56 protein-coding genes and 1 pseudogene (2 of these 57 only partly in view) are annotated in these 54,641 nt (G+C 72.4%); 28 read left to right on the top strand and 29 right to left on the bottom strand.

Translation table 11 applies throughout. From position 1 onward, the window contains the following. The 4 genes from dhaK to OG440_RS34150 form a co-directional block, all read left to right on the top strand. Positions 1-445, top strand: partial view of a dihydroxyacetone kinase subunit DhaK gene (gene dhaK / locus OG440_RS34165; RefSeq protein ID WP_406010615.1) — the end only. It extends 548 nt beyond the left edge of the window; 445 of the gene's 993 nt are visible here — the last part of the coding sequence; the start codon falls outside the window, past its left edge; its stop codon occupies positions 443-445. A 66-nt stretch (positions 446-511) separates the two neighbouring features. Next, positions 512-1,132 carry a dihydroxyacetone kinase subunit DhaL gene (dhaL, locus tag OG440_RS34160; RefSeq protein ID WP_406010614.1) on the top strand — a complete coding sequence of 207 codons (621 nt, stop codon included), beginning with the start codon at positions 512-514 and terminating at the stop codon, positions 1,130-1,132. Positions 1,133-1,139: 7 nt separating this feature from the next. Further along, positions 1,140-1,550 (top strand): PTS-dependent dihydroxyacetone kinase phosphotransferase subunit DhaM, encoded by a 411-nt coding sequence (locus OG440_RS34155; RefSeq protein ID WP_406010613.1) that lies wholly within the window; start codon positions 1,140-1,142, stop codon positions 1,548-1,550. 92 nt (positions 1,551-1,642) lie between these two features. Next, entirely contained in the window at positions 1,643-1,885 is a 243-nt protein-coding gene (locus OG440_RS34150) for an SDR family oxidoreductase (RefSeq protein WP_406010612.1), read from the top strand. A 527-nt stretch (positions 1,886-2,412) separates the two neighbouring features. Here the strand turns inward: OG440_RS34150 and OG440_RS34145 are convergent. Then, positions 2,413-3,114 (bottom strand): annotated as a pseudogene (locus OG440_RS34145) (glycoside hydrolase family 75 protein); the annotation flags it as partial. Positions 3,115-3,534: 420 nt separating this feature from the next. Between OG440_RS34145 and OG440_RS34140 the strand changes: the two are divergent. Together OG440_RS34140 and OG440_RS34135 are read left to right on the top strand one after the other, a co-directional pair. Beyond that, positions 3,535-4,509, top strand: a complete 975-nt coding sequence (locus tag OG440_RS34140; RefSeq protein WP_406010611.1) for a fibronectin type III domain-containing protein — start codon at positions 3,535-3,537, stop codon at positions 4,507-4,509. Between the two features lie 200 nt (positions 4,510-4,709). Beyond that, positions 4,710-5,261: a hypothetical protein gene (locus tag OG440_RS34135; protein ID WP_406010610.1), complete on the top strand. Its 552-nt coding sequence runs from the start codon at positions 4,710-4,712 to the stop codon at positions 5,259-5,261. Here the strand turns inward: OG440_RS34135 and OG440_RS34130 are convergent. From OG440_RS34130 to OG440_RS34115, 4 genes are all read right to left on the bottom strand, one after another. Next, entirely contained in the window at positions 5,258-5,815 is a 558-nt protein-coding gene (locus tag OG440_RS34130) for a PadR family transcriptional regulator (protein ID WP_406010609.1), read from the bottom strand. The two genes, OG440_RS34135 and OG440_RS34130, sit on opposite strands and share 4 nt — an antisense overlap. 31 nt (positions 5,816-5,846) lie before the next feature. Continuing rightward, positions 5,847-7,862, bottom strand: a complete 2,016-nt coding sequence (locus OG440_RS34125; protein ID WP_406010608.1) for an FAD-dependent oxidoreductase — start codon at positions 7,860-7,862, stop codon at positions 5,847-5,849. Between the two features lie 116 nt (positions 7,863-7,978). Then, positions 7,979-8,347 (bottom strand): hypothetical protein, encoded by a 369-nt coding sequence (locus OG440_RS34120; RefSeq protein WP_406010607.1) that lies wholly within the window; start codon positions 8,345-8,347, stop codon positions 7,979-7,981. Between the two features lie 133 nt (positions 8,348-8,480). After that, a complete protein-coding gene (locus OG440_RS34115; RefSeq protein WP_406010606.1) occupies positions 8,481-9,383 on the bottom strand; it encodes a hypothetical protein in 903 nt (300 codons plus the stop codon). Between the two features lie 240 nt (positions 9,384-9,623). On the opposite strand from OG440_RS34115, the gene OG440_RS34110 reads away from it, so the two are divergent. Together OG440_RS34110 and OG440_RS34105 are read left to right on the top strand one after the other, a co-directional pair. Continuing rightward, complete coding sequence (locus OG440_RS34110; protein WP_406010605.1) at positions 9,624-11,690, top strand: SpoIIE family protein phosphatase; 2,067 nt, start codon at positions 9,624-9,626, stop codon at positions 11,688-11,690. Positions 11,691-11,809: 119 nt separating this feature from the next. Further along, positions 11,810-12,499 (top strand): hypothetical protein, encoded by a 690-nt coding sequence (locus tag OG440_RS34105; protein WP_406010604.1) that lies wholly within the window; start codon positions 11,810-11,812, stop codon positions 12,497-12,499. Here the strand turns inward: OG440_RS34105 and OG440_RS34100 are convergent. Then, a complete protein-coding gene (locus tag OG440_RS34100) occupies positions 12,492-13,370 on the bottom strand; it encodes a putative protein N(5)-glutamine methyltransferase (RefSeq protein WP_406010603.1) in 879 nt (292 codons plus the stop codon). The genes OG440_RS34105 and OG440_RS34100 overlap by 8 nt on opposite strands. A gap of 256 nt (positions 13,371-13,626) precedes the next feature. Here OG440_RS34100 and OG440_RS34095 point away from each other — a divergent pair, with 256 nt between their 5' ends. Further along, positions 13,627-14,088: a MarR family winged helix-turn-helix transcriptional regulator gene (locus tag OG440_RS34095; RefSeq protein ID WP_406010602.1), complete on the top strand. Its 462-nt coding sequence runs from the start codon at positions 13,627-13,629 to the stop codon at positions 14,086-14,088. 4 nt (positions 14,089-14,092) lie between these two features. Here the strand turns inward: OG440_RS34095 and OG440_RS34090 are convergent, their stop codons facing one another. Together OG440_RS34090 and OG440_RS34085 are read right to left on the bottom strand one after the other, a co-directional pair. Beyond that, positions 14,093-14,821: a GNAT family N-acetyltransferase gene (locus OG440_RS34090; RefSeq protein ID WP_406010601.1), complete on the bottom strand. Its 729-nt coding sequence runs from the start codon at positions 14,819-14,821 to the stop codon at positions 14,093-14,095. Beyond that, positions 14,818-15,021 (bottom strand): hypothetical protein, encoded by a 204-nt coding sequence (locus OG440_RS34085; RefSeq protein ID WP_406010600.1) that lies wholly within the window; start codon positions 15,019-15,021, stop codon positions 14,818-14,820. Before OG440_RS34085 ends, OG440_RS34090 begins: the two co-directional genes overlap by 4 nt. 207 nt (positions 15,022-15,228) lie before the next feature. On the opposite strand from OG440_RS34085, the gene OG440_RS34080 reads away from it, so the two are divergent. The 7 genes from OG440_RS34080 to OG440_RS34050 all read left to right on the top strand — a co-directional run bounded on the left by OG440_RS34080 (position 15,229) and on the right by OG440_RS34050 (position 21,022). After that, complete coding sequence (locus OG440_RS34080) at positions 15,229-15,834, top strand: sulfite oxidase-like oxidoreductase (protein WP_406010599.1); 606 nt, start codon at positions 15,229-15,231, stop codon at positions 15,832-15,834. Beyond that, on the top strand, positions 15,827-16,582 hold the full coding sequence (locus OG440_RS34075; RefSeq protein WP_406010598.1) for a ferredoxin reductase: 756 nt from the start codon (positions 15,827-15,829) through the stop codon (positions 16,580-16,582). Before OG440_RS34080 ends, OG440_RS34075 begins: the two co-directional genes overlap by 8 nt. A 191-nt stretch (positions 16,583-16,773) precedes the next feature. Beyond that, a complete protein-coding gene (locus OG440_RS34070; RefSeq protein WP_406010597.1) occupies positions 16,774-17,361 on the top strand; it encodes a hypothetical protein in 588 nt (195 codons plus the stop codon). A gap of 87 nt (positions 17,362-17,448) precedes the next feature. Then, positions 17,449-18,417: an acetylxylan esterase gene (locus OG440_RS34065; RefSeq protein ID WP_406010596.1), complete on the top strand. Its 969-nt coding sequence runs from the start codon at positions 17,449-17,451 to the stop codon at positions 18,415-18,417. A gap of 10 nt (positions 18,418-18,427) precedes the next feature. Continuing rightward, a complete protein-coding gene (locus tag OG440_RS34060) occupies positions 18,428-18,835 on the top strand; it encodes a nuclear transport factor 2 family protein (RefSeq protein WP_406010595.1) in 408 nt (135 codons plus the stop codon). 106 nt (positions 18,836-18,941) lie between these two features. Then, positions 18,942-20,108, top strand: coding sequence for a serine hydrolase domain-containing protein (locus OG440_RS34055; protein ID WP_406010594.1), 1,167 nt, complete (start codon positions 18,942-18,944; stop codon positions 20,106-20,108). Between the two features lie 155 nt (positions 20,109-20,263). Next, complete coding sequence (locus OG440_RS34050) at positions 20,264-21,022, top strand: GntR family transcriptional regulator (protein ID WP_406010593.1); 759 nt, start codon at positions 20,264-20,266, stop codon at positions 21,020-21,022. Positions 21,023-21,083: 61 nt separating this feature from the next. Here the strand turns inward: OG440_RS34050 and OG440_RS34045 are convergent, their stop codons facing one another. Beyond that, positions 21,084-21,812 carry a class I SAM-dependent methyltransferase gene (locus OG440_RS34045; protein ID WP_406010592.1) on the bottom strand — a complete coding sequence of 243 codons (729 nt, stop codon included), beginning with the start codon at positions 21,810-21,812 and terminating at the stop codon, positions 21,084-21,086. A 5-nt stretch (positions 21,813-21,817) separates the two neighbouring features. Next, complete coding sequence (locus OG440_RS34040; protein ID WP_406010591.1) at positions 21,818-22,381, bottom strand: PadR family transcriptional regulator; 564 nt, start codon at positions 22,379-22,381, stop codon at positions 21,818-21,820. A 79-nt stretch (positions 22,382-22,460) separates the two neighbouring features. Between OG440_RS34040 and OG440_RS34035 the strand changes: the two genes are divergently transcribed. Next, on the top strand, positions 22,461-22,868 hold the full coding sequence (locus tag OG440_RS34035; RefSeq protein ID WP_406010590.1) for a nuclear transport factor 2 family protein: 408 nt from the start codon (positions 22,461-22,463) through the stop codon (positions 22,866-22,868). 149 nt (positions 22,869-23,017) lie between these two features. Here the strand turns inward: OG440_RS34035 and OG440_RS34030 are convergent, their stop codons facing one another. Beyond that, the gene (locus tag OG440_RS34030) at positions 23,018-23,911 is read right to left on the bottom strand and encodes a hypothetical protein (protein ID WP_406010589.1); all 894 of its coding nucleotides are present in this window, start codon (positions 23,909-23,911) and stop codon (positions 23,018-23,020) included. Positions 23,912-24,257: 346 nt separating this feature from the next. Next, the gene (locus tag OG440_RS34025; RefSeq protein ID WP_406010588.1) at positions 24,258-25,079 is read right to left on the bottom strand and encodes an alpha/beta fold hydrolase; all 822 of its coding nucleotides are present in this window, start codon (positions 25,077-25,079) and stop codon (positions 24,258-24,260) included. 115 nt (positions 25,080-25,194) lie between these two features. Between OG440_RS34025 and OG440_RS34020 the strand changes: the two genes are divergently transcribed. The 3 genes from OG440_RS34020 (at position 25,195) to OG440_RS34010 (ending at position 28,639) form a co-directional block, all read left to right on the top strand. After that, positions 25,195-25,644 (top strand): MarR family transcriptional regulator, encoded by a 450-nt coding sequence (locus OG440_RS34020; protein ID WP_406010587.1) that lies wholly within the window; start codon positions 25,195-25,197, stop codon positions 25,642-25,644. 424 nt (positions 25,645-26,068) lie between these two features. Further along, positions 26,069-27,211 carry a transcription termination factor Rho gene (gene rho / locus OG440_RS34015; protein ID WP_406010586.1) on the top strand — a complete coding sequence of 381 codons (1,143 nt, stop codon included), beginning with the start codon at positions 26,069-26,071 and terminating at the stop codon, positions 27,209-27,211. A gap of 87 nt (positions 27,212-27,298) precedes the next feature. Continuing rightward, complete coding sequence (locus tag OG440_RS34010; RefSeq protein ID WP_406010585.1) at positions 27,299-28,639, top strand: D-alanyl-D-alanine carboxypeptidase family protein; 1,341 nt, start codon at positions 27,299-27,301, stop codon at positions 28,637-28,639. A 455-nt stretch (positions 28,640-29,094) separates the two neighbouring features. Here the strand turns inward: OG440_RS34010 and OG440_RS34005 are convergent, their stop codons facing one another. From OG440_RS34005 to OG440_RS33955, 11 genes are all read right to left on the bottom strand, one after another. Beyond that, complete coding sequence (locus OG440_RS34005; protein ID WP_406010584.1) at positions 29,095-30,024, bottom strand: glutaminase; 930 nt, start codon at positions 30,022-30,024, stop codon at positions 29,095-29,097. 218 nt (positions 30,025-30,242) lie between these two features. Beyond that, positions 30,243-31,259: an asparaginase gene (locus OG440_RS34000; protein ID WP_406011535.1), complete on the bottom strand. Its 1,017-nt coding sequence runs from the start codon at positions 31,257-31,259 to the stop codon at positions 30,243-30,245. Positions 31,260-31,303: 44 nt separating this feature from the next. Then, positions 31,304-31,960 carry a FadR/GntR family transcriptional regulator gene (locus tag OG440_RS33995; RefSeq protein ID WP_406011534.1) on the bottom strand — a complete coding sequence of 219 codons (657 nt, stop codon included), beginning with the start codon at positions 31,958-31,960 and terminating at the stop codon, positions 31,304-31,306. Positions 31,961-32,237: 277 nt separating this feature from the next. After that, positions 32,238-33,074: an undecaprenyl-diphosphate phosphatase gene (locus OG440_RS33990; RefSeq protein ID WP_406010583.1), complete on the bottom strand. Its 837-nt coding sequence runs from the start codon at positions 33,072-33,074 to the stop codon at positions 32,238-32,240. A gap of 94 nt (positions 33,075-33,168) precedes the next feature. Further along, a complete protein-coding gene (gene crcB / locus OG440_RS33985; protein ID WP_406010582.1) occupies positions 33,169-33,534 on the bottom strand; it encodes a fluoride efflux transporter CrcB in 366 nt (121 codons plus the stop codon). Beyond that, positions 33,531-33,935 (bottom strand): DUF190 domain-containing protein, encoded by a 405-nt coding sequence (locus tag OG440_RS33980; RefSeq protein ID WP_406010581.1) that lies wholly within the window; start codon positions 33,933-33,935, stop codon positions 33,531-33,533. The genes crcB (OG440_RS33985) and OG440_RS33980 overlap by 4 nt, the downstream gene beginning before the upstream one ends. Further along, the gene (crcB, locus tag OG440_RS33975) at positions 33,932-34,387 is read right to left on the bottom strand and encodes a fluoride efflux transporter CrcB (RefSeq protein WP_406010580.1); all 456 of its coding nucleotides are present in this window, start codon (positions 34,385-34,387) and stop codon (positions 33,932-33,934) included. The genes OG440_RS33980 and crcB (OG440_RS33975) overlap by 4 nt, the downstream gene beginning before the upstream one ends. 78 nt (positions 34,388-34,465) lie before the next feature. Then, a complete protein-coding gene (locus OG440_RS33970) occupies positions 34,466-35,434 on the bottom strand; it encodes an SMP-30/gluconolactonase/LRE family protein (RefSeq protein WP_406010579.1) in 969 nt (322 codons plus the stop codon). Between the two features lie 134 nt (positions 35,435-35,568). Beyond that, the gene (locus OG440_RS33965; RefSeq protein WP_406010578.1) at positions 35,569-35,856 is read right to left on the bottom strand and encodes an ArsR family transcriptional regulator; all 288 of its coding nucleotides are present in this window, start codon (positions 35,854-35,856) and stop codon (positions 35,569-35,571) included. A gap of 213 nt (positions 35,857-36,069) precedes the next feature. Continuing rightward, positions 36,070-37,638 carry an arabinogalactan endo-beta-1,4-galactanase gene (locus tag OG440_RS33960; protein WP_406010577.1) on the bottom strand — a complete coding sequence of 523 codons (1,569 nt, stop codon included), beginning with the start codon at positions 37,636-37,638 and terminating at the stop codon, positions 36,070-36,072. 100 nt (positions 37,639-37,738) lie between these two features. Next, positions 37,739-39,760: a beta-galactosidase gene (locus tag OG440_RS33955; protein WP_406010576.1), complete on the bottom strand. Its 2,022-nt coding sequence runs from the start codon at positions 39,758-39,760 to the stop codon at positions 37,739-37,741. Positions 39,761-39,988: 228 nt separating this feature from the next. On the opposite strand from OG440_RS33955, the gene OG440_RS33950 reads away from it, so the two are divergent. The 6 genes from OG440_RS33950 to OG440_RS33925 all read left to right on the top strand — a co-directional run bounded on the left by OG440_RS33950 (position 39,989) and on the right by OG440_RS33925 (position 45,120). After that, on the top strand, positions 39,989-41,317 hold the full coding sequence (locus OG440_RS33950) for an ABC transporter substrate-binding protein (RefSeq protein WP_406010575.1): 1,329 nt from the start codon (positions 39,989-39,991) through the stop codon (positions 41,315-41,317). Beyond that, entirely contained in the window at positions 41,314-42,240 is a 927-nt protein-coding gene (locus tag OG440_RS33945; protein ID WP_406010574.1) for a carbohydrate ABC transporter permease, read from the top strand. Before OG440_RS33950 ends, OG440_RS33945 begins: the two co-directional genes overlap by 4 nt. Further along, positions 42,237-43,142: a carbohydrate ABC transporter permease gene (locus OG440_RS33940; RefSeq protein WP_406010573.1), complete on the top strand. Its 906-nt coding sequence runs from the start codon at positions 42,237-42,239 to the stop codon at positions 43,140-43,142. Before OG440_RS33945 ends, OG440_RS33940 begins: the two co-directional genes overlap by 4 nt. Continuing rightward, entirely contained in the window at positions 43,139-44,173 is a 1,035-nt protein-coding gene (locus OG440_RS33935) for a LacI family DNA-binding transcriptional regulator (RefSeq protein ID WP_406010572.1), read from the top strand. The genes OG440_RS33940 and OG440_RS33935 overlap by 4 nt, the downstream gene beginning before the upstream one ends. 126 nt (positions 44,174-44,299) lie before the next feature. After that, entirely contained in the window at positions 44,300-44,650 is a 351-nt protein-coding gene (locus OG440_RS33930) for a VOC family protein (protein ID WP_406010571.1), read from the top strand. Positions 44,651-44,727: 77 nt separating this feature from the next. After that, a complete protein-coding gene (locus OG440_RS33925; RefSeq protein ID WP_020126045.1) occupies positions 44,728-45,120 on the top strand; it encodes a MarR family winged helix-turn-helix transcriptional regulator in 393 nt (130 codons plus the stop codon). 69 nt (positions 45,121-45,189) lie between these two features. Here the strand turns inward: OG440_RS33925 and OG440_RS33920 are convergent, their stop codons facing one another. Beyond that, positions 45,190-45,588 (bottom strand): SseB family protein, encoded by a 399-nt coding sequence (locus OG440_RS33920; protein WP_406010570.1) that lies wholly within the window; start codon positions 45,586-45,588, stop codon positions 45,190-45,192. Between the two features lie 390 nt (positions 45,589-45,978). Between OG440_RS33920 and OG440_RS33915 the strand changes: the two genes are divergently transcribed. Next, complete coding sequence (locus OG440_RS33915) at positions 45,979-47,424, top strand: glyceraldehyde-3-phosphate dehydrogenase (RefSeq protein ID WP_406010569.1); 1,446 nt, start codon at positions 45,979-45,981, stop codon at positions 47,422-47,424. A gap of 236 nt (positions 47,425-47,660) precedes the next feature. Here the strand turns inward: OG440_RS33915 and OG440_RS33910 are convergent, their stop codons facing one another. From OG440_RS33910 to OG440_RS33900, 3 genes are all read right to left on the bottom strand, one after another. Next, a complete protein-coding gene (locus OG440_RS33910; RefSeq protein ID WP_406010568.1) occupies positions 47,661-48,359 on the bottom strand; it encodes a response regulator in 699 nt (232 codons plus the stop codon). Beyond that, positions 48,356-49,561, bottom strand: a complete 1,206-nt coding sequence (locus tag OG440_RS33905; RefSeq protein WP_406010567.1) for a sensor histidine kinase — start codon at positions 49,559-49,561, stop codon at positions 48,356-48,358. The genes OG440_RS33910 and OG440_RS33905 overlap by 4 nt, the downstream gene beginning before the upstream one ends. A 93-nt stretch (positions 49,562-49,654) precedes the next feature. Then, entirely contained in the window at positions 49,655-51,856 is a 2,202-nt protein-coding gene (locus OG440_RS33900; protein WP_406010566.1) for an MMPL family transporter, read from the bottom strand. A gap of 160 nt (positions 51,857-52,016) precedes the next feature. Between OG440_RS33900 and OG440_RS33895 the strand changes: the two genes are divergently transcribed. Beyond that, a complete protein-coding gene (locus OG440_RS33895) occupies positions 52,017-52,349 on the top strand; it encodes a hypothetical protein (RefSeq protein ID WP_406010565.1) in 333 nt (110 codons plus the stop codon). A 129-nt stretch (positions 52,350-52,478) separates the two neighbouring features. Here the strand turns inward: OG440_RS33895 and gndA are convergent, their stop codons facing one another. Together gndA and OG440_RS33885 are read right to left on the bottom strand one after the other, a co-directional pair. Then, a complete protein-coding gene (gene gndA, locus OG440_RS33890; RefSeq protein ID WP_406010564.1) occupies positions 52,479-53,918 on the bottom strand; it encodes an NADP-dependent phosphogluconate dehydrogenase in 1,440 nt (479 codons plus the stop codon). A gap of 302 nt (positions 53,919-54,220) precedes the next feature. Beyond that, on the bottom strand, positions 54,221-54,641 hold the 3' portion of the coding sequence (locus OG440_RS33885; protein WP_406010563.1) for a MarR family winged helix-turn-helix transcriptional regulator. Its footprint extends 86 nt past the window's final position; 421 of the gene's 507 nt are visible here — the last part of the coding sequence; its start codon lies beyond the right edge, outside the window; its stop codon occupies positions 54,221-54,223.

The raw sequence follows: 54,641 nt of genomic DNA, 5'->3' as shown, positions 1-54,641 counted from the left end.
CTCCCGCAGCTTCGGCGTGGCGCTCAGCGCGTGCACCACACCGTCCAAGGGCAGCCCGACCTTCGACCTGCCGGCCGGCGAGCTGGAGCTGGGCGTCGGCATCCACGGGGAGCCCGGCCGGGAGCGGCGGGCGATGATGACCTCCGGCGAGATCGCCGACTTCGCGATCCACGCCATCCTGGACGACATGACGCCCCGAAATCCCGTCCTCCTCCTGGTCAACGGCATGGGCGCGACACCCCTGCTGGAGCTGTACGGCTTCAACGCCGAGGTGCACCGTCTGCTGGCCCAGCGCGGGGTCGTGGTCGCCCGTACGCTCGTGGGCAACTACGTGACGTCGCTCGACATGGCCGGCGCCTCGGTGACCCTGTGCCAGGTGGACGAGGAACTGCTGCGGCTGTGGGACGCGCCGGTGCGGACGGCCGGTCTGCGCTGGGGTGTGTGAGGCAAGGGCAGGAGCAGCGACAGGGACAGACGCCGCGACCGTATCGACCCCATGCAAGGAGATCCCGTGCTCGACGCCGACTTCTTCCGCCGTTGGATGACCGCGACCGCCGCGTCCGTCGACCGAGAGGCGGACCGGCTCACGGCCCTCGACTCGCCCATCGGGGACGCGGACCACGGCAGTAACCTCCGGCGTGGCTTCGCCGCGGTGATCGAGGCGCAGGGGAAGGAGGCGCCCGAGACACCGGGCGCCGTCCTGGTGCTCGCGGGACGCCGGCTGATCTCGACGGTCGGCGGGGCCTCGGGGCCCCTGTACGGCACGCTGCTGCGCCGGACCGGGAAGGCGCTCGGGGACGCGGCCGAGGTGGACGAGCAGGGGTTCGCCGAGGCACTGCGCGCCGGGGTGGACGCGGTGATGCAGCTCGGCGGGGCCGCCCCCGGCGACAAGACCATGATCGACGCGCTGGTCCCGGCCGTCGACGCCCTCCCCGACGGTTTCGCGGCCGCCCAGGCCGCCGCCGAGCAGGGCGCCGAGGCGACCACCCCGCTCCAGGCCCGCAAGGGCCGGGCCAGCTATCTCGGCGAGCGCAGCATCGGGCACCAGGATCCCGGTGCCACCTCGGCGGCGCTGCTCATCGCCGCCCTGACCGAAACCGACGCCACCGGCACCGACGCCGGCGGGGAGTGAGGCAGCCATGAGCGACGGGAACCTGGTGGGCGTCGTGCTGGTGTCGCACAGCGCGGAGGTCGCCTCGGCGGTGGCCGAGCTGGCGCTGGGCCTGGTGGGCGGCGGTCCCGCCGTGCCGGTCGCCGCGGCGGGCGGCACGGAGGGCGGCGGGCTGGGCACGAGCGCCGAGCTGATCGCCGCCGCTGCCGCCTCGGTGGACCGGGGCGCCGGGGTCGCGGTCCTCGCCGATCTGGGCAGCGCCGTGCTCACGGTCAAAGCGCTGCTCGCGGAGGGCGACGAACTGCCCGACACGGCTCGTCTGGTGGACGCCCCGTTCGTCGAGGGCGCGGTGGCCGCGGTGGTGACGGCGGCGACCGGCGCCGACCTCGACGCGGTGGAGGCGGCGGCCGCGGAGGCGTACGGCTACCGGAAGGTGTGACGCGGCTCGACCGGCGTGTGCCCCCGGGGGCAGAGTACGGCGCGGGGCCAGCGTGCGCGGCGGGGTCAGGTCGGTCCTGGTCCCCGGCCGGGATGTACCGGGGCAAGGGGATCCGCGCGAACGCGATCGCGCCGGGCGGCACGAAGACCGCGATCGTCGTGGACGCCGAGCAGGGCGCTCACGGCCCGGCCGCGCTCGGCCCGCACTTCGTCGACGTGGGCCGCCCGGCCGAGCCGGAGGAGCGGGCCGCCGCGATCGTGTTCCTCGGCTCCGACGCGGCGAGCAACGTCAACGGCGTGATCCTCCCGGTCGACGGACGGATGGTCGGCGTCTGACGAAGATCCGCTGATCCACGGAACGTGCCGGACACGACGATCCGCGGCCCGGGCCGGGCCGGTCGGGACCGGCCGGTATCTCACGAGCGGTGTCGCACGACGCCGGACGGCCACTCGGGCGCCCGCCTCGACCGTGCGGACATGCGACGCCGTGCGACATGCGACGCCCGACAGCAGAGGCGGCCCGCACCGCCGGGCCGCCCCTTCGCTCACTCGCTGTCCTCGTCCTCCTCGTCCCCCTCGTCGGTTCCGGCGTCCGGGCCCTCCCCCGCCTCCGAGTCGCCGGCTTCGTCCTGCGGCGCCGCCAGGTCCCCCTTGCCCCCCGCTCCTCCCCTGCCCCGCTTCGCCGGCTCCTCGCGGGCGGTCCCGCGCCCCCGCTCGACGGTCGCGCCGGCCTCGTCCTGTGGCGGCTCGGCGAGCCCGCCCGGCGCCCATTCGTCCTCCGGTTCCTCCGGCGCCGGCGGCACGGTCGGGGCCACCGGCGCTACCGGCGCCGCGGGTTCCGTCGGCGTGCCGGGCTGCTCCTTCGTGCCGCGTACGAAGAGCCGCGCCAGCCGTTCACCGACCTCCGCCGCCGAGGCGTGGCTCTCGATGGGGGTCGCCCGGGAGTTCTTGAAGACGATGTAGGTCACGCCGGAGGGGGTGCCGCCGCCGCGCGGGTCGGGGCGGATGCCGAGCGCCTTGGCGGTGGCGTACGACGCCTCGCCGATGATCTGGCTCGGTCCGGTGTCGCCGACGACCGCGTACTGCACCCGGTCCCGGTAGACGACGGCCGCGACCGACCCCCCGCGCACCCCGTGGTCACGGTGGTCCCAGATGCCGCTCACGCCCGGCACCACGATGTAGGGCAGCGTCTCGGCGCTCAGATAGCGGCCGTCGGACTGCTGATAGGCCGTCGTGTCGGAGAACAGCGGGTCGGTGCGGCTGTTGCACTCGGGGCCCGGGCGGCCGTCGCAGTCGATGTCCATGTCGGCCGTCCAGAACACCGCCTCGTCGGTGCCGCAGACCGGGATCGTGGCCGGCGCGCCGTCGTCCGCCCGGTAGCGGCCACGCGAGACGGGGGTGCAGTCACGGATCCGGGACAGCAGGTCGGCCGCCCTGACCGAGCCTTCCTGCCGGGGTGCCGAGGCCCCGGGGGCACCCGCGGACGGGTTCGGGACGGCGGGTGAGGTGGTCGGGGCCAGCAGGGCAAGGCCGGCCGCGGCCAGCGTCAGCGACTGGACGCGCACGATACGGACCCTCTCGTGGGGGCGGGGACGGACACTCGGAACAATCTGGTGTCGGTCCCGCCCAGGGGCCACCCCGAGGGGGCCGTACGGAGCACGAGGAAGCATCCTCGAGGGGCGTGGGCTCACGGGCTCGGGAGGCCGGGCGGCGCGTCGGAGGGCCGGGGGCCCGGACGCCGTTGCGGCTCCGGGCCCCCGGGCCTCTTCGCCGGCGCGGGATCAGCGACGACAGCGGTCCGCGCCGCCACCGGCTTGAACTCGTGATCGCTCGGCGTGAGTTCAACCGTGAGGAACGTCAGCATACGTAACCTCCGCGGACGGTCACCGGCCGCGGCCCCGTGTATCCGCCCTCTTGATGTGCGCGCGCGACCGCGCCATATTGGTCCGGACCATTGCCGCCGTGCCGGGCCGGGAGGCGACGCCGTGCGACGCGTTGTGCTGTGGGTGGTGCTGTGTGGCCTGGTGACGGCCCTGTGCTGCGGGTGCGCGGGCGGCGAAGGCCGGGACGAGGGACGGGCGCCGGGCGCACCGACCGGGGTCACCGCGCGGGCCGGGAGCGCCACGAGCGTGCACGTCATGTGGAACGCGGTCGACGCGGATCCCGCGGTCAGCGCCTATGAGGTGTACCGCGGTTCCGAGAAGGTCCAGGAGGTGCCCGGCTCCGGGCACATGCTGGACGTCGTCCGCCTCTCGCCGTCGACCGCGTACGTCTTCACCGTGCGGGCCCGCGACGGTGACGGGCGGCTCGGTCCGCGCAGCCGGGAGGCGCGGGCCACGACACCGGCGGCCACCGCGGCGGACCGCTCGCCCCCGACCCCGCCGGGCGCGGTGACCGGCCGGGCCCTCGGGAGCCGGGCCGTCCAGCTGTCCTGGACGGCGTCCACCGACGACCGGAAGGTGGTGTCCTACGAGGTCCACCAGGGCGGCGTGCGGATCCACAGCGTCGGCGGGGGCCAGACGGCGACGGTCGTCACGGGACTGCGTCCCGGGACGCGCTACTCGTTCACCGTCCGGGCCCGGGACGCGGCCGACAACGTCTCGGCCGCCGGAGCGCCCGTGCGGCTGACCACCGCGTCGGGTGGCGACGAGGGCGCGGACACGGCGCCGGCCGGCTTCCGGGCGAGCTTCCACCTGGCCGACGGGTCGTACTACCTCGACCTGTCGTGGGCGCCGCCCCGGGTGGACGGGGTGGTCACGGAGTACCAGATCCAGCTCGACGGCCGGCCGGCCACCTCGCTGGTGTGGGGCGGAACCCCGCCCCGGGGACGCGCGGCGTACAGCTTCTACCTGGGACGCGAGGAAGGGGCCGGACACCGGGTGCGGCTGCGGGCCCGGCTGCCGGACGGCACCTGGGGCGCGTTCTCGGCGGAGCGGACGGTGACGACGGGCGCACGGTGACGATCGGGGCACGGTGACCACGAGTGCGCGGCCGCCGCCGCGCATGGGCCGTCCGAAGGAATCCGTCACCTGGCCGGTGGCCGTCCGCATGCGGGGCGCGGCCGGGGCGCGTTGGCTGCCCGTGAGGCAGCACGGGCGTACCCGACCTTCGGCGGCGCAAGGGATGTACCGCCAACCGTGCCGCCGCCGGAGGACATCCGATGCGCATTTCCCGTTTCCTCGTCCGCTCAGGCCTGACCGTGGCAGCCGCCGCCGCGCTGCCGCTCGCCCTCACCGCCCAGCCGGCCACGGCCCGGGCCTCGGGCATCTCCGTGAGCACGACCGGCTCCACGGTGTCGGTCGTGACCAGCGCCTGCACCCAGATCAACGGCAGCTGGGGCACGGCGGCGCTGCTCGGCAGTGCCCAGGCGAGTTTCGCCCAGGGGCGCCAGGTCGCGCTGTCCGGGACGGCGGCCGGCCAGTCCGCGGCTTGGTCCGGCGTCTCACCGGGCACGTACACCGTGGTCGTCATGTGCTCCAACGGCAGCACCGCGGGCACCCAGTCGGTGATCGTCTCGACGCCGGTCACCCCTCGGGTCACGACGACGCCCGCGGTGACGGCCTCGCCCTCGCGAGGGGTCATGGGGGGTCTCGGTGGCGCGGCCCGCGACTACGGTCCCGTCGCCATGGGGGTGGGCGGAGCGCTGGTGGGGTCGGGCGTCATCGCGGCGGCCTGGTTCCTGCGCCGCCGCTCGAAGCCGTACCGGCTCTAACCGGTCGCGTCCGACCCGTCCGGCACCACGGGCAGCTCCCGGACGGCCTCGGCGAGCCACTGCGTCCAGAAGGTCTCCAGCTCGATGCCGGCGCGCAGGACCAGGTGCTGGAGCCTGGCCTGCGCGCTGTCGTCGCCGGGCGGGAAGTCTCGCCTCTCGATCTCCTCGTACTCGGCCAACTGCCGCCGGTGCAGGTCGAGATGGCGGCGCAGGTCGGCCTCCAGGCCCGCGGTGCCGACGACCGCCGCGGCGCGCAGCCGCAGCAGCATGGCGTCGCGGTGCGGCTTCGGGTCCTGGGCGGCCGCCGTCCACCGGGCGAGTTCGGCGCGTCCCGCGGGCAGCACCTCGTAGGCCTTCTTCTGCCCGCGGGCCGGCGCCTGGTCCGGCAGGGCCCGGATATGTCCCTCCGACTCCAGTTTCCCCAGCTCGCGATAGATCTGCTGGTGCGTGGCCGACCAGAAGTAACCGATCGACCGGTCGAACCGGCGGGTCAGATCCAGCCCCGACGAGGGCCGCTCGAGCAGGGCGGTGAGGATCGCGTGCGGGAGTGACATGCGGTCATCCTAGGGAGGCGTGGGTACGGTCCTACAGCGCCGCCGCCAGTTCCGTGCCCTGCTGGATGGCGCGCTTGGCGTCCAGTTCGGCGGCGACGTCGGCACCCCCGATGAGGTGGGCCTTGACGCCGTCGGCGAGGAGCGCCTCGTACAGGTCCCGGCGCGGGTCCTGGCCCGTGCACAGCACGATGGTGTCGACCTCCAGGAGCGTGCTCTGCTCGCCGATCGTGAGGTGCAGTCCGGCGTCGTCGATCCGGTCGTAGCGCACCCCGGGAACCATCGTGACGCCCCGGTGCTTGAGCTCGGTGCGGTGGATCCAGCCGGTGGTCTTGCCGAGGCCCGCGCCGACCTTGCCGGTCTTGCGCTGGAGGAGGTGGACCGTGCGGGGCGGGGCGGGGCGCTCGGGGGCGGCGAGACCGCCCGGGTTGCGGTAGTCCATGTCGACGCCCCACTGGCGGAAGTAGGTGGCCGGGTCCTCGTGCGCCTTGTCGCCGCCGTCGGTGAGGAATTCGGCGACGTCGAAGCCGATGCCGCCCGCGCCGAGGATCGCGACGCGCTCGCCGACGGGCGCGCCGTCGCGCAGGACGTCGAGATAGCCGACGACGCTCGGGTGGTCGACGCCGGGGATGTCGGGGGTGCGGGGGCTGACGCCGGTGGCGACGACGACCTCGTCGTAGCCGGCCAGGTCCCCGGCGGCGACGGATGTGTCGAGCCGTACGTCCACGCCGTGCGCGTCGAGCTGGTGGCGGAAGTAACGCAGCGTCTCGTCGAACTCCTGCTTGCCGGGGACCTTGCGGGCCACGTTGAGCTGGCCGCCGATCTCGCTCGCGGCGTCGAACAGGGTGACGTCATGGCCGCGTTCGGCGGCGCTGACCGCGCAGGCCAGGCCCGCCGGTCCGGCGCCCACCACCGCGACCCGCCTGCGCAGCCGGGTCGGGGCGAGGATCAGCTCGGTCTCGTGGCAGGCGCGCGGGTTGACCAGGCAGGAGGTGATCTTTCCGCTGAAGGTGTGGTCGAGGCAGGCCTGGTTGCAGCCGATGCAGGTGTTGATGGCCTCGGGGCGGCCGGCCGCGGCCTTGGCGACGAACTCGGGGTCGGCGAGCATCGGGCGGGCCATCGACACCATGTCCGCGCAGCCGTCGGCGAGGAGTTCCTCGGCGACCTCGGGGGTGTTGATGCGGTTGGTGGTGACGAGCGGTACGGAGACCGCGCCCATGAGCTTCTTCGTCACCCAGGTGTAGGCGCCGCGCGGTACGGAGGTGGCGATGGTGGGGATGCGGGCCTCGTGCCAGCCGATGCCGGTGTTGATGATGGTGGCGCCGGCCGCCTCGACGGCCTGCGCGAGGGTGACGACCTCGTCGAGGGTGGAGCCGCCGGGCACCAGGTCGAGCATGGACAGCCGGTAGATGACGATGAAGTCCTCGCCGACGGCCTCGCGCACGCGCCGCACGATCTCCAGCGGGAAGCGTGTGCGGTTCTCGTACGAGCCGCCCCAGCGGTCGGTGCGGTGGTTGGTCGGGGCGGCGATGAACTCGTTGACGAGGTAGCCCTCGGAGCCCATGATCTCGACGCCGTCGTAACCGGCCCGCCGGGCGAGGCGGGCGGCGCGGACGTAGTCCTCGATCGTGCGCTCGACGTCGGCGTCGGTCAGCTCGCGGGGCGGGAAGGGGCTGATCGGCGCCTGGAGCGGACTGGGGGCGACCAGGTCCCGGTGGTAGGCGTACCGGCCGAAGTGCAGGATCTGCATGGCGATGCGGCCGCCCTCGCGGTGCACGGCGTCGGTGATCGTCCGGTGCTGGTCGGCCTCCGCCTCCGTGGTGAGCTTCGCGCCGCCCTCGTAGGGCCGGCCCTCGTCGTTGGGGGCGATGCCGCCCGTGACGATGAGGCCCACTCCCCCGCGTGCCCGGGCGGCGTAGAACTCGGCCATGCGTTCGAAGCCGCGCTCGGCCTCTTCGAGGCCTACGTGCATCGAGCCCATCAGGACGCGGTTGGGCAGGGTGGTGAAGCCCAGGTCGAGCGGGCTCAGCAGGTGCGGGTAACGGCTCATGACAGCCCTCCGTGCGCGGTGTCTTCCCTCCAGTTCTAGAGGACCGCGCACGGGTTATGCAACTAGTTGCACAATGGGACGGGCGTCATGTGCCGCAGGTCACCGCCGGCGACGTCTCACCGGCTCTCCAGCAGGACGTGCAGCTCCCGTTCCTGGTCCCCGGAGGCCGAGGACAGGTCGCGCACCGTGAAGACGGAGTCCAGCGTCGCGCGGAGCCGCTCGATCGCCCAGTAGCTGCCCTGCGCGTCGGCCTCCACGGAGGACGACAGCCGGGCCGGGCGGGCACAGTCGTGCGCCTCGGTCACCTCGAAGGTGCCGAGCCACACCATCGGACGGCTCTCGTGCAGCTGCTGCGGCACCTCGTCGCTGTCCCGGTCCGACGCGAAGCACTCGCCCAGCGTGTCGAGCACGATCCGGGCGTCCTCCTTGCTGCATCCGCTGATCTCGACGGAGACGGACTCCTCGTGCGGTCGTTCGCGATCCATCGTGATCGCTCCTCTCGTGGGATGTGGCGCGGAGGTGCGGGTTCCCCGCGAACCGCGCCACATCCCCAGAAAAGCATCACTTTCCGAGTGGGACCAGCGACAGGAGGGACGCCGGATGCCCGGTCGGGCCCGGTCAGCTCCGGGTGAAGCGGTAGGTCTTGCTGTCGGTCAGCACACAGAACCCGGGCGAGACGACGATCACCCGCAGGGTGCCGGACCGGCGGTCGTAGTCGATGCCCTCCGCCTCGAAGGTGCCCGAGCAGGAGCTGCGCAGCGGCAGCTGCCGCAGGGCGGTGACATGGCCGGTGACGTCGGAGGTGCCGTTCGGCGCGGCGGACAGGTCGATCCGGAGGAGCGGCTTGGTGATGCCGAAGAGCGTGCCCGCCGGGTCGTCCGAGGCGCAGAGGAGCGTGGTCGGTCCGGTGAAGTCGCAGCCCTGGACGTCGCGCACGGCGTGGTCGAGGCGGACGGTCGAGGCCTGCGGCAGGTTCGCGGACGGCGAGGTGGCGGAGTTGGCACCCGGCGTCGGGAAGACGAGAAAGCGCGTCATGGTGCCCCACTCGCCGGACAGCATCCACTGGCTGTCCGGGGTGATCGCGACCCAGGAGTTGTTCAGGGCCTCGCCGGAGCCGAGCGCGTGGACGTACTCCGACCAGGCGCCGCCCGGCGCCTGCACGCGGTACATCTTCGCGTTGTTCGAGTCGCTCTGGTACGGCTCGACGTAATAGCCCTCGTAAGAGGCGTCCGGGTCGCCGACGTGGTTCCAGCCCCGGGTGGAGACGGAGAAGGGGATGGTGCCGATGCCGGTGTAGCGGTTGGCGCTGCCCGCCGGGACCTCGACCGACGTCAGCCCCTGGCTCTCGGTCAGCGGGTCGGCGCGGTCGGAGCCGACCTCGGTCCAGGTGTCGGCGGCCGCGGCGGGCGGGGCCCCGGAGAGGACGGTGACCGTTGCCACGGCCAGCGCCAGGAAGCCGGCGCGGACCGTGCGGGCGGGGCCGGCCGTGGTACGACGGCGGCGGGCAGGACGCAGGGGCATGGGACTCCTCGTCGAGGGGGGTGGGCGCGCTCGGCGGACAGTCTGGCCCGGCGTCGTGGTCATGTACAGACCAATTCCATGGACAGGTGCGGACCTTGAGGAGAACGGCGCGCGACGCCGTACTGGAGGAGCATGAAGAAGGGTGCCCGAGGCGTGGGAGAAAAGGGTTGAGCACGGTAGAACAGGGGAGTCGGCACGGGGGACGGCGTGCCGCATCGATACGCGGAGGCGGTGCGTGGCATGAACGGAGCCGGATCGTCCGCGGCTGACGGCGGTGGGCCGACCGGGCCCAGCGGCCTGCTGGACGTGCTCAACGTGGCCTCTGTGGTGCTCGACACCCAGGGGCGCATCGCCCTGTGGAGCCCCCAGGCGGAGGAGCTGTTCGGGTACTCGGCCAACGAGGCGCTGGGCCGGTACGCCGCCCATGTGATGGTCCACGAACGGCACGTCGACCTGGTCGTGCAGTTGTTCGCCGACGTCATGGCCACCGGTGAGAGCTGGGCGGGCGCGTTCCCGATCCTGCGCAAGGACGGCACCACCCGGTTGGTGGAGTTCCGCAACATGCGGCTCATGGACGACCGGGGCGACGTCTACGCCCTGGGGCTCGCCACCGACCGGACGACGGTGCGCCGGCTGGAGCGGGACCTGGCGCTGTCGACGCGGATGGTCGCGCAGTCCCCCAACGGCCTCGCCGTCCTGGACACCGACCTGCGGTACGTCTCGGTCAACCCGGCGCTGGAGCGGATCAACGGCGTTCCGGCCGCGGACCACCTCGGCCGGACCGTCCACGAGGTGCTGCCCCTGGTGGACGCGGAGGCCCTGGAGGCGGCGGCACGCCAGGTGCTGCGGACCGGCGAGCCGCTCGTCGACCGCTCGACGGTCGGCCGCACCCCCGCCGACCCGGACGAGGACCACGTCTGGTCCCTCTCCCTGTACCGCCTGGAGGACGCCCGGGGCACCGTGCTGGGCGTGGCCGTCTCGGTCGCCGACGTCACCGACCGGCACCGGGCGGCCGTCGAGGCCGAGGCGGCCCGCCGCCGGCTGGCCCTGATCGCCGACGCCTCCACCCGGATCGGCACCACCCTCGACCTGGAGCGCACCGCGTTCGAACTCGCCGACGTGGCCGTGCCGGAACTGGCGGACGTGGCCGCGGTGGACCTGCTCGACGCGGTGATGGCGGGCCGCCGCACCAGCCTCGGGCCCGCCGAATCGGCCGTGATCCGCGCCCTCGCGGTGCGCGCCGCCGACGAACCCGACGCGCTGCGGGCGGCCGACCAGCCCGGCCAGGTGGCCCGCTACGCGCCCGACCGGCTCGTCACCGAGTGCGTACGCTCCGGCCGGCCGGTCATGGTGGCCCAGGTCAAGGACGAGGACCTCGGACGCATCGCCCACTCCCCGGAGGCGGCAGCCCTGCTGGCGCGGGCCGGCGTGCACTCCTATCTGGCCGTACCGCTCATCGCCCGGGGCGAGGTGCTGGGCGCCCTCGACCTCAAGCGGACCCGCAATCCGCTGCCGTTCGGCCATGACGACCTGCTGCTCGCGCGCGAGCTGGCGGCCCGCGCGGCCGTCCAGATCGACAACGCCCGCTGGTACCAGAGCGCCCGCACGACCGCGCTCACCCTCCAGCGCAGCCTGCTGCCGAGCCATCCGCCCGTCATCGGCGGCCTGGAGGTCGCCTCCCGCTACCAGCCCGCCGGCGCCACCACCGAGGTCGGCGGCGACTGGTTCGACGTCATCCCGCTCCCGGACGGCAAGACGGCGCTCGTCGTCGGGGACGTGATGGGCAGCGGTATCGACGCCGCCGCCACGATGGGGCGGCTGCGCACCGCGACGACCACCCTGGCCTCCCTCGACCTCGACCCGGCGGTCCTCCTGGACCACCTGGACCGGATCACCCAGGGCCTGGACCACTCCATCGCCACCTGCGTGTACGCCGTCCACGACCCCCGGCTGGGGAGATGCCGGATCGCCAACGCCGGCCATCTGCCGCCGGCGCACATCCGCCCGGGCCGTCCGCCGGAGCTGCTCGACCTGCCCACCGGTGCGCCGCTGGGCGTGGGCGGGGTGCCGTTCTCCACGACCGACGTCGACTTCACCCCCGGCGATCAGCTCGTGCTGTACACGGACGGCCTGGTCGAGACCCGCACCCACTCGCTCGACGAGCGTCTGGAGGCCCTGCTGGCGCTGCTCGACGATCCCGCACGGCCGCTGGAGGAGCTCTGCGAACTGCTGCTGAGCGCGTTGCACCACCCCGACAACCACGACGACGTGGCGCTGCTCGTGGCGCGTGCGCGGGCCGGGGAGTGAGCGGCGCCGGCCGCCCGATTCACAGGCTTTTGTTATCGCTTCCTTACCGGGCACCTCGGACAATCACAGAGAGGCGTGGCAGTGGTGCCGCCGTCGTGGCCGAGGGAGAGTGAGCCGTGATGCAGGAGCCGGACAGGCCCCAGGGGCCGGAAGAGGTCGAGCTGCTCTCGGGCCCGGTCGACGCGGAACGGGACCGCGCGGACCTGCGCACGCTCTGGCGGCGCCGGTCGGCCCGCGGGCGGGCGGTGCTCGCGGCCACCACCGTGGCCGTCCTGACGCTCGGCGGCACCGTCGCGTACGCGGCGACCTCGGGGGACTCCGGCGGCGGCTCGCCGTCCGCGTCGCCGTCCGCGTCCTCCTCCGAGGGGCCCGGCGGACGGCACGGCCACGGCGGCCCGTGGTCCGGCCTCCGCGGGGACGCCGCGCACGGTGAGGCGACCGTGAAGGACCCCGACACCGGCGACTGGATCGTCCGCGTCTGGCAGCGCGGCACCGTGCAGAAGGTGGCCGGGGACCAGGTCACCGTCAAGAGTGAGGACGGCGCCTCGTGGACGTGGACGGTGGGCGCGGACGCCACCGTCTCCGCCGACAACGCCTCCGGCTCCGGGGCCGGCGCGCTGAAGAAGGGCGACACCGTCCGCGTCGTCGGTTCCCGCTCGGGTGACGAGAACACCGCCGAACGTGTCCTGTCCGGCACCTTCGACGAACGCGGCCCGGGCGACCGGCGCGGCGACTCCCCGGGGCACGGCCCGTGGAACCACGGGGACGACCGCTCCCCCGGTCCCACGGGCAGCGGAGCCGCTACCTGACCCTGGCGCCGACGACGACGTGGGCGTACAGCTCCTCCTCCTCCGCCAGACGCACCGTCAGACCGCCACGGGTGAACGCCTCGACGGCGGCCGGTGCTTGACGCTCGCTGGTCTCGACGAGGAGGCAGCCGCCGGGGGCGAGCCAGTACGGCGCCTCGGCGGCGACCCGGCGCAGCACGTCCAGCCCGTCACCGCCACCGTCGAGAGCGGTGAGCGGCTCGTGGTCCCGGGCCTCCGCCGGCAGCAGCGGCACCTCGCCGCTGGGGACGTAGGGCACGTTCGCCGCCAGGATGTCTATGCGGCCGCGCAGTCGGCCGGGAAGCGCCGCGAACAGGTCGCCGACGTAGGTGTGTCCGCCGAAGTCGGCGAGGTTGCGCCGGGCGCAGTTCACCGCCGTCGCGTCGATGTCCGCGGCGTGCAGCTCGACCGGTCCGAGGGAGGCGGCCAGCGCGGCGCCGACCGCGCCCGAGCCGCAGCACAGGTCGACGACGACCGAGGCGTGCGGCACCGCGGCGAGGGCCTGGTCGACGAGGAACTCGGTGCGGCGGCGGGGCACGAAGACGCCCGGTTCGACGGCGATGCGCAGACCGTGGAACTCGGCCCAGCCGACGACGTGTTCGAGGGGCAGGCCTGCCGTGCGGCGAGCCGTCATGGCCTCCGCCTCGTGCGGCGTGCGGGCCGCGGTGAGGATCAACTCCGCCTCGTCCTCGGCGAACACGCATCCGGCACCCCGCAGAGCGGCGACCAGGGCGTCACGGAACGCGGAGGGGGCGGAGGACGAGAAGGGGCGAACGACAGGCGAAGAAGAACCCGGAGAGGGGCAGGCAGAGGAAGAGGGCGAGGGTGAAGAGGCGGGAGGACGAGGGGGCATGGAGCCTAAGAGCCTTTCGGAAGCCGAAGGGCGCTCTCACGGTCGCCTACCGGCGGCGATCCACGCTGCCACGGGAGGAGAGCACCCGACCTGACGCTGCGGTAATGGGTCTCACCTCCGGGGTCTCGCCACGACTGGGAACCTCCGCAGCCGGACGGCCACCCTACCCCAAGGCCCGCATGCCGTTCCCGGCCCACGGGCCCCGCACCCAGCCGCCGAAGTTGTACTATGCAACCAGGCTAGGGAGGGAGGCCCGGTGGAAGCGGCCGAGGCGGTGGAGACGATCCAGCGGGAGATGACGAGCTTCGCCCGGCGGGCCCGGGCCTCGGCGGGCCGGCTGCACCCCGAGCTGTCGCTGGTGTCGTACACGCTCCTCGGCCACCTGGAGGAGAGCGGCGGCTGCCGGGCCACCGACCTCGCCGCGCACTACGCGCTGGACAAGTCCACCGTCAGCCGGCAGGTCGGCGCCCTGGAGCACGCCGATCTGATCGAGCGGCGCCAGGATCCCCGGGACCACCGCGTCCAGGTCCTCCACCTCACCGACGCGGGTCGCCGCATCCTCGCCCAGGTCACCGAGAGCCGTCGCACGGCCTTCCGGGAACGGCTGGCGCGGTGGCCGGAGGAGGACCTGGAGCGGTTCGCGGAGTACCTGGTGCGCTACAACGCGTGGCGCGCGCCCGCCGCCCCGAGCGACCTGCCTCCCGAGCCGTCCCCGTGACCCGCTACGCCACCGGGACCGGCTCCCGCCCCTCCCCCAGCCGTTGCGGTACCCGGGCCGCCAGGAACGCCGTTCTGCGGCGCAGCCGGAAGCCCAGGGACTCGTAGAGGCGGATGGCGTTCGTGTTGGCGGCGCTGGTGTGCAGGAAGGGCGTCTCGCCGCGTTCGCGGATGCCGTGGGCGACGGCCAGGATCAGCCGGGTCGCCAGTCCCTCGCCCCGGAAGGCGGGGTCGGTGCAGACGGCGCTGATCTCCGTCCAGCCCGGCGGACGCAGGCGCTCGCCCGCCAGGGCGATCAGGGCGCCGTCCCGTCGTATGCCCAGGTAGGTGCCGAGTTCGATGGTCCGGGCCTCGAACGGCCCCGGCTGGGTCCGGGCGATCAGGTCGAGGATCTCGGGGACGTCGGCGGGGCCGAGCCGGACCGCCTCGGGTTCGGGTGCGGCGGCCAGCCCGTCGTCGACGAACTGCACGCCCTCCATCTGGAAGGTGAGCTCCCAGCCGGGCGGCAGCTCACCGCGGAAACCCGGCAGCGGGACCTCCGCGCCGGGGCCCGCGAGCGCGGCGAGATCCGCCCAGTCGCCCGCGTCCGGCTCGTCGGGGAGTGCCAGCCAGGGCGAGACGTCGACGGGGTAGCGCAGCACCCGGCCCCGGCGCTCGGCGAAGTGGGCGTGCGGGCCGGTGAGGGAGGCCCGGGCGGGGTTGTCGAGGACGTGCGGGGTTTCGGAGGTGCTCACGCGTCCGCTCCGATCTTCCGGGCGGCCTTGCCCCGGGGGCGGCCGCTCCCGACCGCGCACAGCGCCTCGCCCATCAGGTCCGCACCCGCGCCGCGCATCGCGGCGCGCACCTCGCCGGGCCCGGGCCGGGGGTGGTCCGGGTCGACGGGGGCCTCGGTCTCCGGGCCGCCGTACCGGGTGAAGACGTACGCCTTCGGCATTGCTCCCACTCTCCTTCGCTGGCACCGGACCGCTGGACCGCTGGATCCGGAACGACACGTGCAAGGGCCGGGGCCCGGTGGCTATTCCCCGCGCGCGGGACTGTTCATACGCGCTTAATGATCGGCGGGCGGACCGGGTGCGGACCATGGCTGACATGCACGTACGGTTGATGGCGTGAACAACCGCCGTCCTCCCGCTGGAACCGCATGAACGTCACCCGAGGCTTCACCGGCCGCCCCCGTGTCCACCTTCCGGGACTGCCTCCAGGGCAGTACGACGCCGGCGACGACTGGCCCGTGCTGTCCGCCGAGGTCACACCCGACCTCGCGCCCGCGGACTGGACCTTCCGCGTCGACGGACTGGTGGCGGAGCCCCGCACCTGGGACTGGGACGAGGCGCACGCGCTGCCGGAGTCCGCGTACGAGGGCGACATCCACTGTGTGACGAGCTGGTCCAAGTTCGGGGTCCGGTTCGGTGGCGTGTCCCTGGACGCGTTCCTCGCGGCCGTCCGGCCCGACGCGTCCGCCACCCACGCCGTCGCGTACGCGCACACCGGCTACACCACCAACCTGCCGCTGTCCGACCTGACCGGCGGACGGGCGTGGATCGCCTGGGAGTACGACGGCAAGCCCCTCACGGCGGAGCACGGCGGTCCGGCGCGGCTGCTGGTGCCGCACCTGTACTTCTGGAAGAGCGCCAAGTGGATCGCGGGCCTGCGCCTCCTCGACCACGACGAGCCGGGGTTCTGGGAGCAGAACGGCTATCACGCGCGGGGCAACCCGTGGGAGGAGCAGCGGTACTCCGGTGACTGAGACCTTCACTCCCCCGACCCGGTTCGCGGTTCCCGGCCGGATCGCCGTGAGCGGTCAGGCCGCCGCGCTGTGGCAGACGGCGACGCTCACCGAGATCCGCCGCGAGACCCCGCGGGCGGCCACCTTCCGGTTCGCGGTGCCGGCCTGGGCGGGGCATCTGCCCGGCCAGCACCTGATGCTGCGGCTCACCGCCGACGACGGCTACACCGCCCAACGGCACTACTCGATCGCCTCCGCGCCCGACGACGGCGGGCACGTCGAGCTGACCCTGGACCACGTGGACGGCGGCGAGGTCTCGGGCTGGTTCCACACCCGGGCGCGGCCGGGTGACGAGGTCCAGGTGCGGGGTCCGCTCAGCGGTTTCTTCGCCTGGCCGGGCGACCGGCCCGCGCTGCTGATCGGCGCCGGTTCCGGGGTCGTCCCGCTGATGTCGATGGTCCGTCACCACCGCGCGCGCGGCCTCGACGTGCCGCTGCGGCTGCTGGTGTCCGCGCGCGGCCCCGAAGAGCTGATCTACGCGCGGGAGTACGGCGCCGAGACGACGCCCGTGTTCACGCGGAGCGCGCCGCGGGGCACGCCCGTGGGGCGGCTCGCGGCTCATCACCTCGCCCCGCTGCTCGCCGAGGCGCCCGCGGGCGGCTGGGAGGCGTACGTGTGCGGGTCCAACGCGTTCGCCGAGCACGCCTCACGGCTGCTGGTCCGGGCGGGGCAGCCGGTCGACCGCATCCGGATCGAGCGCTTCGGCTGACCCGCCCGACGGCCCGCCGACCGACCTGCCCCACCGGCCGCCCGGCCCGTCCCGCCGGCCCGGTCCCGCCTCGTCCGTCCCGGCCCAGCGGCTGCCAAGGGGCCGACGTGAACGATGCGTGAAACGATGTACTCCGAACGGGGTATGCCGCTCATGTGGGCACTCGTACGTATGACGGCGAGGAGGTCGACATGCGAAGCCGGGTGCGGGGCTGGCGCCGGCGGGACAATCCGCTGCGACGCCGGTCGGATGTGCTGGAGGCGTGGACGGCACTGCTCGTCGCCGTCCTGCTGCTGGTCGCCGTACCGCTGGCCGGGGCGTTCGCCGGCCGGTGGGGGCATGCCGACGCCCAGGCGGTCGCGGACCGGCTGCGGGCCGAACGCCATCGCGAGCGCGTCGAGGTCGTCGGCCACGTGCCCGAGACCATGCCCTCGGTGGAGGGCGTCAGACAGCAGACGTTCCCGGTGACCGTGCGGTGGACCCCGCCGGGTGAACACGCGCGGACGGCGACCGCCCGGGTCCCGGCGGGCACGCGCGCGGGTGACGTGCTGGACGTCTGGTTCGACACCCGGGGACGCAGCGTGGCCCCGCCGCCGAACGACACGATGGTGTGGCAGCACGCCTTCACGATGGGGGTGTGCGGCGCCGGGGGCACCGCCGCCGTGGTGCTCCTCGGGCACGTCGCGGTCCGCCGGGTGGCGATGCGGCACCGGCTGGGCGAGTGGGAGCGGGAGTGGGCCCGCACGGAGCCCCAGTGGACCCGCCGCAGGCCCGCCTGAAGCTCCTGGACAGGGTCTGGCGAGGCGTCCCGGTGCCCACGTACGGTGTGATCATTCGTATGGGCACTTAACAAAAGGCGGTCCTTCATGCCCCTGTTCGACCTGGCCGACGACGAGCTCCGCGCCTACCGCAGCGCGTCCGTCGAGCCCGAGGACTTCGACGCGTTCTGGTCCAAGACCCTCCAGGAGGCCCGCGAGCACGAGCTGGACGCCCGCTTCGAGCCGGTCGACACGGGCCTGACGACGGTGCTGGTGTACGACGTGACCTTCGCCGGGTTCGGCGGCCACCCCGTCAAGGGCTGGCTGACGCTGCCCTCAGGGGCCACCGAACCGCTGCCGCTGGTCGTGGAGTTCGTCGGCTACGGCGGTGGCCGCGGGCTGCCGCACGAGCACCTGCTGTGGGCGTCGTCGGGCCGCGCGCACTTCATCATGGACACCCGCGGCCAGGGCAGCGCCTGGGGCGGTGGCGGCGGTACCGCGGACCCGGTGGGCGGCGCGCCCGCGTATCCCGGTTTCATGACGCGAGGCATCGACGCCCCGGATAACTACTACTACCGCCGGGTGTTCACGGACGCGGTGCGCGCGGTCGAGGCGGCCCGCTCCCACCCGCTGACCGACGCCGCGCGGACCGTGGCGATCGGCGGCAGCCAGGGCGGCGGCATCACGATCGCCGTGGGCGGTCTGGTGCCGGATCTGGCGGGCATCGCCCCGGACGTGCCGTTCCTGTGCGACTTCCCGCGCGCGGCTATCCTGACGGACCGTCACCCCTACCGCGAGATAGGCCTGTTCCTCAAGACGCACCGCGGCCGCGCCCAGGACGTCCTGGGCACCCTGGCGTACTTCGACGGCGTGCACTTCGCGTCCCGGGGCTCGGCCCCCGCGCTGTTCTCGGCAGCCCTGGAGGACCAGACCTGCCCGCCTTCGACCGTGTTCGCCGCCTTCAACGCGTGGGCGCACGAGGACAAGGCGATCGAGGTGTACGACTTCAACGACCATGAGGGCGGCGGCCCTTACCAGGAGGCGGCCAAGCTGCGCTGGCTGCGGTCCTACGTCTGAGGGCCGGCCCGTGGACACGCGTGCCGCCGCCGAGCGGTTCGTCGCGGTGTGGGAGCGGGCCTGGGCGTCGCACGACGTGCCGGCGCTGCTGGAGCTGTACGCGGAGACCTGTGTCCACCGGTCGATGCCGTTCCGCGCGCCACACCGCGGGCGGGCCGAGCTGGAGGCCTATCTGCGCTGGTCGTTCGCGGCGGAGCGGGTGACCGACGTGCGGTTCTCGCCTCCGGTGGTGGGCGCGGACGGGGTCGCGGCGGCCGAGTTCCGGGTGCTGTCCGAGGAGGACGGGGCGGCGACCACGCTGGCCGGCTGTGTCTTCGTCCGGTTCGACGACGCCGGGCTGGCGGTCGAGTCACGGGACTACTGGCACACGGCCGAGGGACACCGGGAACCGACGGGGACGACGACGTTCCTCCTGTGACCGAGGACCGCCCCTCGGACTTCCGTCCGGTCCGACCAGTCGGTACGTTCGGGGTGCCCGGGCCGCATCGGCGCGGTCCGGCGCCCCGGCGGACCACGGAGGGCCCATGTCCGAGCGCGTTCCACAGATCCAGGGATACTGCGACCCGCGGTTCGGGGCGGTGCGCGCGGCCTTCGAGGAGAACTTCCGCGGCCGGGACGAACTGGGCGCCGCGGTGAGCGTCACGGTAGACGGCCGGACGGTGGCCGACCTGTGGGGCGGCTGGGCCGATGCCGCGCGCACACGCCTGTGGGAGCGGGACACGCTGGTCAACGTGTGGTCCACGTCGAAGGGACCGACGGCGCTGTGCGCGCACCTCCTCGCCGACCGGGGACTGCTCGACCTCGACGCTCCGGTGGCCAAGTACTGGCCGGAGTTCGGCGCGGCCGGCAAGGAGCGCGTCCTGGTCCGGCATCTGCTGTCCCACCGGGCGGGCCTGGCCGGGCTGCGCGAGCCGCACTCGCTCGACCAGCTCTACGACTGGGAGCTCACCACCGCGCGTCTCGCGGCCATGGAGCCCTGGTGGGAGCCGGGCACCCGGTCCGGCTATCACGCGTTCACCTACGGCTTCCTGGTCGGAGAGCTGGTGCGGCGGGTGTCGGGGCTGCTCCCGGGGGCCTTTCTGGAGCGGGAGGTGACCGGCCCGCTGGGCGTCGACTTCACTATCGGACTGCCGGAGAAGGAGGCCGGACGGGCCGCCGAACTGGTGCGTCCGCCGGCCGCCTCCTCCGACGAACAGGCCGCGATCCTGAGCCGGTTGGCGCCGGCGGCCCTCGCCGCCCTGACCAATCCGGTGGTGGGCGCGGCCGAGGCCGGCTCGCCGCGGTGGCGAGCCGCGGAGATCCCGGCGGCGAACGGCCACGGCACCGCGCGGGCGGTGGCCGCGCTCTACGGGATCTTCGCGGGCCGGGGCGCGTTCGGCGGCCGGCGCGTCCTCTCCGCCGAGGCGGCCGAGCGGGTGCGCGAGGGTCAGGGGGCATGCCTCGACCTGGTGCTCGGGCCGGGGCTCGCGCACGAGACGGAGATCGGGCTCGGGCTGTGGCTCAGCGGCCCGAGCGGATCGTACGGACCCAACCCGCGCGCTTTCGGACACGACGGCTTCGGCGGCTCGTGCGGGCTCGCCGACCCGGAGGCGGGGGTGTCGCTGGGGTACGTGATGAACCGTATGGGGCCGCACATCGCCGACGACCCGCGGAAGACGGCGTTGGTGGACGCCCTGTACAGCGCGCTCTGAGCACAGCCGCCGCGCGGCCGCGGGGAGGGGGTGGGGCGGTCCGGTTTCGGCCGATCGGGCCGCCCGCTCTTCCCTGCTGGTTTAGACCAATGCTAGATCTGGTGGCGCACCGAGTCCGTACGACCACGGCACGTCACCTACAGGAGGCGCGCGGCATGGCCCGCAGCACCACCCCCAGCACCCCTCACGTCCACCCGCGGCCCGACGACGGGCCGCTGTACCGGCGGATCGCCACGGAACTGCTCGGCGAGCTGCGCGACGGCACCATCGCGCCCGGCGAACGGCTGCCGGCCGAGCGGCGGTTGGCCGCTCACTTCGGCGTCAGCCGGCAGACCGTACGACAGGCCCTGGAGGTCCTGCGCGGCGACGGGCTGGTCGAGACCGACCGGCGGGGCAGCCACGCCGCCCTGCCGGGCGGGCCGCTCGGCACCGCGTCGTTCCTCGCCTTTCCCGTCGGGGCGCGGCCCGCGGACGATCCGTCGGCGGTGGCCCATGCCGCCGTCAGCTGGGAGACACCCCCGCCCGACCACGCCGAGGCGCTCGGACTCGCCCCGCACCACCCGACGCTGGTGCACCGCTACGAGTCCGCGCGCGCCGACGGACGCGGTCTGCGTACGGCCGTCACGTCCTTCTCTCCGGTGGCCCTGGCCGAGGTGGAGGAACTGGCCCGCTACCGCGACCGCGCCGACTCGAACGCCTCCCCCGAGCTCCGGCGGGCCTACGACTGGATGCGCCGGGCGGGCCTGACCCTGCACCACCGGGACTGCATCACCCACCTCGACGACGACCCGTCGATGCGGGTCACCCGGCGCGTGCACGACCAGTACGCGCGCCCCCTGGAGATCACCGACCTGGTGGTGGACACCCGACGGGATGCGCTCGTCTACGCCTTCACCCTGCCCGCGGCCGGGTGATCCGGTTCCGACCGGCCCGGCGGACCGTCGGCCCGGCGGACCGTCGGCTCGGCAGACCTGCTCAGCGGTCCGTCCGGCGCGCCTCGACCATGCGCACCCGTGGACTTCCGTCGTCCCTCGTCCCGAACCCGGGCAGGGCGCGGAGGTCCACGCGGAACCCCGCGCGCTCCAGTTCGCGCCGCACCTCACCGAGCCGGAAGGCGCGGTAGTACATCACGAACGGCGGCCGCCACAGGGCGTTGCGCACCCGCATCACGGCGTCGAAGCCGAGGAGCATCCAGAACGCCGGCGAGGACCGCCTCGGCGGGGCCAGGACAGGGAAGGCGAAGCATCCGCCCGGTCGCAGCGCGGTCCGCACCTCGGCGAACAGGCCCGGCAGCTCGCGGGGCAGGAAGTGCCCGAACGCGCCGAAGCTGACGACCAGGTCGAACGCGCCGGTGAACGGCAGGGCGCGGGCGTCCGCGCGCACCCAGGACACCCGGGGGCCCTCCGGACGGACCCGCCGGCGCGCCTGGGCGAGCATGCCGGCGCTGAAGTCGACGCCCGTCACGCTCTCCCGGCACACCGTCCCCAGCACCTCGACCCCTGCCCCCGTGCCGCAGCACAGGTCGAGGCCGTCCGCGTAGGGGCCGGACTCCTTCAGCGCCGCGGCGACCGCGTCCAGGACCGCGTCCGGGGTACGGAAGGGCGTGTGGTCGAACTTCGGCGCGAGGAGGTCGTAGCCGTGCTCGACCGACGACAGCGCCTGGACGGCGAGTTCGCGCAGGGTGGGGCCTTCGGGACTGAACATCCGCGTCAGCCTACGGCCGTCCGCCGCTTCAGGAGCAGCAGGGCGCGTTCGCACCAGGCCAGGTTCGTCTCCTCGAAACCGATGCCGGCCATCAGCGTCAGATAGGGGCCGATGCGGTCGGCCTCGGTGAGGTAGACGTCTTCGGTGCGCCCGTCAAGAAGGCGGTCGCGCACCCGCCGGTACCGGCCGAGCTTGGCGCGGGCCCAGGTCATCCGTTCCTCGATCAGTCCGCGGGTCACCTCGGGGTCCACGCCGTCCATCGCCTGGATCCTGATGAGGAGTTCGTCGCGGATGGCGGTGGGGCGCCGCGGCGGGGTGGCGGCGAAGGTGTCCAGGTCCGCGCGGCCGGCCTCGGTGAGGGTGAACATCCTCTTGTTGGGCCGGCGTTCCTGCTGCACCACCCGTGCCTCGATCAGGCCGTCCTGCGCGAGGCGCTCCAGTTCGCGGTAGAGCTGCTGCGGGGTCGCGGGCCAGAAGTTCGCGAGGGAGACGTCGAAGACCTTCGACAGTTCGTAGCCCGAGGCCTCGCCTTCCAGGAGGGCGGCCAGGACGGCGTACTTGAGGGACATATGGACACGGTAGCAGGACGTGATTATTCTCTTCGGCACCTACTCAACAAATTTACTATTTACGCTGCGAGGGGATCCGATGCGCGCGTTCCGTGAGGCGGTCGAGGCCGGCGATCTCGAGGCCGTCGAGGCGCTGCTGGCCGAGGACGTGGTGTTCACCAGTCCGGTCGTGTTCAAGCCGTACCCGGGCAAGGCGATCACCGCGTCGATCCTGCGGGGGGTGACGCGCGTCTTCGAGGACTTCCGCTACGAGCGGGAGCTCGACGGAGCCGACGGCCGTGACCACGCGCTGGTGTTCAGGGCCAGGGTGGGCGAGCGGGAACTGACCGGCTGCGACTTCATCCACCTGAACGAGGAGGGGCTCATCGACGAACTCACCGTCATGGTCCGCCCGTTGTCGGGCGCCCAGGCTCTCGCGGCGGCGATGGGCGCGCAGTTCGACCAGATCCTGAAGGAGGCGGAGACCCGCGCGGCCGCCGCCTCCTGAGGTCAGGCCACGGTGAGGGTACGGGCTCCTTCCGCCACACAGGCGTTGCCGGGCCCGGCGACCGGCGCGCCGGAGGCCGGCCGCCGAGGCGTTGCCGCCTGCCCGCGCGCCGGCCGCCGCGCCGTGCGTCCCCCTGCCCTGGCCGGGCCTCAGCCCTTGAGGTCCTCCAGGGTCGTCCTCGTGTCGGTCTTCAGGTAGCCCGTGACCTCTTCGAGCGTCGGCGGGTCCTTGTCCTCGTCGTACGAGGAGTAGTAGGCGCTGTAACTCATCGTGTACGTCACCCAGCCCTCCCGCACGGCGAGCGTCGCGTACAGCGAGCCGCTCGTCGAGCCGGACGTGGTGTCGTCGCTGACGAGATAGGCCTCGTCACCGATTCCGGTGATGGTCTCCACGTCATAGCCCGAGTGGCTGTCGGGGTAGTTCTTCCAGGCGGCGGTGAACTCCGGCCCGGGGTCGGTCTTCTTGTGCAGGTCGATCTGGACGTAGAGGTAGGCGTCCGCGTAGCTCGAGCCGGTCTTCTTCAGGCTGAGGCTGCACAGGCTCTCGTCGAGGGCGTCGTCCTTGAGGTTGTTGTGCGTCGGGGAGCTGTCGTTGTCCGGGTACTCCTCCTTGAAGGACGAGTAGTCGGTGGAGTTGCACAGATTCGACGGCGCCGCGTAGCCCCGCAGGTCCGGGTCGGTTTCGGCTCCGAGGAGGAAGACGCCGGCGGCCCAGGCGGCGGACGCCAGCACCGCGCCGACGACGGCCCACAGGACGGCCTTGCGCGCGCCACCGCCCCCGCTTCCGGGCGGCGGGCCGACCACGGGGTACGGACTCTGCTGGAGGTAGGGGTTGACCGGATGGGGCTGAGCGGGCTGCCCGACCAGGGTCGGCTGGGCGTACACGCTCTGCTGGCCGGCTTGGGTGGCGGGCGCCGCCGGTGGGAAACCCATCGGCCCGCCGGGAGCGGGCGACTGCGGATGCGGATAGGGGTACGCGCTCGGCTGGGCCGGCGCCTCGGACGGCTGCTCCGGCTGCTGCGGAGGCTGAGGCGGCGTGGACATGACGTGAAGATAGTGCAGTAATAGCGGTCAAGTCCCCTGCGGTCACGGATCGTTACCCTCTGGGGACATCTGTGGGAGAACCCGGAAGAGGCCGGGACATTCGCCCGGCCTCTCCCGTGCGCGCTGCCGGGGCGGCGCTCCTCGGCTCGCGGAGCCGCCGCACGCGTTGCCCGTCCGGGATGGGACTTCCCTCGGGGTCACCGACCCGGGCCATGCGCACGCCCAAGTGCGGTGGCGGCAGCGCAGGGAGAGCCTTTCGCCGGGACAAGAAATGCGTCGGCCCGTGGGCATCAGGGGTTCGTAGGGCTGGAATTGGCTGGTATGACGGCAACGCGGACGGCGGACCTCACAGCAGGTCGAGCAGCACCTCCGCGAAGCCCTTCGGGTGGGTGATGTTGCCGTTGTGCCCGCCGGGGAAGTGGGCCAGGCCGGCACCGAGCCCGGCGGCCAGCTCCTGCGCGCAGCGGTAGTCGAAGACGGTCCTGGGGGTGGTGCGGCCGGCCGCCGGGAGGATGCGTACGGGTCCGGCCGCGAGGGCGTCGAGTTCGGCCGGGGACAGGTCGGCGTCGCGCATGGTGAGCGCGTCGTGGCGGATGAAGAAGTCGAAGTTCGCCTGGCGGGAGGCGTCGAGCGGGGCGAGTCGCGCACCCGGTTCGGTCTCCTGCCGGGCCGGGTCGATGCCGAGCAGTCGGCCGATCATCCGCACACCCGCGATCCAGCCGTCCCGTTCGAAGGTCGCCCGCATCTCGTCCAGTTCGACCTGGGTGCGCTCCCGTTCGGCCTCGGGCAGCAAACCGGGGATGGCGGGCTCGTGCGCGACGAGCGTGCTCAGGCTTCGCGGATGCCGCGCCGCGAGCCGGAGGCCGATCACCGCCCCCATGCTGCACCCCAGCATCAGGGCGGGCCGGTCGGTGAGGGTGGCGAACAACCGGTGGACGTCGTCCACGTGCTGGTCCAGGGTCGCACCTGATCCAGGCTCGTCGAGCACGCTCCGGGACAGACCACGGCGGTCGTACGTCAGGACGGTGCACGAGCCGACGAGGTGGTCGACCATCGCGTCACTGCGGTTGGCGTCTCCCTCACCGCTCTGCGCGACGAGCAACAGGGGTCCGCTGCCGCGCAGTTCGTAGTGGAGGGTGGCGCCGGGGACGGTCAGGGCGGCCCGCATGGGAACTCCTCGGTCGGTCGCACGAGTTGACACCGCCCAAGCTAATCCATCAATTCTGATACATCAAGAAAGATGCATTGATCCAGATACATCAGGACGGATGTAACCTGTGGCCATGAACGGAGTGGAGCTCTTCCTGCTGGGCCGCACCCTGATGAAGATCGGCGAAGAGGCGATCCCCACGGAGGGCGTCGGCCGGTACTCCACCAACACGCGTTCCGTGCTGATCGTGATGCTCGACATCTACGCCCATGCCGACACCACGGTCGGCGAGATCGCCACCCGCACGGGGCTGCCGCAGAGCGCGGTCTCCGGGTGCGTGGCCCGGCTGCGGGAAGTGAACTCCGTCGTGGTCACGCCGGATCCGGCCGACCGCCGCCGCACCCTGTTGCGCCGCGCCCCGCAGGTCTCCGGGCGGCGCGCCGAAGTCGCCGCCGCCCCCGTCGACGCGGCGGTCGGCGCGGCGCTCGGGACGGAGGACCCCGCCGAGGTCGCCCGCACGATCGCCCTGCTGGAGCAGCTCGCCGAACTCCTTACGCCGGAGGCCCTGGCCCGGCTCCGCTGACGCCCCGGCCTGCATCGGGATTTCCCCGCCCCGCCTGCTCCGCCTCCACCCGGTCCAGCGGGCGGCCGGCTCGCAGTGCCGTGCCCCGCCGTGCCGTGCCGCGCCGTGGGGAACAAGCGGCGTCGTGGGCGTGTTGACGTCTTCGGGACCGAGCGGTGTGCTACATTGCCGATGGTACTTGTGTACGCCCCTCCTGAGGGCGCCGGTGCCGATTCCCTTCACCCACTTCGCCGTGTCGCCCGCCGTTTCCGGCCGGCGCAACGGCTTTCCCGCACCATCTCGATCGCCATCCGGTTTCCGCCGTGGCCGAGGTGCTGTTCCCGCCGCCCGAGGCGCGCCGAGCGCCCTCCCTTCGCGGCCGCACCCCCCTTCGCATGCCTCATGTCTCATGCCTCATGTCCCGTCCGTGAAAGGACCCTCCACCATGACCACCACTCTCGAACACCCCCCTGTACTGCGGCAGCCTCCGGCCCGGGTCGCCGCCGGCGTCCTCGACATCGACGCGAGCGGGAAGGGGCAGTTGCGCCCCGCCGACTGTCTGTCCACACCCGCCGACCTCCAGGTCCCGCCGGCGCTGATCCGCCGTCACGGCCTGCGCAGGGGCGACCTCGTCGAAGGGGTGCGCGGTACCCAGCGCGCCCTCACCGAGGTCGCCCGCGTCGACGGACGTCCGCCCGAGGAACTGCGCGCTCGTCGCCACTTCCGCGACCTCACGCCCGTCCACCCCCACGAGCGGCTCCGCCTGGAACACCCGGCGGCCGGGCTCGCCGGACGGGTCGTGGATCTCCTCGCACCGGTGGGCAAGGGACAGCGCGGACTGATCGTCGCCCCGCCGAAGACCGGCAAGACCGTGCTCCTCCAGCAGATCGCCGCCGCCGTCGCCGCCAACCATCCCGGGGCGCGGCTGATGGTCGTCCTGCTCGACGAACGGCCCGAGGAGGTCACCGACATGCGGCGCTCCGTGCGCGGCGAGGTGTACGCCTCGACGTTCGACCGGGCACCCAGGCAGCACATCGCGCTGGCCGAACTCGTCATCGAGCGGGCCAAGCGGCTCGTCGAGGCGGGTGAGGACGTCGTGATCCTCCTCGACTCGCTGACCCGGCTGTGCCGGGCCCACAACAACGCGGCCGCCGCCGGGGGCCGCACCCTCAGCGGCGGTGTCGACGCGACCGCGCTGATCGGCCCCAAGCGGTTCTTCGGCGCCGCGCGGGCGGCCGAGGAGGGCGGCACGCTCACCATCCTCGCCACCGCCCTGGTCGAAACGGGCTCCCGCGCCGACGACTTCTACTTCGAGGAGCTGAAGGGCACCGGCAACATGGAGCTCCGTCTCGACCGCGAACCGGCCTCCCGTCGGGTCTTCCCGGCCGTCGACATCGACGCCTCCGGCACCCGGCGAGAGGAACTCCTCTACTCCCCCGCCGAGTTGAGCGCCGTACGCGGTCTGCGCCGGGCGCTGCGGACCCGGGACGGCCAGGCGAACCTGGAGACGCTCCTGGAACGCATGCGCGAGACCCCGGACAACACGGCGTTTCTGCGCCGCATCCAGCCGACCCTGCCCGCCGCATAGGGCCGCCCGTGCGGCATCCGGGTGCACGCGCCCCGTGTCCGGCACGGGCAGCGCCGGGATCGCCGGGTTCATTCCTACGTTGCTCGTATGACGATCGGATTCTCTTCCCGGGCCGCTGCGACGGCCTGCGCGTTCTGTGTGGCGGGCGTCCTCGCCCTCGGCCCCGCCGTGGCCGCCGCCCCGGCCGGCGCGGACCCCGCGACGCCCGAGGGACCAAGTGGAGCAGGTGCGCCGGGTGCGCCGGGCGGACCGGGCGGACCCGGTGGGCCGGGCGGGCCCGGGGTACCGGGCAACCCACAGGTCACGGTGCCGAGGCCGTCCGTGCTCTACCGCTCCGGGACGCAGGTCAGGCCCCACCACGGCGCCCCCGAGGTCCCCGACGTCTCGGCGCTGTCCTGGCTGGTCTCCGACGCGCGGACGGGTGAGGTGCTCGCCGCGTCGAACGCCCACCGCCGACTGCCTCCGGCCAGCACCCTCAAGACCCTGTTCGCCCTCACGGTGCTGCCCGTCCTGCCCGGCGAGCTCCGGCACCGGGTGAGCGAGGAGGAACTCATGGGCATCGGGCCCGGCAGCAGCCTCGTCGGGGTCGCCGAGGGGCACACGTACAAGGTCGCCGACCTGTGGCGCGGGGTGTTCCTCAACTCGGGCAACGACGCCGTGCACGTACTGGCGGCCCTCAGCGGCGGCTGGCAGGCCGCGGCCACCCGGATGCAGGCCACGGCGCGCTCCCTGGGCGCGCTGGACACCCACGTGCTGTCGCCCGACGGATACGACGCTCCGGGCCAGGTGTCCTCGGCGTACGACCTGGCGGTGTTCGGGCGGGCGGGGCTGCGCAACGCGGACTTCGCGCGGTACTGCGGCACCGCCGAGGCGGAGTTCCCCGGAGACGGGGACGAGTCGTACGGCATCGCCAACACCAACCGGCTGCTGACCGGGGCGGACGGCGTCGAGCCGTACCCGGGCCTGATCGGGATCAAGAACGGCTACACCACCAACGCCGGCAACACGCTGGTCGCCGCCGCCCGTCAGGGCGGGCGCACCCTCGTCGTGACGGTGATGAACCCTCAGGCGGGCGGCGGCTACGAGGTCTACGAAGAGGCGCGCGAGTTGCTGGACTGGGGGTTCGCGGCCGCCGGGCGGGTCGATCCGGTGGGCTCGCTGGACGCGCTGCGGGCCCACCCTCGTCCACGGCCGGGGCCCGGACCGGGCGAGGAGCCCCAGCCGGTGCCCACCTCGGCTTCGGCCTCGGCGCCGGCTTCAGCTTCGGCCCCGTCCCCGTCCCCGTCCCCGGCCGGAGCCGCGGTCGCCGTCGCCGCCGGACCACCCGGCTGGTCGGAGGCCGCGCTGATCGCGGGCGCGGCCGTACTGGGCGGGGCCGTGGTCGCGCTCGTGCTGCGGCTCGTCGGCCGTCGTCCCGCGGGGAAATGACCGACAGGCAGCCACAGCAGCAGGCCGAGGGTGATCCAGGTGTAGGTGTTGCCACCGAGGAAGCCGTCGACGCCGGACGCGTCGTCGAACCACAGCCACACCACGGAGACGGGCGTGTCCAGGGCGGCTGTCCAGCCGTAGCCGGTGCCCGCGACCGCCGTCGCCACGACCGTGGTCGCGGCGGTCGCGGCCCCACACCCACCAGGCCGAGTACGGCGTGCACCGAGGACGGGCCAGGAGTTCCCGGGCGGGCAGGGCGCCGGCCGTCTCGCCACCGAGCGCGAGACAGGCCGTCCCCACCAGGCCCAGGACCCTGGCAACGACGGAGATCGAGGGGAAACGCCCTGGCCTGCACTCCGTGATGGTGTCCACCCCGGGTGACCGCGTGGCGACATCGCGCCCTCCGGGCGGCGGCCTGCGCATGACCGGCCTGTGCGTCCGCGGGGCGCGGCGGCTCAGAACACCGACAGGCCGGTCAGGGTCGTGAACCGGTCCAGGGCGGCCACTCCCGCCACCGAGTTGCCCCGTTCGTCCAGACCCGGGCTCCACACGCACAGCGTGCAGTGACCAGGGACGACGGCGATGATGCCGCCGCCCACGCCGCTCTTGCCGGGCAGGCCGACCCGGTAGGCGAACTCGCCGGCCGCGTCGTAGGTGCCGCAGGTCAGCATCACCGCGTTGACCTGCTTGGCCTGGCTGCGGGTGAGCAGCCGGGTGCCGTCGGCGCGGACGCCGTGCCGGGCGAGGAAGCCGGTGCCCAGGGCGAGGTCGGCGCAGGAGGCGGTGAGGGAGCACTGCCGGAAGTACTGGTCGAGGAGCACCGGTACGGCGTTGTCGATGTTGCCGTAGGCCGCCATGAAGTGGGCGAGGGCGGCGTTGCGGTCGCCGTGCGCGGACTCGGAGGCGGCGACCTCCTCGTCGAAGCCGAGCGTGGGGTTGCCGCTCTCCTCGCGCAGGAAGCGCAGGAGTTCGCCCGCCGCGTCCCCCGTACGGCTCTGGAGCCGGTCGGTGACGACCAGCGCGCCCGCGTTGATGAACGGGTTGCGGGGAATGCCGCTCTCGTATTCCAGCTGGACCAGCGAGTTGAAGGGATTGCCCGACGGTTCGCGGCCCACGTGCTCCCAGAGTTCGTCGCCCTCGCGGGCCAGGTCCAGGGCGAGGGTGAAGACCTTGGTGAGGGACTGCGTGGAGAACGGCTGCCGCCAGTCCCCCACGCCGTACACCGTGCCGTCCGGCTCCGCGACGGCCATGCCGAAGCGGCGCGGGTCGCAGGCCGCGAGCGCCGGGATGTAGTCGGCGGGACGGCCCCGGCCCGGGGTGCGTTCCATCTCCTCGGCGATGCGGTCCAGGACCGGCTGGAAGGCACGGGACGAGGTCGTTGTCATGATCGCTATTGTGCCCGCGTCCCGGTTGCGGTGCGTGGGCGCCGGTGAGGGGGTGCCGGGCGAAGGGGCGGAGAGGTCGCCGGTGACGCGCTCGGGCACGCCGGACAGGACCGGAACCCGGCGGCCTGGCGCACGCGACCGGCTCCCGGACGCCGCCCGGCCACGTCCGCGCGGAACCGGCACGCGGCGAGGGCCGGGGGGCGCCCGGCGCGGTCGGGTCAGGCGCAGGCGCGCACGGTGACGGGGTCCAGCGCGCGCACCGGGCGGACGCAGCCGACCGGTTCGCCGCCGCCCAGGAGGGTCTCACCCGCGAAACCCGTGAGCAGGGCGGGGTCGACGCCGGCTCGGACGAGGGCGGCCGCGGTGACCGGGACGCGGGCGCGGTTCGCGCCGTCGGAGATCTTCACGGCCACGGCCCGGCCGTCCGGGAGCGCGGCGACCTCGACGCCCTCGAAGCCGTCCTTCGCCAGCAGGCCGGGGACCGCCCGCATCAGCGCGGCCACGTCCCGGCCGGAGCCGGAGGCCATCTCCGCGTGCTCACGCATCGCGTCGGCCACCCGCGCCTCGGGGGTGCCGGGCGCGGAGGCGGTCACCCGTGCGGCGGCCCGGGCGAGTCCGTGCAGGGAGACCGAGAACAGGGGGGCGCCGCATCCGTCGACGGTGACCCGGGCGATGCGCTGTCCGGTGAGGTCCTCGACGATCTCGGCGATGGCCTGCTGGAGCGGGTGCCGCGGGTCGAGGTAGTCGTCCAGGGACCAGCCGTTGAGCGTGCACGTGTAAAGCATGGCCGCGTGCTTGCCGGAACAGTTCTGGGCCGGTCGGGAGGGCGCGCGGCCCTCCCGTATCCACGCGTCGCGGACCATCGGGTCGTACGGCAGGTCCGTGACGTTGCGAAGGGCGTCCTGCGAGACGCCCGCCAGTTCGAGGATGCGCCGCGTCCCGGCGAGGTGGCGTTCCTCGCCGGAGTGGCTGGCGGCGGCGAGCGAGAGCAGTTCGCCGTCGAGCGGCAGCCCGGCCCGCACCATGGCGACGGCCTGGAGGGGCTTGAGCGCCGAGCGCGGGTAGAACGCGGCCTCGATGTCGCCGAGCTGGAGGTCGACCTCGCCGCCCGTGCCGAGGACGACGACGGAGCCGTAGTGGATGCCCTCGGTCACCCCACCGCGGACGAGGTGGGCGACGGGGGCGTGGAGGGGTTCGCGGATCGCGGGGGCGTCGGCGAGAGAAATGCTGTACATCACTGCCTGCATCGATGGTGGGTGGTCGGCGGCCGGCGCGGGGGTCACGCGGGTGCCTCGGGCGCGGCGCGCACGATGTCGGTGAGGGTCGTCTCGACGCGGTCGAGGTGATGGCTCATGGCCTCCACCGCGTCGGGCTCCGAGCCGTCGATCAGCGCCTCGACGATCGCCCGGTGCTCGCGGTTGGACTGCTCACGCCGTCCGCCCAGCTCGGTGAGGAAGGCCGACTGACGCGCCAGCGCGTCCCGGATCTCCTCGATGACCCGGCGGAACACCGGGTTCTGGGCGGCCTCGGCGACGCCCAGGTGGAAGAGGGTGTCCATGGCGACCCACGCGGTGGTGTCCGTCTCCCGCTCCATGCGGTCGAGCAGATGGGCCAGGTGGTCCAGGTTCTCCGGGGTGCGGCGCAGCGCCGCGTATCCGGCGACCGGGATCTCGACGTGCCGGCGTACTTCGAGCAGGTCGCTGGCCGCGTAGTCGCCGAAGGTGGGGTCCTCCACGGTGTTCGCGATCACGAACGTGCCCTTGCCCGTCTTGGCGACGGTCAGGCCCATCGTCTGGAGGGCGCGCAGCGCTTCCCGCAGGACGGGCCGGGACACCTCGAGGGTGCGGCAGAGCTCCGCCTCGGAGGGGAGCTTGTCGCCGATGGCGTAGCGGCCGCGCTCGATGGCGCCGCGGAGGTGGGTGAGTACCGCTTCCATCGCGCTGACGCGCCGCGGCCCCGCCCCACCTGTCTGGCTGTCTGACAGGTTCACGGGAGCGATGATCGGGGTGAGCGGCCGTCGCTGTCAAGGCGCCCCTGAAACAGGAAATTCAGGGGGCGGGTGCCTGAAAGGCATCTCCGCGCCCCCTGAGGCGGTCCCACGGCGATCCCACGCCCGTTCCCCGGGTCCAGAGCGGTTCCGGGGGCTCCACGAGGGACCGCCGCCGGACCCGCCGTCGGACCGCGGCCGGCTGCGCACCGGCCTTCGGAGCCCGTCAGCTGTCGAGGACCCCGGCGGCCAGCAGGCCGAACAGCGCCACGCCGACGACGAGCCGGTAGATGACGAACGCGTTGAAGGAGTGCTTGGCGACGAACTTCAGCAGCCACGCGATGGAGGCGTAGGCGACCACGAACGACACCAGGGTGCCGACGGCCAGGGGCGCCGCCCCGGCACCGGTGCCCAGGGCGTCCTTCAGCTCGTAGATGCCGGCGCCGGTCAGGGCGGGGATGCCGAGGAAGAACGAGAGCCGGGTGGCGGCCACCCGGTCCAGGTCGAGCATGAGCGCGGTCGACATGGTGGCGCCGGAACGGGAGAAGCCGGGGAACAGCAGCGCGAGGATCTGGGAGCTGCCGACCAGCATCGCGTCCTTGAACGAGGTGTCGTCCTCGCCTCGCTTGTGGCGGCCCATCTGGTCCGCCGCCCACATCACGCCGCTGCCGACGATCAGCGAGCCCGCGACCACCCACAGCGAGGCCAGCGGCCCCTCGATGAGCGGCTTGGCGGCGAGGCCCACCACGACGATCGGGATCGTCGCGTAGATCACCCACCAGGCGAACTTGTAGTCGTGGTGGTGTCGCTCCTCGCGGCTGCGCAGCCCGCGGAACCAGGCCGAGACGATCCGCACGATGTCCTTGCGGAAGTACACGAGCACGGCGGCGATCGCCCCGACCTGGATGACGGCCGAGAACCCGACGACGGCGTCGTCGTCGACCGGGATGCCCATCAGCCCCTCGGTGATCTTCAGATGGCCGGTGGAGGAGACGGGGAGGAACTCGGTCACTCCCTCGACGGCTCCGAGGACGACGGCTTGGCCGACGGAGATGGCGCTCATGGAATCCAGTTCTGAGGAGACGAATCGGTCGACAGCGTCGGAGACGCTCCGGTGTCGTACACAGTCCTACCAGGCGGGAAGCCGGGCGGTCCGCCTACGACCAGGCCCACTGGCCTGTCGCGAATCCGGCGAACGCCGCCCCGACCCCCACCACCACACTCGCGACGGCGTTGGCGGCGGCGTAGAGGCCCGCGCCGGTCTCCGTCAGCCGCAGCGTCTCGTACGAGAACGTCGAGTACGTCGTCAGCGCTCCGCAGAAGCCCGTGCCCAGGAACAACCGCAGGTCGGGACCGACGGCGGCGGCGCCGGTCAGCGCGCCGAGGATCAGACAGCCCACCATGTTGACGACGAAGGTGCCCCAGGGGAAGAGCGAGTCGTGCCGGGCCTGCACCGTACGGTCGGTCAGGTAGCGGAGCGGGGCGCCGATCATGCCGCCGGCGACGACCACCAGCCAGTTCACAACGCCTTCTTACCCTTCAAGTCCGAATCGCCCTGGTTCCCGGCCCGGTCTGCGCCCTGCCGCGCGCCCCGGCCGACATACCGGATGACCTCGCACGGATCGAGGATCACCATGCCTTCGGTGACCAGCTCGTCGAGCTCGGGGAGGAAGGCCCGCACCCGCTCCTCGGTGTCCACGACGACGATCGCGACCGGCAGGTCCTCGCTGAGCGAGAGCAGCCGGGAGGTGTGGATCCGCGAGGAGGCGCCGAATCCCTCGATGCCGCGGAAGACGCTGGCGCCCGCGAGACCGGCCGCGTGGGCTCGGTGCACGATCTCCGTGTAGAGGGGCTTGCGGTGCCAGGTGTCGTTCTCGCCGACGAAGACGGTCAGCCGCAGGGCACTGCCGGTCAGTCTGGTCATCGCTGCCTCCACAGGAGAACGCGGCGGGTCGCCGTGGCCGCGAGCCAGACCGCGAGAAGCGCCGCGCACAGGGTGGTGGCGAGGTAGGCCAGGGCCGTGCCGGGCCGGTCCTCGCCGAACAGCTTGCGGATGTCTACGGCGTACGTCGAGAAGGTGGTGAAGCCGCCCAGCACGCCGGTACCGAAGAACGGCCGGACCAGCCGGTGGGTGGTGACCCTCTCCGTGATCACCACCAGGAAGACGCCGATCACGGCGCAGCCGACGACGTTCACCCAGAAGGTCGTCCAGGGGAATCCGCCGGTCCGCGTGGGCCACCACAGGGAGGCCGCGTAGCGGGCCGCGGCACCGATTCCGCCACCGACGGCCACGACGGCGACCACCGGGAGCTGACCCGTCCCGGTGGTCCTTCGCGGCGCGCCGGTGCGGAGGCTCGCGGCCTCCGGAGCTGTCATGTCCTGCGTCTCCTGCCCCGGCCGGGACCCGCCCGCCTCATCGGAGTGATCACGACCGGGCACCAGCGTAACGCCGTCTCACTTGGTCACGGGCGCCTCGCAGACCGCGATGCCGCGCTCCCAGAGGCTGCCCAGGATTAGTCGGCCGCCGGTCTCGCAGACGCTGGTGACCATGCGGAAACCGGAGCGGCGGTGGGTGAGGTGGTGGACGATCCGGCCGTCGTCGTCCACCGCCATCACGCCCGCCGTGGCCGACGGGCGGTACGGCGCGTTCACGGCGAGGCGGGCGGCGCGGCGGCGTACGGCGGGGCCGGTGCGGTGCAGGAGGTCGAGCGGGGGGACGCGCGGGCCGGCCAGCGCCACCCAGACCGGCCCGTCGGGCGCGCCGCGCCACAGGTTGTCCGGGAACCCCGGCAGATGCTCGACGAGGGGTTCGGCCCGGCCGGCGCGGGGGCCGGTGAGGTGGAAGCGGGTGAGGCGGCGGGCGCCGGTCTCGGCGACGATCAGGAAGGAGTCGTCGGCGCTGCGGGCCAGGCCGTTGGCGAACTGGAGTCCCTCCAGGGCGACTTCGGCCTCGCGGGCGCCGGGTGCCAGGCGCAACAGGCGCCCGGTGCCGGTGTGTTCGACGATGTCGCCCATCCAGTCCCGCAACGGGTGGAGCCGGCTGGAGACGGTGAAGTAGACGGTGCCGTCGGGCAGTGCGACGACGTTGCTGCAGAAGCGCAGCCGCTCCCCCGCCACGGACTCGGTGAGGACGCGGACGCTCCCGGTGCCGCCGTCGGGGTCGACGCGCAGCAGCGCACCGTCGGCGCAGCACACCAACAGGTCCCCGTCGGGGAGGAGTTCGAGGCCGAGTGGGCGGCCGCCGATCTCGGCGATGTACTCGACCCGGGCCGCGGGCGGGTCGTCCAGACCGTCGACACGCAGGATCCGCCCGTCCGACACCCCGGTCAGTACCCGCCCTCTGGGGTCGGCGACGACGTCTTCGGGGCCGTGCCCGGGCAGGGTGACGTACCTGAGGGGGACGAGAGGCGTCCGACGGTCCATATGGGCCGCCCTTCCTTGAGGAGGCGGCCATCCTCGCAGCCGGGCATGGCGTCGACAGGTCCCGGTCGTGGTCCTTTGCCGGGCCTTTCCGGAGGGTGGGAACTCCGTCCTCTGCCGCCCCTTGCCGACGTCCTCTACCACCCCTTCTCGAACATCCGCGCCACTTCGGCGATCCGCATCTCGTCGCGCCGGTAGTAGGTGCGGCGTCTGATCCGCTTGGCGCGCAGCAGACCGATGCCGGCGAGCAGGCCGAGGTGGCTGCCGGCCACCTGCCGGCGCACGCCCAGTTTGGCCGCGACGACATCCGCCGTGACGCCGTCCTCGACGAGGTCGCCGTGCCGCTGCGGCGGGAAGTGCCGGGCCGGCTCCTTCAGCCACTCCAGGATTTCCAGTCGCCTCTCACTCACGGGAGTCCTCAGCATCGTCGCGCCCTCCGTCCCTGGGGTCGGGGCTCTCCCGGTACCGCGTCGTCCCACTGTTCCGCAGCCGGGGCCGCCGTGTCCCGCACTCCGCGAGCCTTGGCCGGGATCGAACACCCGTGCCGCACAAGGGCGTTCGGATCTGCTGCGGGAAGACGTGCGGGGGCCCGGCCGCGCGGTGCGGCCGGGCCCCCGTTCACGAAGGGAGAGGGAGGATCAGCGGTGGCCGAACCACGACATGGAGGACAGTGCCTTGTCGTCGTAGCCGAACAGGGCCTGGTTCTCCCAGCCGTTGCCCGAGGCGGCGTCGGTCGGGTCCCAGCCGTTCCCGGTGACGGCGGTCCAGGTGGACTCCCAGTAGAAGACGCCGAGTCCACGGCCGTTGGGGACGGCCTCCACGATGCTCGCCACGTCGTTCATCCACCGGGTCTGGCCGGCGACGGAGGCCGGATAGCCGGACACCAGCTCGCTCGAGAGGTCGATGATGTTCTCGGTGGAGTCCTCGCTGTCCAAGCGGAAGGGGTAGGCCGTCTCGGCGACGTAGACCGGCTTGGAGTAGCGGGCCGCCGCGTCGTCGAGGGTGGTCTGGAAGTCGGCCGGCGTGCCGTGCCAGTAGCCGTAGTACGACAGACCGATGACGTCGAACTTCACCCCGTTGGAGACGGCGTTGTCGAACCACCAGCGGGTGCCGGCCAGGTCACCGCCCTTGGCGAGGTGCAGCGCCACCGGCGTACCGGAGTTGACCGCCTTGACGGCGTCGTAGCCGGAGTTGAGCAGTCCGGCGAGCTGCGACCAGTTGTCGGTGGAGCCCGCGGACCACAGCATGCCGCCGTTGATCTCGTTGCCGACCTGCACCATGTCCGCGCCGGTGCCCTGCGCCTTGAGGGCGTTGAGGACGTCGTAGGTGTGGTTGTGGACGTCCGTCTTCAGCTGGCTGTAGGAGTGTCCGGCCCACGCGGAGGGCACGGTCTGCGCGCCCGGGTCGGCCCAGGTGTCCGAGTAGTGGAAGTCCACCAGGAGTTTCATGCCCTGCGCCTTGACGCGCTTGGCCGCCGCGAGGACCCGCGCCTTGTTGTTGTAGCCGTCGGCGGGGTTCACCCAGACCTTCAGGCGCGCGTAGTTCTGCCCGGCGTTCTTCAGGACGGCGAGCGCGTCCTGGGTGGTCCCGGAGCTGTTCTTGTAGACGCCGCCGAGGGCTTCGCTCTTGATGAGCGACGAGACGTCCGAGCCCTTGATGGACAGGCCGGTGGAGCCCGACGCGAAGGTCAGGTCGTCGACGTTGATCCAGTTTCCGGCGTTGGCGTCGGAGTTGACGCTGATCGTGCACTGGTTGTTCGTCACCGCGATGGAGGTGACGACGCGTATCCAGCCGCCGGCGGAGACCGGGATGGCCGTGCGCTGCTCGGCGCTGCCGCAGTTCTTCAGCGCGAGGTAGGCGGAGTTCTGGCCGCCGCCGGAGCGCACCCAGGCGGTGAGCTTGTAGTTCCCGTTGGTGAGCCCTGACAGGTACTGGTACGTCTCGACCTTGTAGGCGGAGGCCGAGTAGTGCGAGAGGCGGTAACCGCCCGTGTGGCCACCGGACTCGGTGAAGGAGGCGGAGTTCTGGCCGGCCGCCGAGTACGTCGACCAGCCGGCCGGTGTCGCGGTACCGGCGGCGTCGGTCTCGAAGCCGCCGTTGGTGAGCGTGGTGGCCGCCTGCGCGCTCTGCGCGGGCAGGACGGTGAGGGCGAGCCCGGCGGCGAGCGGCAGCAGCAGGGTTCTGAGCGTGCGTCTGGGATGGAACATCGTCGTCCGTCGTCCCTTCGACGTGGTGGATGAATTCCCTCGTGCGGTGAGGGGCCCCTCCGCCCGCGGCTCGCGGCTCCACGGGCGAAGGGGAGTCTGCTCAGCCGTCGAGTCGTACGACCCGTACGGCCCCCGCCGGGACCGCGAGGCGGCCGGCGGCGCGTTCACCTGTCAGCAGTTCGGTGCCGGAGGTCTCCAGCGGCACCTTGGCGTCGGTGCTGGTGTGGTTGATCGCGAAGAGGTAGCTGCCGGTCCCGCCGGAGCGGCGTACGACCTCCACGTCGTGCGGCAGGTCGGCGCGCGGGGCGATCGCCGCGTCCTCGGCGGCCCGGCCGAGCAGGGCGTCCAGGCCCTCCTGACCGAGGCGGGTGGAGACGTACCAGGCGGTGCCCTCGCCGAGCCGGTGCCGGGTGACGGCGGGGTGGCCCGCGGTGAGGCCGTCGGCATAGGTCCAGACGGTCTCGGCGCCGCGCGGCACCACGAACTCCGTCCACACGTCGCCGGCGAGCTCACCGCCGTCGGGTCCGGTGACGCGCACGCTCTCGCCCTGGAGCAGCGGCGAGAACTCCTCGACCGTCAGCCCCAGTACGTCGCGCAGCGCGCCGGGGTAGGCGCCCTCGTGGACGGCGTCGTGCTCGTCGACGATGCCGGAGAAGTACGAGACGACCAGGGTGCCGCCGTTCGCGACGTACTCCCTGAGGTTGTTCCCGGCGGCCTCCGTCATCAGGTACAGGGCGGGCACCACGACCAGCGGGTACCGCGACAGGTCGGCCTCGGGGTGGGCGAAGTCGACGGTGAGGTGGCGGTCGTAGAGGGCCTCGTAGAAGGCGTCGGCGCGCTCGCGCGGGTCGGCGTCCTCGCTGGGCCGCCACGCCAGGTTCTGCGCCCACCAGGAGTGCCAGTCCCACAGGACCGCCACGTCGGCCTCGGTGCGGGTGCCGCGGATCGCCGCGAGCGAGTCGAGGGAGGCGCCGAGCTCGACGACCTCGCGCCACACACGGGTGTCGGTGCCGCCGTGCGGGACCATCGCCGAGTGGAACTTCTCGGCGCCGCGCCGCGACTGCCGCCACTGGAAGAACATGGCGCCCTCGGAACCGCGGGCCACGTGCCCCAGGGAGTTGCGGGCCATCTGGCCGGGCGCCTTGGCGGGGTTGCGCGGCTGCCAGTTGACGCCCGAGGTGGAGTGTTCCAGGAGGATCCAGGGGGCGCCGGCGGCGACGGAGCGGGTGAGGTCGGCGGCCATCGCGAGGTTGACGTGGGTGCGGCGGCCGTCGGTGATCAGGTAGTGGTCGTTGGTGACGATGTCGACCTCGCGGCCCCAGGCCCAGTAGTCGACCGAGTCGCACTGGCTGAGGGCGGTCATGAAGTTGGTCGTCACCGGGACGCCGGGCGCGAGGCGGTGCAGGATGTCCCGCTCGGCCGTGAAGTTCTCGCGCATGGTGGCGTCGGCGAAGCGCCGGTAGTCGAGGGCCTGGCCGGGGTTGCCGACCGTGGGGGTGGCGCGCGGCGGGTTGACGTCCTCGAAGCTCGCGTAGCGCTGGCCCCAGAAGGCGGTGCCCCAGGCCTCGTTGACCGCGTCGACCGTGCCGTACGTGGTCTCCAGCCAGCGCCGGAAGTGGGCGGCGCAGGAGTCGCAGTAGCAGGCGGAGACGGGGACGCCGTACTCGTTGTGCACGTGCCACATCGCCAGCGCCGGGTGTTCGCCGTAGCGCTCGGCGAGGCGGGTGGTGATGTTCGCGGCGGCGGCGCGGTAGTCCGGGTTGCTGTGGCAGATCGCGGCGCGGGAACCGAACTCGTAGCGCACGCCCTCGGGGGTCACGGGCAGCGCGTCGAGGTGCTCGCGGTAGAACCAGACCGGCGGGGCGACGGTGGGTGTGCCCAGGTCGACGCGGATGCCGCTGTCGTGCAGCAGGCCGATGACGCGGTCCAGCCAGCCGAAGTCGTACGTGCCGCGTGAGGGCTCCAGCAGGGCCCAGGAGAAGATCCCGACGCTCACCATGGTCACGCCGGCCTCACGCATCAGGCGGACGTCGTCCTGCCAGACGCTTTCCGGCCACTGCTCGGGGTTGTAGTCCCCACCGAAGGCGAGCCGGGTGAGGCCCCTGGGGTTGGTCTCCGGCATGGATCTCTCCCGTTTAATCGATCATTTGGGAACGTGCACACACAACGGCGGCGTTCGGATCCCAACATAACCGCACAGCAACAACCATTGACAAGTGTCCGGGATGTTTCTCTACTGTGAACGCTCACAGAGAGCATGGCAGCTCCTCGCGACGGGCGGGGAGCCCGCTCATGTGCTCGCATGGCAGGTTTTCGCACCGGGCGAGAACCCAGGTCAGGGGAGAGATCCATGCCCAACACGAAGCGCCGGCGGCTCGTTGTCAGAAGTGCGGCTGCCACCCTCGCCGTCGCCCTCGGCGCCACCGCCCTCACCGCCTGCGGCTCGTCCGACGAGGACAGCGCCGAGTCCGGTCCGGTCTCGCTCACGTACTGGACGTGGACGCCCGGCATGGACAAGGTCGTGGACCTGTGGAACAAGGGCGAGGGCAAGAAGGACCAGATCACCGTCACGGTGAAGAAGCAGGCATCGGGCGACACGCTGGTCACCAAGATCCTCACCGCGCACAAGGCCGGCAAGGCCCCCGACCTGGTCCAGGCCGAGTACCAGGCACTGCCGACGCTGGTCAGCAACGACGCGTTGGCGGACATAGCGAAGAACGTCGGCGACGCGAAGGGCAAGTTCGCCGACGGTGTCTGGCAGCAGACGACGCTGGGCACGGACGCCGTCTACGCGGTGCCGCAGGACATCGGCCCGATGATGTTCTACTACCGCGCCGACCTCTTCAAGAAGTACGGCCTGACGGTCCCGACGACCTGGGAGCAGTTCGCGGCCACCGCCCGCGCGCTGAAGGAGAAGGCCCCGGACACGGACCTCACGACCTTCTCCGCCAACGACTCCGGTCTCTTCGCGGGCCTCGCCCAGCAGGCCGGCGCCAAGTGGTGGACCACCTCCGGCGACAAGTGGAACGTCGGCATCGACGACGCGGCCACCAAGAAGGTCGCCGACTTCTGGGGCGGCCTCGTCAAGGAGGGCGCCATCGACAACCAGCCGATGTACACCCCGGCCTGGAACAAGGCGCTCAACACCGGCAAGCAGATCGCCTGGGTCTCCGCCGTGTGGGCCCCGGGCACCCTGACCACCGCCGCGCCCGACACGAAGGGCAAGTGGGCCATGGCCCCGCTCCCCCAGTGGTCGAACAGCGACAACGTCACCGGCAGCTGGGGCGGCTCCTCCACGGCCGTGACCACGGACTCGAAGCACAAGGAGGCGGCCGCCGAGTTCGCCGCCTGGCTGAACACCGACGGCGACGCCCTCAACGCGCTGGCCAAGGAGAGCGGGATCTACCCGGCCTCCACCTCCGCCCAGCTCAGCGGCGCCTTCACCACCCCGCCGGACTACTTCTCCAACCAGGCGGACTTCTACACCACGGCTGCCAAGATCGCGAAGACCACGGCGCCGTCGGCCTGGGGCCCGAACGTGAACGTCGCCTACACCACCTTCAAGGACGCCTTCGGCGCCGCCGCGAAGGACAAGTCGGACTTCTCCGCCGCCCTGGCCAAGATGCAGGCGGACACCGTCGCCGACCTGAAGAAGCAGGGCTTCGAGGTCTCCGAGTGACCACCGCACGCCCTCGGAAGTCGTACGGGGTCAAGGGGGCCCCGTACGCCTTCCTGGTCCCCGCCACGATCCTCTTCGCCCTGTTCTTCGCGCTGCCCATCGGCTACGCGATGTGGCTCAGCTTCCGCAAGGTGCACGTCTCCGGCCTCGGCCTGGGCTCGGGCGCGCGCAAGGAGGTCTGGGCCGGCCTCGAGAACTACACCGACGCCTTCACCGACAGCGAGCTGCTCGACGGCGCGCTGCGCGTCCTCGGGTACGGCTGCATCGTCGTCCCGGTGATGCTGGGCCTGGCGCTGCTGTTCGCGCTGATGCTCGACTCCGAGAAGGTGCGGCTCGCCCCGTTCACCCGGCTCGCGATCTTCCTGCCCTACGCCATCCCCGGTGTGGTGGCGGCACTGCTGTGGGGCTTCCTGTACCTGCCGGACGTCAGTCCGTTCTACTTCGTGCTGGAGAAGCTGGGCATGCCGCAGCCGGACCTGCTGGACGGCGGTCCGCTGTACCTCGCCCTGTCGAACATCGCGGTGTGGGGCGGCACCGGCTTCAACATGATCGTCATCTACACCTCGTTGCAGGCCATCCCGGCCGAGGTGTACGAGGCGGCGAAGCTGGACGGCGCCACCCCGACGCAGATCGCGCTGCGGATCAAGATCCCGATGGTGGCGCCCTCCCTGGTGCTGACCTTCTTCTTCTCGATCATCGCCACGCTCCAGGTCTTCAACGAGCCGACCACCCTCAAGCCGCTCACCAACTCCGTGTCCACGACCTGGAGTCCGCTGATGAAGGTGTACCGGGACGCGTTCGGCACCGGAGACATCTACCAGGCGGCCGCCGAGGCCGTGATCATCGCTTTCGCCACGCTGGTGCTGTCGTTCGGCTTCCTGCGGGCCGCGAACCGTCGCAACAAGCAGGAGGCAGCACGATGAGTTCTCTTGCCGTCCGGAAGGCCTCCTCGGCAACCGGCGCCACGGGCACCGCCCAAGGCCGCCCGCCGCTGCGCGGCCGGATCGCCCTGGTGCCGACGATCACGCTGTTGCTGGGCGCGCTCTACTGCCTGCTGCCGGTGGCCTGGGTGGTGATCGCGTCCACCAAGTCCGGCAGCGAGCTGTTCTCCACGTTCACGTTCCTGCCGGGCAGCGGCTTCACCGACAACCTCCACGACCTCAACGCTTACCGCGACGGCATCTACTGGCAGTGGATGGCCAACTCCGGTCTGTACGCCGTGCTCGGCGCGCTGCTGTCGACGTGTGTGTCGGCGTTCAGCGGCTACGCGCTGGCGACCTACCGGTTCCGGGGCCGCGAGACGCTGTTCAACGTGCTGCTGGCGGGCGTACTGATGCCGCCGATCATCCTCGCCATCCCCCAGTACCTGCTGATGGCGAAGGTGGACCTCACCGACTCCTACTGGGCCGTGCTGCTGCCGCAGGTCCTCTCCCCCTACGGCGTCTATCTCGCGCGCATCTACGCGGCCGCGGCCGTGCCGAGCGACGTGGTGGAGGCCGGCCGGATGGACGGGGCGAGCGAGTGGCGGATCTTCACCAGGGTCGCGCTGCCGATGATGGTGCCCGGCATGGTGACGGTGTTCCTGTTCCAGTTCGTGGCGATCTGGAACAACTTCCTGCTGCCGTACATCATGCTCAGCGACGACGAGAAGTTCCCGATCACGCTCGGCCTGTTCACGCTCCTCGAACAGGGCGCCAACACCCCGGCGCTCTACACGCTGGTGATCACCGGCGCGTTCCTGGCGGTGATCCCGCTGGTGGCGCTGTTCCTGGTCATCCAGCGCTTCTGGAGCCTGGATCTGCTGTCCGGAGCCGTAAAGTCATGACCATGAACAATGGTGCGGGGGGCCGGCGCAGACCGCCGACCATCCACGACGTGGCGCGGGAGGCGGGAGTCTCGCGGGGCACCGTCTCACGCGTGCTCAACGGTGGCCACTACGTCAGCCCCGCCGCGGCCGAGGCGGTCAACGCCGCCATCCGCAGGACGGGTTACGTCGTGAACCGGCATGCCCGTTCCCTGATCACCGGCCGTTCCGACTCGGTGGGCTTCCTGCTGACCGAGCCGCAGGAGCGGTTCTTCGAGGATCCCAACTTCAACGTGCTGCTGCGCGGCTGCACACAGGCGCTGGCAACGCACGACATCCCCCTGCTGCTCATGCTGGCCGGGACCGAGGACGAGCGGCGGCGCATCACGCGGTACATCACCGCCGGGCACGTCGACGGGGTGCTGCTGGTCTCCAGCCACTCCGGGGACCCGATCGCCACGGAGCTGCGCGAGGCGGGCGTCCCGCTGGTGGCGTGCGGCAAGCCGATCGGGATCGGTTCCAAGGTGAGTTACGTGGCCGCCGACGACCGCGACGGCGCCCGTGACATGGTGCGCCATCTGCTGGCGCAGGGCCGTCGGCGGGTCGGCGTGGTCACCGGCCCGCTGGACACCCCCGGAGGTGTCGAGCGGCTCGCCGGGTACCGGGAGGTGCTCGCCGAGGCGGGCGTCGACTACGACGAGCGGATCGTCGTCTCCGGCGACTACAGCCGGGCCAGCGGTGAGGCGGGCGCCGAGAAGCTGCTGGCGCGGGCACCGGACCTCGACGCGGTCTTCGTCGCGTCCGACCTGATGGCGCAGGGCGTGCTGACGGTGCTGCACCGGGCGGGCCGGCGGGTGCCCGAGGACGTCGCGGTCGGCGGCTTCGACGACTCCCCGGCGGCGACCGCGGGCAGCCCCTCGCTCACCACCATCCGTCAGCCCTGGGACCGGATCAGCAACGAGATGGTCCGGGTGCTGCTCGCCCAGATAGGGGGCGAGGACCCGGCGGCGGTGATCCTGCCGACGGAACTGGTGAAGCGGGAGTCGACGTAGCGAACAGGGCGGGTGCGTGCCGAACCGGTCAGGATCGGAGAAGCCGTCCGCCGCTCCGCGGCCTAGGTTGAGAAGTGCGGGAACACGGACCGTTCCCGCCCACCGCACCTCACCGAGGAGAACGCCATGAGCGCCGGCTTGCAGACGATCATCTACCCCGTCAAGGACCTCGGCCGGGCGAAGGCCCTGTTCAGCGTGCTGCTGGAGGTCGAGCCGTACGCCGACGAGCCCTACTACGTCGGTTTCAAGGCCGCCGGACAAGACGTCGGTCTCGACCCGAACGGACACGCCAAGGGCATGACGGGGCCGGTTCCGTACTGGCATGTCACGGACCTGCGCGAGCGTCTCGCGGCGCTGGTGGCGGCGGGCGCGGAGCTGCTTCAGGACGCGCAGGACGTCGGCGGCGGCAGGCTCATCGCCTTCGTGAAGGACGCGGACGGCAACCAGGTCGGTCTGCTCCAGGATCCGGCCGCCTGAAGCGCCCGCGCGGGACTGCTTGCACCCGCACTAGTTGCACACTCAATGAATTGCGGTTTTGGTGTTACCGTGCGGGTATGGCAGCGAAAACGGCCGGGGCGGGCCTCGAGGAGCGGTGGCGGGACATCCTGTCGGTGCACGCGCGCACGATGTGCGAGATCGATCGCGCGCTGCACCCGCACGGCCTCGGAGCGAGCGACTTCGAAGTGCTCGACATCCTCGCCTCCGAAGCGCCCCGGGAGGGCGACCAGTGCCGGGTGCAGAACCTCGTCGGACGAGTGCACCTCAGCCAGAGCGCGCTGTCCCGACTCATCGGCCGCCTGGAGAAGGAAGGCCTGGTGGAGCGTTCCGTCTGCGTGGAGGACCGGCGCGGAGTATGGGTCGCCCTGACCCGCAAGGGCCGCGACCTGCACACCGAGGTACTGCCGCTCCAGCGCGCGGTCCTGGGCCGGATGCTGGCCGAGTCCTGACGTCCCGCACCGGGGCCTGCCCGGCTCCCCCGGCTGCGGGGGAGCCCGATCCGGGGAAGCGGCGGCGGGTCAGCGGGCCAGCAGGGTGCGGACCCCTTCCGAGGTGAGCGTCAGCGGATGGTCGCCGGCCGCGTCGATCGACAGGGACAGCTCACCGGTCGGCCACTGCGCGGCGAGCGCGCCGAGGGGCACGAGCCGGTAGCGCGCGACCTCGGGCAGCAGGTCCGCCATCTCCGGTTCGGAGGTGAACACCGGCACCACGGGCGCGCCACCGGGCTGCTCCAGGACGGGCAGCGCGACCGTGGCCGGGTTGGTGACATCCTCGTCGAGGGCGTCGTCGGGCACGGGCACGAGGACGTCGCAGTGCGCGAGCGTGTCCAGTGCGGCGGTGTCCTCGGTGTCCCGGGCCAGCGCGTCCAGCGCCAGCGCGGCGGGGTTGTTGATGCGGTCGTGCGCGGGTGTCTCCATGACGGTCTCCCCTGGTAGCGGCCGTAGCGGCGGTCCGGCCACGCGTACCCGACCGTCGGCCGCTCAACCCCCCGACGACGACCGGAGGGCCGACCGCCACACGCCCGGCACATATCCGGGCGATCCGTGTGATCTTTGTGGCCCGAGGGATCTGCGGGATCTGTGTGGTCCCGGAGGTCCGCGTGATGCATGCCGGGGGGCGGACGCGCCCTCGCCTCGCCCAGAGATCCCCGCCCTCACACCGCCCGAGGACGAAGAGCCCGGAGCGACACCGACGCCCACGCAGGAGGCCCCCGCCGGGAAGGTGCACAACTGAGCGCGGCCCCGCTTGAATGATCGAATGACCGGAGGGTTAGCATATGAGCGCCTCCTAGCTCGAAAGATAGGCCCGTGACGCTCAACGACGATTCGTTCACCAACTGGAAGAACCGCGAGGAGATCGCGGAGTCGATGATCCCGATGATCGGGAAGCTGCACCGCGAGCGGGACGTGACCGTCCTGCTGCACAGCCGCTCCCTGGTGAACAAGTCGGTGGTCAGCATCCTCAAGACCCACCGGTTCGCCCGCCAGATCGCGGGCGAGGAGCTCTCGGTCACCGAGACGCTGCCGTTCCTCGAGGCGCTCACCGCGCTCGACCTCGGCCCCTCGCAGATCGACATCGGCATGCTCGCCGCGACCTACCGGACCGACGACCGGGGCCTGTCGGTGGCGGAGTTCACCGCCGAGGCCGTGGCCGGCGCCACCGGCGCCAACAAGATCGACCGCCGCGAGCCGCGCGATGTCGTCCTGTACGGCTTCGGCCGCATCGGCCGGCTCGTCGCCCGCCTGCTCATCGAGAAGTCCGGCTCCGGCAACGGCCTGCGACTGCGCGCCATCGTCGTGCGCGGCGGCGGCGAGCAGGATCTCGTCAAGCGCGCGTCCCTGCTGCGCCGCGACTCGGTCCACGGCCAGTTCCAGGGCACCATCACGGTCGACGAGGCCAGCAACAAGATCATCGCCAACGGCAACGAGATCACGGTCATCTACGCCGACGACCCGAGCCAGGTCGACTACACGGCGTACGGCGTCCGCGACGCCATCCTCATCGACAACACCGGCAAGTGGCGCGACCGCGAGGGCCTCGCCAAGCACCTGCGGCCGGGCATCGACAAGGTCGTGCTGACCGCGCCCGGCAAGGGCGACGTCCCGAACATCGTGCACGGGGTCAACCACGACACGATCAAGCCGGACGAGCAGATCCTGTCCTGCGCGTCCTGCACCACCAACGCGATCGTCCCGCCGCTCAAGGCGATGGCCGACGAGTACGGCGTGCTGCGCGGCCACGTGGAGACCGTCCACTCGTTCACCAACGACCAGAACCTGCTGGACAACTACCACAAGGCCGACCGTCGCGGCCGTTCGGCGCCGCTGAACATGGTCATCACCGAGACCGGCGCCGCCTCCGCCGTCGCCAAGGCCCTGCCCGACCTCAAGGCGCCGATCACCGGCAGCTCGATCCGTGTGCCGGTGCCCGACGTCTCGATCGCGATCCTCAGCCTGCGGCTCGGCCGGGAGACGACCCGCCAGGAGGTCCTCGACCACCTCCGCGAGGTGTCGCTGACCTCGCCGCTCAAGCGCCAGATCGACTTCACCACGGCGCCGGACGCGGTCTCGATGGACTTCATCGGCTCGCGCCACTCCTCGATCATCGACGCCGGTGCCACCAAGGTCGACGGCGACAACGCGATCCTCTACCTCTGGTACGACAACGAGTTCGGCTACTCCTGCCAGGTCGTCCGGGTCGTCCAGCACGTCTCCGGGGTCGAGTACCCGACGTACCCGGCGACGGGCGTCTGAGACCGGCCCGCGGGACCCGCGGGGTCGGTGCGCAGTGCGGGTGCGAGAGGCGCACTGCACGCACCTTCCGTAACTCGGTGCGCACCGACCCCGCTCCGTCACACCGGCTCGGATGGCTCATCGACCCGCGAGGCGCCCTCGCGGCCCGGATACGCGAGCAGCTGTGACGACCGTGCCGGCGGACCTCCCGGGCACCCGGGGCCCCACCGAGCGGCCGGCCTCCTCGTCGGGCCGGGTCAGAGCGGGTCTGCCGATCCCGAAGCGGGCGGAGGGGGTTTGACCAGCCCGCACTGGTACGCCACCACCACGAGCTGGGCGCGGTCTCGGGCGTCGAGTTTGGTCATGGCGCGCTGGATGTGGCTGCGCACCGTCAGCGGGCTCAGCACGAGCCGGTCCGCGATCTGGGCGTTGGACCTGCCGTGCGCGGCCAGGGTCACGACCTCGCGCTCGCGGTCGGTCAGCGCCCTGACGGCATCGGGGAGGGCGAGCAGGTCGTCCGTGTCCGGAGTGGCCAGGAAGCGGGTGATGAGGGCCCGGGTGGCCGAGGGCGACAGAAGGGCCTCGCCGGCCGCGACCGTGCGGATGCTCGACAGCAGGACCTCGGGGCTGACGCCCTTGCCGAGGAACCCGCTCGCGCCGGCGCGCAGGGCCCTGGCGACGTTCTCGTCGTTCTCGAACGTGGTCAGGACGAGGATGTGGGTGCCCGACAGCTCCGGCCGGGCACAGATCGCGGCGGTGGCCGCCACTCCGTCGGTGTCCGGCATCCGGATGTCCATGAGGACCACGTCGGGCCGGTGCGCCCCGGTCAGCTCCACGGCCTCCCGCCCGTCGGCGGCCTCCGCGATCACCGTGAGGTCGTCGGCCGAGTCGATGAGAATGCGGAAGGTGGCCCGGAGCAGGGCCTGATCGTCGGCGATCAGGACGCGGATGGTCATGGGGCGGGACTTTCGTCGGGACGGTCGAGGGGCAAGTCGAGCGGCAGGGAACAGACGACCTCGAAGCCGCCCCGGGCGCCGTGGCCCGCGTGAAACGTGCCGCCCGCCGACATGGCACGCTCGCGCATGCTGATCAGGCCGAACCCACCTCCCGGGCCGGGCGGCGCGGGGGTGCGGCCGGGGGCGGTGTCGTTGGTGACCGTCAAGGTCAGACGCCGGGGCGCGTAGCCGAGCCGTACCTCGGCGGTGCGGCCGGCACCGTGGCGGGTGACATTGGTGAGTGCTTCCTGGAGGATCCGGTAGGCCGTCAGATCGAGCACGGGCGTGAGCGGGCACCGCTTCCCCTCGACGGTGACGGTGACCCGGAGTCCGGCCGCCGCACAGGAGTCGGCCAGGTCGGGCAGGCGGTCCAGTCCCGGCGCGGGAGCCAGTTCGTCGGTGGGGTCGGTGTCCTGCCGTAGGAGCCCCACCGTGGCCTTGAGTTCGCGCAGGGCCGCGGCCGTCGTCTCCGGAAGCCTGTCGATGATCTCGCGGGCCTTGTCCGGCTGGGTCCGCACGAGGTGTTTCACGGCTCCGGCCTGGGCGTCGGCCAGGGTCATGTGGTGGGCGACCACGTCGTGCAGCTCCCGCGCGATGCGCATGCGCTCCTGGACGACCCGGTGGCGCGCCTCCTCCTCACGCTGCCGGTCGGCGTGCTCGGCGCGGGCGACGGCGTACTCGCGACGCACCCGCCGGTAACCGCCGAGGGCCGCGCAGAGCAGGATCCAGGCCGCGGGGTTGACGACGGCGAAGACCACGGAGTCGAGGAAGGAGGGGAAGACCAGCCCACCGACCACCACCGCGCCGGTGACGGCCAGGGCGCTGTTCCACCCGACGCGCCGAGGCGTGCGCACGCTCGTCGCGTACTGCGCGACCAGGAGCGGACCCATCAGCAAAGGGGTCAGGAGATAGCCCAGCGCGCCGACGGCCATCGTGCACAGGGCCGTCATGGCGAGCACCGGCAGAGGGTGGCTCCGTCGCCGGTACAGCGCGGCGCAGGCGAGCGCCGACAGGGCGACGGCGGGCCAGAGAGTCAGTGGGCCCGAGGCCAGCGCCCGGGTGGCCAGGACGCCGGTGACGGTGACGGCGAACAGCAGGACCGGTACCGCGAGGTCCAGAGCCTTCGGGTGGGTCGCCGCCCGGTGCCGCCAGCTGGTACTCATCACGCTCCGAAACACTCCGGGAAACAGCCATGCTCACACATCGCGGATCGCGGCGCCGAGGGGTGCCCGGCGCCGCGACCACCGGTGCGAACGTCAGACGCGGGCGGGCTCCTGCGGCGCGGGCTCGCCGCCCGCCACCGGCGGCGCTGCCCTCAGCCCGGCCCCCTCGACGTCCACGCGGGGCAGCAGCCGGTCGAGCCACCCCGGCAGCCACCACGCCTTGTCGCCCAGCAGCGCCAGCACCGCGGGGACGAGCGCCATCCGTACGACGAACGCGTCGAACAGCACCGCCACGGCGAGCCCGAACCCGATCGTCTTGACCATCGACTCACCGGAGCCGATGAACCCGGAGAACACCGCGATCATGATCACCGCCGCGGCGACGACCACCCGCGCGCTGTGCCGGAACCCCGAGACGACCGCCTGGGGAGCCCGGTCCCCGTGGACGTACGCCTCCCGCATCCGGGCGACCAGGAACACCTCGTAGTCCATCGCCAGGCCGAACACGATGCCCACCAGGAAGATCGGCATCAGGCTCATGATCGGCCCGGCCTGCTCCACTCCCAGGAACTCCGCGCCCCAGCCCCACTGGAAGACGGCCACGACGGAACCGAGGGCGGCCAGCACCGACAGCAGGAACCCGAAGGCGGCCTTGACCGGCACGAGCACGGAGCGGAAGACCACGAGCAGCAGAAGCAGCGCCAGTACGACGATGACGGCCAGGTAGGGCACCAGAGCGGCCTGGAGGTCCTCGGCGACGTCGATGTTCATCGCGGTGCTGCCGGTGATCTCGAAGGTCGCCCCCGTCCCGCGTTCCAGAGCGGCACGTTCCGAGCGGAGGGTGCGCACGACGTCCTTGGTGTGCTCGTCGTTGGGGCCGGTGGCCGGGACCACCGAGAGGAGCGCGGTGTCACCGGCCGGGTTGAACTGCGCGGAGGAGACGGACACGACCCCGTCGGTGGCGCCGATCTCCTCGGCGATCTCGTTCGCGGCCGTCTTGGCGGAGGCCGCGCCCCTGGCGTCCACGACGATCGTCAGCGGGCCGTTGAAACCCGCGCCGAAGCCGTCCGCGAGAGCGTCGTAGGCACGCCGTTCCGTCGACGAGACCGGTTTGGACTCGGCACCCGGCATGCCCATCTCCAGGTGCGCGGCGGGCAGTGCGAGGACACCCAGGCCCGCGACGCAGGCCACCAGCACGGCCACCGGGCGACGCAGGACGAACCGCGCCCACCGGGAGCCCCCGTTGTCGGCCGTCCGACGGTCCCGGCCCTTGCGCGCACGGCGGGACAGCACCGCGTTCGGCCACATGCCCAGCAGCGCCGGGACCAGGGTGAGTGCCACCAGCACGGCGACGACCACGGCGCCGGCCGCGCAGAGGCCCATCTTGGTCAGCATCGGCACGCCGACCACGGTCAGGCCGGCCAGCGCGATGACGACCGTGAGACCGGCGAAGACAACCGCGGAACCGGCCGTCCCGACGGCGAGTCCGGCCGACTCGCGGGGAGCGTGACCGTTCGCGCGCTCCTCCCGGTAGCGGGAGACCACGAAGAGCGCGTAGTCGATGCCGACCGCGAGTCCGAGCATCGAGGCGAGCGTGCCGGTGGTCAGGGACAGGCCGAAGACGCTGCCCAGGGCCATGATCGCGGCCATGCTGGTACCGACGCCGATCACGGCGGTGAGCAGGGGCAGCCCGGCGGCCGCGAGGGAGCCGAAGGTGATCAGGAGGATCACCGCGGCGAGACCGATGCCGATGGACTCGGCACTGCCGCCCGCGGCGGGCTGTTCGGCGAGTGCCGTGCCGCCGACCTCGACCGTGAGACCGGAGGCCCGGGCCCGGTCGATGGCCTTCTCCAGTCCCGCCTTGTCGGTGTCGGTGAGGTCCTCGGCCTTCACCTGGTAGTGCACGGTGGCGTAGGCGGTGGAGCCGTCCTCGCTCACCGCGCCCGCCGTGAACGGGCTCACGGCGTTCAGGACCTTAGGCTCGCCGGCCGCCTCCGTCACGAACGCGTCGATGCCGGCCCGGTTGCCGGCGGCGGTCACCTTCTCGCCGTCGGGAGCGACGAACACGACGCGCGCGTCGGCGCCGTTGGCGTCCGTGCCCGGGAAACGCTCCCCGATCAGGTCGAACGCCTTCTGCGCCTCGATGCCGGGCATGAACGACGTGCCGTCGTCGGAGGAGGCCGGTGCCGCGACGGCGCCGACCCCGGCACCGCCGAGGATCACCGCCCACAACAGCACCACGAGCCAACGGCGCCGGAAAGCGGTCCGGCCCAGCCGGTAGAGCAATGTAGCCACGGGAAACGGGTCTCCAGGTCAGGTTTCGGGTGGACGGCCAGCCTGACGGGAGAGGGGGTGGCGAGGCATCGTGCCGCTGCTCGCAATCCCACTTGGTGTCCCTGCATGAGCCGACGCGCTCCACTCCTCCTCCGGGAGGAGCCGCGGGTACGGCCCGAGGGTGACTTCGGGAGCGGCGCAGCCCTGCGACCTTGCCGCGATCGGCTTCACGGGCGGCATCGATCCGCGGGTCTGTGAGCTGGAGCGCCGGGTGGTGCTCTCGCAGTACCTCACGGCGGTGAACTGCTCCGGCAACACCCTGCCGCCGCAGGAGAACGGCCTGATCACCGATTTTCGTGCACGGCAAGCACCACCTGGAGACGCACTGGCGGCACGCGGCCAGTTCCACAGCCCGGGGCCGCCCGAACGCCTGGAACGCGGCCTGGCCGGGTACCTCTCCGCCCTCCCCGAGGCCCGCACCACGATCGAGGAGGACACCCCGACGTTCCGGTGATCTCCCTGCGGTTGCGGGCCCTGCTCGAAGGGTGACCACCACCTCGGCGCTCACTTCATGGGCCACCCGGGAGCAACACCGTGCCGAGGAGTGGGGCGCCCTGGGCCGAGGGCGCCCCACTCCCGTGTGTCAGGCCGACGTCTCCGGGCGGTCGGCCTCGGCCCAGTGGGTGTGGAAGGCACCCGGACGGTCGGTGCGCTGGTAGGTGTGGGCGCCGAAGTAGTCGCGCTGGCCCTGCAGAAGGGCGGCCGGCAGGCGCTCCGCGCGCAGGGTGTCGTAGTGGGCGAGCGCGGCCGAGAAGGCGGGCACGGGGATGCCGCGGCGGGCGGCGGAGGCCACGGTCTCCCGCCAGGGGACCTGCGCGTCCGTGATCTCCATGGCGAACTCCATCTCGCCGAGAAAGCTGACCAGGTCCGGGTCGGCTGCGTACGCGGCACGGATGCGGTCGAGGAACGAGGCGCGGATGATGCAGCCGCCGCGCCAGATCCGGGCGACCGAACCGAGGTCGATCTTCCAGCCGAACTCGCCGGCCGCGTCCTGGATCATCTTCCAGCCCTGGTCGTAGGCGATGACCTTCGAGGCGTACAGGGCGTGCTCGACCTGCGAGGTGAAGCGGGTGGCCTCGGTGCGGCTGAGCGGGGGCGTGGTGCCGCCGGGGAGGCCGGCGTAGGCGGCGCGCAGCGCGCTCTGGCCGGAGGCGGCGCGGGCGAAGGTGGCCTGGGCGATGGCGGTGACCGGTGAGCCCAGGTCGAGGGCGGTCTGCACGGTCCAGCGGCCGGTGCCCTTCTGACCGGCGGCGTCGGCGACCACGTCGACGAACGCCAGGCCGGTGGTGGCGTCCGTGTGGGCGAGGACATCGGCGGTGATCTCGATGAGGTACGAGCCGAGACGGCCCTCGTTCCAGGTGCGGAAGATCTCCGCGATCTCCGACGGGGTGTAGCCGGCGACCTGACGCAGCAGGTCGTACGCCTCGGCGATGAGCTGCATGTCGGCGTACTCGATGCCGTTGTGCACCATCTTGACGAAGTGTCCGGCGCCGTCGGTGCCGATGTGCGTGGCGCAGGGCTCGCCGCCGACCTTCGCGCTGATCGACTCGAACATGGGGCCGAGGACGTCGTACGACTCGGTCGAGCCGCCGACCATGACGGCCGGCCCGTTCAGCGCGCCCTCCTCGCCGCCGGAGACGCCTGCGCCGACGAAGTGCAGACCGCGCTCGCGCAGGGACTCCTCGCGGCGGCGGGTGTCGGCGTAGTGAGCGTTGCCACCGTCGATGATCATGTCGCCGGGCTCCAGGAGCGGGGCGAACTCCTCGATGACGGCGTCGGTGACCGCGCCCGCCTGCACCATGATCATCAGTCGGCGGGGACGTTCGAGCGCTGCCACGAAGTCCGCGGCCGACTCGGCGGGGACGAACGTGCCCTCGTGGCCGAACTCCTCGACGAGCGCGCGGGTGCGGCCCGCGGAGCGGTTGTGGACGGCGACGGTGTAACCGTTGCGGGCGAAGTTGCGCGCGAGGTTGCGGCCCATCACGCCGAGGCCGGTGACGCCGATGGCGGCGGTTGCGTTCACGAGGTACGTCCCTAGGATCGTTGGCGTGGTCGGAGGGACGGGCGGCCCCCCGGTACCCCCAGGTACGCACCATCGACCGGTTCTTCTCGATCCGTCGCCGATTCCTTGCCCCGATCGACGATTCCGGGGGCCGGTCGGTCCCGCCGGGCGGGCCGGACGGCACCCGGGACGCGGGCAACCCGACCGCGTGGACCGCCCGGGCCACGCAGGCGACGCCGGGCCACGCAGTCCTCCGGGCCCTGTGGATCCGCCGGACCGGCGGAAGTCGCCCGACCGGAAGACGGCGGACATGGCCAGACCGGCTAGCGGCGCCGCCAGGGCAGCGCCGCGGGGTCTGCCTCGGTGCTCTCGGCCCGCACCAGGGCCTCGCCGATGGCCTCCCCGATCTCCGCGAACCGGCGCACCTGCTCGGGGGTGAGGACGTCGAAGACCGCTCGGCGGACGGCCTCCACGTGTCCCGGGGCGATCTCCTCCAACAGGGACCTGCCCTGTTCGGTGAGGAAGGCGAGCTGGCCCCGGCCGTCGGCGGGGTCCTCCCTGCGGTCCACGAGACCGACCTCGCGCAGCCGGTTCACCGCGTGGGTGAGCCGGCTGCGGGTGATCTTCAGACGCTGCGCGAGCCCGGACATGCCGAGGGTGCCGTCCGGGGCCGCGGAGAGGTGGGCCAGCAGACTGTAGTCGGCGTGCGTCATACCCGCGTCACGCCGCAGCTGCCGGTTGAGA

Origin of the sequence: Streptomyces sp. NBC_00637, from assembly GCF_045161545.1 — a bacterium.
GTDB lineage: Bacteria > Actinomycetota > Actinomycetes > Streptomycetales > Streptomycetaceae > Streptomyces.
The sequence above is the reverse complement of the archived record's forward strand: the minus strand, read 5'-3'. Positions and strand labels throughout refer to the sequence as shown.

What these genes read in the sequence shown, in the direction of transcription:
- rho (WP_406010586.1), top strand. Translation starts at nt 26,069, where the DNA reads ATGACCACCACTCTCGAACACCCCCCTGTACTGCGGCAGCCTCCGGCC.
- OG440_RS33955 (WP_406010576.1), bottom strand. Translation starts at nt 39,760, where the DNA reads ATGCCGGAGACCAACCCCAGGGGCCTCACCCGGCTCGCCTTCGGTGGG.
- OG440_RS34020 (WP_406010587.1), top strand. Translation starts at nt 25,195, where the DNA reads ATGAACGGAGTGGAGCTCTTCCTGCTGGGCCGCACCCTGATGAAGATC.
- OG440_RS33925 (WP_020126045.1), top strand. Translation starts at nt 44,728, where the DNA reads ATGGCAGCGAAAACGGCCGGGGCGGGCCTCGAGGAGCGGTGGCGGGAC.
- OG440_RS34045 (WP_406010592.1), bottom strand. Translation starts at nt 21,812, where the DNA reads ATGTTCAGTCCCGAAGGCCCCACCCTGCGCGAACTCGCCGTCCAGGCG.
- OG440_RS34055 (WP_406010594.1), top strand. Translation starts at nt 18,942, where the DNA reads ATGTCCGAGCGCGTTCCACAGATCCAGGGATACTGCGACCCGCGGTTC.
- OG440_RS34040 (WP_406010591.1), bottom strand. Translation starts at nt 22,381, where the DNA reads ATGTCCCTCAAGTACGCCGTCCTGGCCGCCCTCCTGGAAGGCGAGGCC.
- OG440_RS34135 (WP_406010610.1), top strand. Translation starts at nt 4,710, where the DNA reads ATGCGCATTTCCCGTTTCCTCGTCCGCTCAGGCCTGACCGTGGCAGCC.
- OG440_RS34070 (WP_406010597.1), top strand. Translation starts at nt 16,774, where the DNA reads ATGCGAAGCCGGGTGCGGGGCTGGCGCCGGCGGGACAATCCGCTGCGA.
- OG440_RS34000 (WP_406011535.1), bottom strand. Translation starts at nt 31,259, where the DNA reads ATGTACAGCATTTCTCTCGCCGACGCCCCCGCGATCCGCGAACCCCTC.
- OG440_RS34100 (WP_406010603.1), bottom strand. Translation starts at nt 13,370, where the DNA reads ATGCCCCCTCGTCCTCCCGCCTCTTCACCCTCGCCCTCTTCCTCTGCC.
- OG440_RS33940 (WP_406010573.1), top strand. Translation starts at nt 42,237, where the DNA reads ATGAGTTCTCTTGCCGTCCGGAAGGCCTCCTCGGCAACCGGCGCCACG.
- OG440_RS34085 (WP_406010600.1), bottom strand. Translation starts at nt 15,021, where the DNA reads ATGCCGAAGGCGTACGTCTTCACCCGGTACGGCGGCCCGGAGACCGAG.
- OG440_RS34010 (WP_406010585.1), top strand. Translation starts at nt 27,299, where the DNA reads ATGACGATCGGATTCTCTTCCCGGGCCGCTGCGACGGCCTGCGCGTTC.
- OG440_RS34030 (WP_406010589.1), bottom strand. Translation starts at nt 23,911, where the DNA reads ATGTCCACGCCGCCTCAGCCTCCGCAGCAGCCGGAGCAGCCGTCCGAG.
- OG440_RS33970 (WP_406010579.1), bottom strand. Translation starts at nt 35,434, where the DNA reads ATGGACCGTCGGACGCCTCTCGTCCCCCTCAGGTACGTCACCCTGCCC.
- OG440_RS34105 (WP_406010604.1), top strand. Translation starts at nt 11,810, where the DNA reads ATGCAGGAGCCGGACAGGCCCCAGGGGCCGGAAGAGGTCGAGCTGCTC.
- OG440_RS34035 (WP_406010590.1), top strand. Translation starts at nt 22,461, where the DNA reads ATGCGCGCGTTCCGTGAGGCGGTCGAGGCCGGCGATCTCGAGGCCGTC.
- OG440_RS33905 (WP_406010567.1), bottom strand. Translation starts at nt 49,561, where the DNA reads ATGAGTACCAGCTGGCGGCACCGGGCGGCGACCCACCCGAAGGCTCTG.
- OG440_RS33935 (WP_406010572.1), top strand. Translation starts at nt 43,139, where the DNA reads ATGACCATGAACAATGGTGCGGGGGGCCGGCGCAGACCGCCGACCATC.
- OG440_RS34050 (WP_406010593.1), top strand. Translation starts at nt 20,264, where the DNA reads ATGGCCCGCAGCACCACCCCCAGCACCCCTCACGTCCACCCGCGGCCC.
- OG440_RS34125 (WP_406010608.1), bottom strand. Translation starts at nt 7,862, where the DNA reads ATGAGCCGTTACCCGCACCTGCTGAGCCCGCTCGACCTGGGCTTCACC.
- OG440_RS34080 (WP_406010599.1), top strand. Translation starts at nt 15,229, where the DNA reads ATGAACGTCACCCGAGGCTTCACCGGCCGCCCCCGTGTCCACCTTCCG.
- OG440_RS34130 (WP_406010609.1), bottom strand. Translation starts at nt 5,815, where the DNA reads ATGTCACTCCCGCACGCGATCCTCACCGCCCTGCTCGAGCGGCCCTCG.
- OG440_RS33950 (WP_406010575.1), top strand. Translation starts at nt 39,989, where the DNA reads ATGCCCAACACGAAGCGCCGGCGGCTCGTTGTCAGAAGTGCGGCTGCC.
- OG440_RS33990 (WP_406010583.1), bottom strand. Translation starts at nt 33,074, where the DNA reads ATGAGCGCCATCTCCGTCGGCCAAGCCGTCGTCCTCGGAGCCGTCGAG.
- OG440_RS34150 (WP_406010612.1), top strand. Translation starts at nt 1,643, where the DNA reads ATGTACCGGGGCAAGGGGATCCGCGCGAACGCGATCGCGCCGGGCGGC.
- OG440_RS33930 (WP_406010571.1), top strand. Translation starts at nt 44,300, where the DNA reads ATGAGCGCCGGCTTGCAGACGATCATCTACCCCGTCAAGGACCTCGGC.
- OG440_RS33960 (WP_406010577.1), bottom strand. Translation starts at nt 37,638, where the DNA reads ATGTTCCATCCCAGACGCACGCTCAGAACCCTGCTGCTGCCGCTCGCC.
- OG440_RS34005 (WP_406010584.1), bottom strand. Translation starts at nt 30,024, where the DNA reads ATGACAACGACCTCGTCCCGTGCCTTCCAGCCGGTCCTGGACCGCATC.
- OG440_RS34025 (WP_406010588.1), bottom strand. Translation starts at nt 25,079, where the DNA reads ATGCGGGCCGCCCTGACCGTCCCCGGCGCCACCCTCCACTACGAACTG.
- OG440_RS34115 (WP_406010606.1), bottom strand. Translation starts at nt 9,383, where the DNA reads ATGCCCCTGCGTCCTGCCCGCCGCCGTCGTACCACGGCCGGCCCCGCC.
- crcB (WP_406010580.1), bottom strand. Translation starts at nt 34,387, where the DNA reads ATGACAGCTCCGGAGGCCGCGAGCCTCCGCACCGGCGCGCCGCGAAGG.
- OG440_RS34110 (WP_406010605.1), top strand. Translation starts at nt 9,624, where the DNA reads ATGAACGGAGCCGGATCGTCCGCGGCTGACGGCGGTGGGCCGACCGGG.
- OG440_RS33995 (WP_406011534.1), bottom strand. Translation starts at nt 31,960, where the DNA reads ATGGAAGCGGTACTCACCCACCTCCGCGGCGCCATCGAGCGCGGCCGC.
- OG440_RS34065 (WP_406010596.1), top strand. Translation starts at nt 17,449, where the DNA reads ATGCCCCTGTTCGACCTGGCCGACGACGAGCTCCGCGCCTACCGCAGC.
- OG440_RS33910 (WP_406010568.1), bottom strand. Translation starts at nt 48,359, where the DNA reads ATGACCATCCGCGTCCTGATCGCCGACGATCAGGCCCTGCTCCGGGCC.
- OG440_RS33965 (WP_406010578.1), bottom strand. Translation starts at nt 35,856, where the DNA reads ATGCTGAGGACTCCCGTGAGTGAGAGGCGACTGGAAATCCTGGAGTGG.
- OG440_RS34155 (WP_406010613.1), top strand. Translation starts at nt 1,140, where the DNA reads ATGAGCGACGGGAACCTGGTGGGCGTCGTGCTGGTGTCGCACAGCGCG.
- OG440_RS34120 (WP_406010607.1), bottom strand. Translation starts at nt 8,347, where the DNA reads ATGGATCGCGAACGACCGCACGAGGAGTCCGTCTCCGTCGAGATCAGC.
- OG440_RS33920 (WP_406010570.1), bottom strand. Translation starts at nt 45,588, where the DNA reads ATGGAGACACCCGCGCACGACCGCATCAACAACCCCGCCGCGCTGGCG.
- OG440_RS33980 (WP_406010581.1), bottom strand. Translation starts at nt 33,935, where the DNA reads ATGACCAGACTGACCGGCAGTGCCCTGCGGCTGACCGTCTTCGTCGGC.